Annotated in this window: 60 protein-coding genes (2 of these 60 running past the window's edge); 31 read left to right on the forward strand and 29 right to left on the reverse strand. The window is 74.6% G+C overall.

Translation table 11 applies throughout. The features are described 5' to 3' along the window. The 6 genes from DMP17_RS21940 to typA form a co-directional block, all read right to left on the reverse strand. A protein-coding gene (locus DMP17_RS21940; protein WP_308016815.1) for an ABC transporter ATP-binding protein crosses the window boundary here: on the reverse strand, positions 1-1520 show its 5' portion. Its footprint begins 559 nt before the window's first position; the window shows 1520 of its 2079 coding nt (coding positions 1-1520); it begins with the start codon at positions 1518-1520; its stop codon lies beyond the left edge, outside the window. A 3-nt stretch (positions 1521-1523) separates the two neighbouring features. Further along, positions 1524-2498 carry an ABC transporter permease gene (locus tag DMP17_RS21945; protein WP_060713202.1) on the reverse strand — a complete coding sequence of 325 codons (975 nt, stop codon included), beginning with the start codon at positions 2496-2498 and terminating at the stop codon, positions 1524-1526. A gap of 21 nt (positions 2499-2519) precedes the next feature. Then, positions 2520-3452: an ABC transporter permease gene (locus DMP17_RS21950; protein ID WP_062400435.1), complete on the reverse strand. Its 933-nt coding sequence runs from the start codon at positions 3450-3452 to the stop codon at positions 2520-2522. 86 nt (positions 3453-3538) lie between these two features. Next, positions 3539-5242 carry a peptide ABC transporter substrate-binding protein gene (locus DMP17_RS21955; protein ID WP_337830458.1) on the reverse strand — a complete coding sequence of 568 codons (1704 nt, stop codon included), beginning with the start codon at positions 5240-5242 and terminating at the stop codon, positions 3539-3541. Between the two features lie 319 nt (positions 5243-5561). Continuing rightward, complete coding sequence (locus DMP17_RS21960; RefSeq protein WP_337830459.1) at positions 5562-7421, reverse strand: ABC transporter substrate-binding protein; 1860 nt, start codon at positions 7419-7421, stop codon at positions 5562-5564. A 152-nt stretch (positions 7422-7573) separates the two neighbouring features. Next, the gene (typA, locus tag DMP17_RS21965) at positions 7574-9469 is read right to left on the reverse strand and encodes a translational GTPase TypA (protein ID WP_226356647.1); all 1896 of its coding nucleotides are present in this window, start codon (positions 9467-9469) and stop codon (positions 7574-7576) included. A 124-nt stretch (positions 9470-9593) separates the two neighbouring features. On the opposite strand from typA, the gene DMP17_RS21970 reads away from it, so the two are divergent. Beyond that, on the forward strand, positions 9594-9743 hold the full coding sequence (locus DMP17_RS21970; protein ID WP_020626377.1) for a hypothetical protein: 150 nt from the start codon (positions 9594-9596) through the stop codon (positions 9741-9743). Positions 9744-9998: 255 nt separating this feature from the next. Here DMP17_RS21970 and DMP17_RS21975 read toward each other — a convergent pair whose 3' ends face one another. Both DMP17_RS21975 and DMP17_RS21980 read right to left on the reverse strand, forming a co-directional pair. After that, positions 9999-10991 carry a hypothetical protein gene (locus DMP17_RS21975; RefSeq protein ID WP_226355289.1) on the reverse strand — a complete coding sequence of 331 codons (993 nt, stop codon included), beginning with the start codon at positions 10989-10991 and terminating at the stop codon, positions 9999-10001. Between the two features lie 78 nt (positions 10992-11069). Further along, on the reverse strand, positions 11070-11897 hold the full coding sequence (locus DMP17_RS21980; protein ID WP_337830460.1) for an NUDIX domain-containing protein: 828 nt from the start codon (positions 11895-11897) through the stop codon (positions 11070-11072). A gap of 95 nt (positions 11898-11992) precedes the next feature. Here DMP17_RS21980 and DMP17_RS21985 point away from each other — a divergent pair, with 95 nt between their 5' ends. From DMP17_RS21985 to DMP17_RS21995, 3 genes are all read left to right on the forward strand, one after another. Continuing rightward, a complete protein-coding gene (locus DMP17_RS21985) occupies positions 11993-12988 on the forward strand; it encodes an ABC transporter ATP-binding protein (RefSeq protein WP_374203832.1) in 996 nt (331 codons plus the stop codon). Further along, a complete protein-coding gene (locus tag DMP17_RS21990) occupies positions 12985-13923 on the forward strand; it encodes an ABC transporter permease (RefSeq protein WP_337830461.1) in 939 nt (312 codons plus the stop codon). The genes DMP17_RS21985 and DMP17_RS21990 overlap by 4 nt, the downstream gene beginning before the upstream one ends. A 105-nt stretch (positions 13924-14028) precedes the next feature. Then, entirely contained in the window at positions 14029-14328 is a 300-nt protein-coding gene (locus tag DMP17_RS21995) for a 4a-hydroxytetrahydrobiopterin dehydratase (protein ID WP_062400425.1), read from the forward strand. A gap of 44 nt (positions 14329-14372) precedes the next feature. Here DMP17_RS21995 and DMP17_RS22000 read toward each other — a convergent pair whose 3' ends face one another. Then, the gene (locus DMP17_RS22000) at positions 14373-15170 is read right to left on the reverse strand and encodes a carbon-nitrogen hydrolase family protein (RefSeq protein ID WP_337830462.1); all 798 of its coding nucleotides are present in this window, start codon (positions 15168-15170) and stop codon (positions 14373-14375) included. Positions 15171-15370: 200 nt separating this feature from the next. Between DMP17_RS22000 and DMP17_RS22005 the strand changes: the two genes are divergently transcribed. Beyond that, complete coding sequence (locus DMP17_RS22005) at positions 15371-16441, forward strand: 3-deoxy-7-phosphoheptulonate synthase (RefSeq protein WP_226367189.1); 1071 nt, start codon at positions 15371-15373, stop codon at positions 16439-16441. Positions 16442-16452: 11 nt separating this feature from the next. Here DMP17_RS22005 and DMP17_RS22010 read toward each other — a convergent pair whose 3' ends face one another. The 3 genes from DMP17_RS22010 to DMP17_RS22020 are packed head-to-tail and all read right to left on the reverse strand — an operon-like array spanning position 16453 to position 17893. After that, positions 16453-16872 carry a YunG family protein gene (locus DMP17_RS22010; RefSeq protein WP_337830463.1) on the reverse strand — a complete coding sequence of 140 codons (420 nt, stop codon included), beginning with the start codon at positions 16870-16872 and terminating at the stop codon, positions 16453-16455. Positions 16873-16919: 47 nt separating this feature from the next. Continuing rightward, positions 16920-17408, reverse strand: coding sequence for a GNAT family N-acetyltransferase (locus DMP17_RS22015; protein WP_337830464.1), 489 nt, complete (start codon positions 17406-17408; stop codon positions 16920-16922). Further along, entirely contained in the window at positions 17402-17893 is a 492-nt protein-coding gene (locus DMP17_RS22020; protein WP_226367191.1) for a GNAT family N-acetyltransferase, read from the reverse strand. The genes DMP17_RS22015 and DMP17_RS22020 overlap by 7 nt, the downstream gene beginning before the upstream one ends. Positions 17894-18033: 140 nt before the next feature. Between DMP17_RS22020 and DMP17_RS22025 the strand changes: the two genes are divergently transcribed. The 3 genes from DMP17_RS22025 (at position 18034) to DMP17_RS22035 (ending at position 19459) form a co-directional block, all read left to right on the forward strand. Next, a complete protein-coding gene (locus DMP17_RS22025) occupies positions 18034-18189 on the forward strand; it encodes a hypothetical protein (RefSeq protein ID WP_337830465.1) in 156 nt (51 codons plus the stop codon). Positions 18190-18237: 48 nt separating this feature from the next. Continuing rightward, positions 18238-18840 (forward strand): thermonuclease family protein, encoded by a 603-nt coding sequence (locus DMP17_RS22030; protein WP_337830466.1) that lies wholly within the window; start codon positions 18238-18240, stop codon positions 18838-18840. Between the two features lie 61 nt (positions 18841-18901). Next, positions 18902-19459, forward strand: coding sequence for a TetR/AcrR family transcriptional regulator (locus DMP17_RS22035; protein ID WP_226355281.1), 558 nt, complete (start codon positions 18902-18904; stop codon positions 19457-19459). 88 nt (positions 19460-19547) lie between these two features. Here DMP17_RS22035 and DMP17_RS22040 read toward each other — a convergent pair whose 3' ends face one another. Both DMP17_RS22040 and DMP17_RS22045 read right to left on the reverse strand, forming a co-directional pair. Beyond that, the gene (locus DMP17_RS22040; protein WP_226367193.1) at positions 19548-20177 is read right to left on the reverse strand and encodes a hypothetical protein; all 630 of its coding nucleotides are present in this window, start codon (positions 20175-20177) and stop codon (positions 19548-19550) included. Positions 20178-20749: 572 nt separating this feature from the next. Continuing rightward, the gene (locus DMP17_RS22045) at positions 20750-21247 is read right to left on the reverse strand and encodes an RDD family protein (protein ID WP_337830467.1); all 498 of its coding nucleotides are present in this window, start codon (positions 21245-21247) and stop codon (positions 20750-20752) included. 85 nt (positions 21248-21332) lie between these two features. On the opposite strand from DMP17_RS22045, the gene DMP17_RS22050 reads away from it, so the two are divergent. Together DMP17_RS22050 and DMP17_RS22055 are read left to right on the forward strand one after the other, a co-directional pair. Beyond that, positions 21333-21791 carry a GNAT family N-acetyltransferase gene (locus DMP17_RS22050; protein WP_337830468.1) on the forward strand — a complete coding sequence of 153 codons (459 nt, stop codon included), beginning with the start codon at positions 21333-21335 and terminating at the stop codon, positions 21789-21791. A 7-nt stretch (positions 21792-21798) separates the two neighbouring features. Continuing rightward, complete coding sequence (locus tag DMP17_RS22055) at positions 21799-22686, forward strand: RCC1 domain-containing protein (RefSeq protein WP_337830469.1); 888 nt, start codon at positions 21799-21801, stop codon at positions 22684-22686. Here DMP17_RS22055 and DMP17_RS22060 read toward each other — a convergent pair. Both DMP17_RS22060 and DMP17_RS22065 read right to left on the reverse strand, forming a co-directional pair. Then, entirely contained in the window at positions 22634-22954 is a 321-nt protein-coding gene (locus tag DMP17_RS22060) for a nuclear transport factor 2 family protein (RefSeq protein ID WP_226355276.1), read from the reverse strand. The two genes, DMP17_RS22055 and DMP17_RS22060, sit on opposite strands and share 53 nt — an antisense overlap. A gap of 25 nt (positions 22955-22979) precedes the next feature. Beyond that, positions 22980-23753 (reverse strand): SDR family oxidoreductase, encoded by a 774-nt coding sequence (locus DMP17_RS22065; RefSeq protein WP_337830470.1) that lies wholly within the window; start codon positions 23751-23753, stop codon positions 22980-22982. 49 nt (positions 23754-23802) lie between these two features. Between DMP17_RS22065 and DMP17_RS22070 the strand changes: the two genes are divergently transcribed. Then, a complete protein-coding gene (locus DMP17_RS22070; RefSeq protein ID WP_337830471.1) occupies positions 23803-24615 on the forward strand; it encodes a MerR family transcriptional regulator in 813 nt (270 codons plus the stop codon). A gap of 37 nt (positions 24616-24652) precedes the next feature. Further along, positions 24653-25486: an SCO6745 family protein gene (locus DMP17_RS22075; protein ID WP_226355273.1), complete on the forward strand. Its 834-nt coding sequence runs from the start codon at positions 24653-24655 to the stop codon at positions 25484-25486. A 7-nt stretch (positions 25487-25493) separates the two neighbouring features. Here the strand turns inward: DMP17_RS22075 and DMP17_RS22080 are convergent, their stop codons facing one another. Next, complete coding sequence (locus tag DMP17_RS22080) at positions 25494-26054, reverse strand: TetR/AcrR family transcriptional regulator (protein WP_226355272.1); 561 nt, start codon at positions 26052-26054, stop codon at positions 25494-25496. A gap of 90 nt (positions 26055-26144) precedes the next feature. On the opposite strand from DMP17_RS22080, the gene DMP17_RS22085 reads away from it, so the two are divergent. After that, complete coding sequence (locus tag DMP17_RS22085; protein WP_226355271.1) at positions 26145-26606, forward strand: nuclear transport factor 2 family protein; 462 nt, start codon at positions 26145-26147, stop codon at positions 26604-26606. A gap of 6 nt (positions 26607-26612) precedes the next feature. Here the strand turns inward: DMP17_RS22085 and DMP17_RS22090 are convergent, their stop codons facing one another. The 3 genes from DMP17_RS22090 to DMP17_RS22100 form a co-directional block, all read right to left on the reverse strand. Next, positions 26613-27050, reverse strand: coding sequence for a BLUF domain-containing protein (locus DMP17_RS22090; RefSeq protein WP_226367199.1), 438 nt, complete (start codon positions 27048-27050; stop codon positions 26613-26615). Positions 27051-27206: 156 nt separating this feature from the next. Further along, a complete protein-coding gene (locus tag DMP17_RS22095; protein ID WP_226355269.1) occupies positions 27207-27536 on the reverse strand; it encodes a hypothetical protein in 330 nt (109 codons plus the stop codon). 50 nt (positions 27537-27586) lie between these two features. Next, positions 27587-28036 carry a hypothetical protein gene (locus DMP17_RS22100; protein WP_226355268.1) on the reverse strand — a complete coding sequence of 150 codons (450 nt, stop codon included), beginning with the start codon at positions 28034-28036 and terminating at the stop codon, positions 27587-27589. A 317-nt stretch (positions 28037-28353) separates the two neighbouring features. Here DMP17_RS22100 and DMP17_RS22105 point away from each other — a divergent pair, with 317 nt between their 5' ends. Continuing rightward, positions 28354-28896, forward strand: coding sequence for a GIY-YIG nuclease family protein (locus DMP17_RS22105; protein WP_337830472.1), 543 nt, complete (start codon positions 28354-28356; stop codon positions 28894-28896). A gap of 517 nt (positions 28897-29413) precedes the next feature. On the opposite strand, the gene DMP17_RS22110 is transcribed toward DMP17_RS22105, so the two are convergent. Beyond that, a complete protein-coding gene (locus tag DMP17_RS22110; RefSeq protein WP_226355266.1) occupies positions 29414-29875 on the reverse strand; it encodes a DUF1801 domain-containing protein in 462 nt (153 codons plus the stop codon). A 141-nt stretch (positions 29876-30016) separates the two neighbouring features. Here DMP17_RS22110 and DMP17_RS22115 point away from each other — a divergent pair, with 141 nt between their 5' ends. The 4 genes from DMP17_RS22115 (at position 30017) to DMP17_RS22130 (ending at position 32667) form a co-directional block, all read left to right on the forward strand. Beyond that, positions 30017-30466, forward strand: a complete 450-nt coding sequence (locus DMP17_RS22115; protein ID WP_337830473.1) for a helix-turn-helix transcriptional regulator — start codon at positions 30017-30019, stop codon at positions 30464-30466. A gap of 5 nt (positions 30467-30471) precedes the next feature. Continuing rightward, complete coding sequence (locus DMP17_RS22120; RefSeq protein WP_226355264.1) at positions 30472-30882, forward strand: VOC family protein; 411 nt, start codon at positions 30472-30474, stop codon at positions 30880-30882. Positions 30883-30935: 53 nt separating this feature from the next. Next, complete coding sequence (locus DMP17_RS22125) at positions 30936-31724, forward strand: VOC family protein (RefSeq protein WP_226355263.1); 789 nt, start codon at positions 30936-30938, stop codon at positions 31722-31724. Positions 31725-32364: 640 nt separating this feature from the next. Continuing rightward, positions 32365-32667, forward strand: coding sequence for a hypothetical protein (locus tag DMP17_RS22130; protein ID WP_226355262.1), 303 nt, complete (start codon positions 32365-32367; stop codon positions 32665-32667). 147 nt (positions 32668-32814) lie between these two features. On the opposite strand, the gene ychF is transcribed toward DMP17_RS22130, so the two are convergent. From ychF to DMP17_RS22145, 3 genes are read right to left on the reverse strand one after another with little or no spacing between them, the layout of a single operon-like run. Then, positions 32815-33888: a redox-regulated ATPase YchF gene (ychF, locus tag DMP17_RS22135; protein WP_337830474.1), complete on the reverse strand. Its 1074-nt coding sequence runs from the start codon at positions 33886-33888 to the stop codon at positions 32815-32817. 25 nt (positions 33889-33913) lie between these two features. Further along, positions 33914-34585, reverse strand: coding sequence for a response regulator transcription factor (locus DMP17_RS22140; protein WP_073577707.1), 672 nt, complete (start codon positions 34583-34585; stop codon positions 33914-33916). Beyond that, a complete protein-coding gene (locus DMP17_RS22145) occupies positions 34582-36096 on the reverse strand; it encodes a sensor histidine kinase (protein ID WP_337830475.1) in 1515 nt (504 codons plus the stop codon). The genes DMP17_RS22140 and DMP17_RS22145 overlap by 4 nt, the downstream gene beginning before the upstream one ends. 180 nt (positions 36097-36276) lie before the next feature. On the opposite strand from DMP17_RS22145, the gene DMP17_RS22150 reads away from it, so the two are divergent. The 3 genes from DMP17_RS22150 (at position 36277) to DMP17_RS22160 (ending at position 38771) form a co-directional block, all read left to right on the forward strand. Beyond that, positions 36277-36714: a hypothetical protein gene (locus DMP17_RS22150; protein ID WP_337830476.1), complete on the forward strand. Its 438-nt coding sequence runs from the start codon at positions 36277-36279 to the stop codon at positions 36712-36714. A 69-nt stretch (positions 36715-36783) separates the two neighbouring features. After that, entirely contained in the window at positions 36784-38277 is a 1494-nt protein-coding gene (locus DMP17_RS22155) for a DNA-3-methyladenine glycosylase 2 family protein (protein ID WP_226355258.1), read from the forward strand. Beyond that, on the forward strand, positions 38274-38771 hold the full coding sequence (locus DMP17_RS22160) for a methylated-DNA--[protein]-cysteine S-methyltransferase (protein WP_226355257.1): 498 nt from the start codon (positions 38274-38276) through the stop codon (positions 38769-38771). Before DMP17_RS22155 ends, DMP17_RS22160 begins: the two co-directional genes overlap by 4 nt. Positions 38772-38842: 71 nt before the next feature. Here DMP17_RS22160 and DMP17_RS22165 read toward each other — a convergent pair whose 3' ends face one another. Beyond that, complete coding sequence (locus DMP17_RS22165) at positions 38843-39379, reverse strand: hypothetical protein (protein WP_226367203.1); 537 nt, start codon at positions 39377-39379, stop codon at positions 38843-38845. Positions 39380-39631: 252 nt separating this feature from the next. Between DMP17_RS22165 and DMP17_RS22170 the strand changes: the two genes are divergently transcribed. From DMP17_RS22170 to DMP17_RS22180, 3 genes are all read left to right on the forward strand, one after another. Continuing rightward, positions 39632-41227, forward strand: coding sequence for a DNA recombination protein RmuC (locus tag DMP17_RS22170; protein ID WP_226355255.1), 1596 nt, complete (start codon positions 39632-39634; stop codon positions 41225-41227). A gap of 4 nt (positions 41228-41231) precedes the next feature. Beyond that, a complete protein-coding gene (locus DMP17_RS22175; protein ID WP_226367205.1) occupies positions 41232-42104 on the forward strand; it encodes a DUF6542 domain-containing protein in 873 nt (290 codons plus the stop codon). 192 nt (positions 42105-42296) lie between these two features. Next, positions 42297-42845 (forward strand): L,D-transpeptidase, encoded by a 549-nt coding sequence (locus DMP17_RS22180; protein ID WP_226355253.1) that lies wholly within the window; start codon positions 42297-42299, stop codon positions 42843-42845. 67 nt (positions 42846-42912) lie between these two features. On the opposite strand, the gene DMP17_RS22185 is transcribed toward DMP17_RS22180, so the two are convergent. Next, the gene (locus DMP17_RS22185) at positions 42913-43890 is read right to left on the reverse strand and encodes a 4-hydroxy-3-methylbut-2-enyl diphosphate reductase (RefSeq protein ID WP_226367206.1); all 978 of its coding nucleotides are present in this window, start codon (positions 43888-43890) and stop codon (positions 42913-42915) included. A gap of 113 nt (positions 43891-44003) precedes the next feature. Here DMP17_RS22185 and DMP17_RS22190 point away from each other — a divergent pair, with 113 nt between their 5' ends. Genes DMP17_RS22190 through DMP17_RS22200 form a run of 3 tightly spaced genes read left to right on the forward strand, consistent with a single transcriptional unit; the run spans position 44004 to position 46077 of the window. After that, positions 44004-44618, forward strand: coding sequence for a lipid droplet-associated protein (locus DMP17_RS22190; protein WP_062400380.1), 615 nt, complete (start codon positions 44004-44006; stop codon positions 44616-44618). Further along, the gene (gene xseA / locus DMP17_RS22195; protein ID WP_226355250.1) at positions 44615-45853 is read left to right on the forward strand and encodes an exodeoxyribonuclease VII large subunit; all 1239 of its coding nucleotides are present in this window, start codon (positions 44615-44617) and stop codon (positions 45851-45853) included. The genes DMP17_RS22190 and xseA overlap by 4 nt, the downstream gene beginning before the upstream one ends. Further along, a complete protein-coding gene (locus DMP17_RS22200) occupies positions 45853-46077 on the forward strand; it encodes an exodeoxyribonuclease VII small subunit (protein WP_100879661.1) in 225 nt (74 codons plus the stop codon). The genes xseA and DMP17_RS22200 overlap by 1 nt, the downstream gene beginning before the upstream one ends. Positions 46078-46149: 72 nt before the next feature. On the opposite strand, the gene DMP17_RS22205 is transcribed toward DMP17_RS22200, so the two are convergent. Both DMP17_RS22205 and DMP17_RS22210 read right to left on the reverse strand, forming a co-directional pair. Beyond that, complete coding sequence (locus tag DMP17_RS22205) at positions 46150-47100, reverse strand: type IV toxin-antitoxin system AbiEi family antitoxin domain-containing protein (RefSeq protein WP_337830477.1); 951 nt, start codon at positions 47098-47100, stop codon at positions 46150-46152. A gap of 157 nt (positions 47101-47257) precedes the next feature. Beyond that, on the reverse strand, positions 47258-48202 hold the full coding sequence (locus DMP17_RS22210) for a DUF4245 family protein (RefSeq protein WP_337830478.1): 945 nt from the start codon (positions 48200-48202) through the stop codon (positions 47258-47260). A gap of 217 nt (positions 48203-48419) precedes the next feature. On the opposite strand from DMP17_RS22210, the gene glpX reads away from it, so the two are divergent. The 4 genes from glpX (at position 48420) to DMP17_RS22230 (ending at position 53865) form a co-directional block, all read left to right on the forward strand. After that, positions 48420-49406 carry a class II fructose-bisphosphatase gene (gene glpX, locus DMP17_RS22215; protein WP_226356644.1) on the forward strand — a complete coding sequence of 329 codons (987 nt, stop codon included), beginning with the start codon at positions 48420-48422 and terminating at the stop codon, positions 49404-49406. 54 nt (positions 49407-49460) lie between these two features. Then, positions 49461-50861, forward strand: coding sequence for a class II fumarate hydratase (locus DMP17_RS22220; RefSeq protein WP_337830479.1), 1401 nt, complete (start codon positions 49461-49463; stop codon positions 50859-50861). Between the two features lie 139 nt (positions 50862-51000). Continuing rightward, on the forward strand, positions 51001-52290 hold the full coding sequence (locus tag DMP17_RS22225; protein ID WP_337830480.1) for an EAL domain-containing protein: 1290 nt from the start codon (positions 51001-51003) through the stop codon (positions 52288-52290). 45 nt (positions 52291-52335) lie between these two features. Then, the gene (locus DMP17_RS22230) at positions 52336-53865 is read left to right on the forward strand and encodes an ATP-dependent DNA ligase (protein WP_337830481.1); all 1530 of its coding nucleotides are present in this window, start codon (positions 52336-52338) and stop codon (positions 53863-53865) included. Here DMP17_RS22230 and DMP17_RS22235 read toward each other — a convergent pair. Continuing rightward, positions 53796-54563, reverse strand: partial view of a UTRA domain-containing protein gene (locus tag DMP17_RS22235; RefSeq protein ID WP_337830482.1) — the 3' portion only. The gene runs 9 nt beyond the window's last position; the window shows 768 of its 777 coding nt (coding positions 10-777); the start codon falls outside the window, past its right edge — the gene reads right to left on this strand; its stop codon occupies positions 53796-53798. The two genes, DMP17_RS22230 and DMP17_RS22235, sit on opposite strands and share 70 nt — an antisense overlap.

A 54563-nucleotide genomic window follows, 5' to 3' on the forward strand; every position in this document is an offset into this window, starting at 1 on the left:
TGCGGGTAGCGCTCGGCGTACTCGGCCGAGAGCCCCACGGTCTCGAGCAGCTCCGGGATCGTGGAGTCGGTGAGCTCGCCGCCGAGCAGCTCGTACTTCTCCGACAGGATCGACCGGACCGTCATGCGCGGGTTCAGCGACGCGTACGGGTCCTGGAAGACGATCTGCATGTCCTCCCGGGCCGAGCGCAGCTCGGACTGCCCGAGCGCGGTCACGTCGCGGCCGTTGATGTGCACACTGCCGGCGGTGGGCTCGTGCAGCCGCAGGATCGCCCGGGCCGCGGTCGACTTGCCGCAGCCGGACTCGCCGACCAGCGACAGCGTCTGTCCCTCGGGGATCTCCAGGTCGATGCCGTCGACGGCCTGCACCACACCGACGGTGCGCTGGAACAGCACGCCGGAGCGGATCGGGAACGACTTGGTCAGCCCCGCGGTGCGCAGCATCGGCTCGCCGGTCGCCGTCTCCGCGACGTGCGCCTCGGACCCCGGCACGACCGGCTCGCGCGGCGTGGCGGCGGCCTCGCCGACCTCGTCGGAGTGCAGGCAGGCGTGCAGGTGACCGGGCCGGTCGGTGAGCTGGACCAGCTCCGGGGTCTTCTCCGCGCAGGACGACGTGGCGAACCGGCAGCGCGGGTGGAACGCGCAGCCCGACGGGACGTGCGCGAGGTTCGGCGGCTGCCCGGGGATCGGCTCCAGCTTTTCCGGCCGGGCCTGGTCCATCCGCGCCAGCGATGACAGCAGCCCGTAGGTGTAGGCGTGCCGCGGCTCGGCGAAGATCTCGTCGTTGGTCCCGGTCTCGACGACCCTGCCCGCGTACATGACCATGATCCGGTCGGCGTGCGCCGCGACCAGGCCCAGGTCGTGGGTGATCAGGACGATCGCCGTCTCGCGCTGCTCCTGGAGCTTCTCGAGCAGGTTCATGATCTGGGCCTGCACCGTGACGTCGAGCGCGGTGGTCGGCTCGTCGGCCAGCAGGACCTTCGGGTCGTTCGCGAGCGCCATCGCGATCATCGCGCGCTGGCGCATCCCGCCGGAGAACTCGTGCGGGTACTGCGACGCCCGCGCGGCCGGGTTCGGGATGCCGACCTCGCCGAGCAGGTCGACGGCGCGGCGGCGGGCGGTGACCTTGCCGGCCTGCCGGTCGTGCGCCCGGATCATCTCGGCGATCTGGTCGCCCACCTTGTAGACCGGGTTCAGCGCGGTCAGCGGGTCCTGGAAGATCATCGCGATGTCCTTGCCGCGCAGCTTGCGCTGCTCGGACTCCGACATCGTCAGCAGCGAGCGGCCCTCCAGCAGCACCTCACCGCTGGGGAACGTCGCCGGCGGGGTCGGGACGAGGCCCATCAGGCTCATCGCCGACACCGACTTGCCGGAGCCGGACTCGCCGACGATCGCCAGGGTCTCGCCCCGGTCGACGTGCCAGCTGACGCCGTCGACGGCCTTGACCACACCGGCGTCGGTGGAGAAGTGCACCCGCAGGTCGCGGACCTCGAGCATGTGCTCGCTTCGGTTCTCGGTCACGGGTCAGTTCCTCCCGCGCAGCTTGGGGTCGAGGGCGTCGCGCAGGCCGTCGGCCACGAACGCGAAGCCCAGCGTGGTGATCGCGATGGCGGCGGACGGGAAGATCCACAGGAAGCTCTTGCCCGGCACCGACAGGTACTGGGACGCCTGCGAGATCAACCGGCCCCACTCGGGGACGTCCGGCGGGACGCCGACACCGAGGTAGGACAGGGTCGCCATCGCGACGACGACCACGCCGATCGAGGTGAACGAGTACACGAGCACCGGCGCCACGGCGTTGGGCAGGATGTGCCGGGTCAGGATCCGCCGGGTGCCCGCCCCGATCGAGCGGGCCGCCTCGACGTACTCGGCCTCCCGCAGGGCCAGCACCTGGCCGCGCATCAGCCGGGCGGTCGTCATCCAGCCCAGTGCGACGAGTGCGATGACGACCGGCAGCGTCCCGCCGCCGACCGCACGGACGATCACCAGCGCGCCCACCAGCGGCGGGAACGCGAGGAAGATGTCGATGATCCGGGCGATGACCGCGTCCCAGGCACCGCCCTTGAACCCGGCGAGCGCACCGAGCGTCAGCCCGAGGACGAGGGAGAAGAAGACCACGGACAGACCGACGATCATCGCCAGCCGGACGCCGTAGATGATCCCGGAGTACAGGTCGCGGCCGAGGACGTCGGTGCCGAAGAAGTGCGCCGACGACGGCGGCTGCAGCGTGTTGAGCAGGTTCTGCTCGAACGGGTCGTAGGGCGTCGAGAACGGCGAGATGATTGCCATGACGATCTCGAACGCGACGATGATCAGCCCGGCCATCGCGAGCTTGTTGCGGCGGTAGCGCCGCCAGATCTCGGCGAACTGGCCGTTGGACCGCGCGCGACGGGAACCGTCGGGCGCCGGTGTGACGGCCTCGGCGGGGTCGCCGCCCGGCAGTCCGAGCGCGGCGGCCGGATCGGTGGCCGGCGCGCCGGGGGTGGGTGGTGGGTTCATGCGAGGGATCGCCTCACTCAGTCAGCTCAGGCGGATGCGCGGGTCGAGGTAGGCGTAGAGGATGTCGACGAGCATGGAGAGCAGCACGTAGGCCACCACGCTGTAGACGACCACCGCCATGATGACCGGCGCGTTGTTGTTCGTGATCGCGCGGGCCAGCAGGAATCCGGCGCCGTTGTACTGGAACACCGTCTCGGTGACGATCGCGCCGCCGATGTAGGTGCCCAGGGTGAGCCCGACGAACGTGACGACGGGCAGCAGCGACGTCCGCATGGCGTGCCTGCCGATGACCGTCCGCTCGGACAGCCCCTTGGCGCGCGCGGTGCGGATGTAGTCGGCCTGCAGGACCTCCAGCATCGACCCCCGCATCAGCCGGGCGACGAACGCCGACTCGATGATCGCGAGGGTGAACGCGGGCAGGATCACGTCCCAGTACCAGGGCACCTCCTCCAGGAAGCTGCGCGGTACCGGCGGGAACGGCCCGACCCCGGAGACGTTCGCGACCAGGAAGATCGCGACGACGAACACCGGGACACCGATGCCGATGGTGGAGACGACGGTGACGAACACGTCCCAGAACGAGTAGCGGCGCACCGCGGCGATCACGCCGGCCGTCACCCCGAACAGGACGAGGAACAGCAGCGCGACGACGGCGAGCAGGATCGTGTTCGGGACGGTCTCGGCCAGCAGCTGGGAGACCGGGCGCCGCTGGTCGAAGTCGAGACCGAAGTCGCCGGTGACCATGTTGCCGAGGTAGTTCACGAACTGGACCGGCAGCGGCTGGTCGAGACCGAACTTGGCGCGGTTGATCGCGGCGACCTCGGGCGGGACGACCTTCTCCCCGGTGGAGGCGAAGGGGTCACCGAGCGAGAACGTCGCGATGAAGATCAGGAACGCGGTGACGACGACGACCAGGATCCCCTGGAGCAGCCGCCGAAGGATGAATCTGCCCATGGAAGCACGGACTTTCGTGTGGTGGGAACGCCGCACGACGGCCCGCGTCCCGGGGTCACCGGGACGCGGGCCGCGTCAGCGGGACGTCACTTGAGGGTGATCGTGTCGAACGTCGGGTCCTCGGAGAAGTCCATGTTCACGTTGCCGAACTTCTCGGTGTTGACCAGGCGGGACTGCTGGCGGAACCAGAGCGGGATCAGCGCGAGGTCGTCGCCGATGGCGATCTTCTCGGCCCGCTTGTAGAGGTCGTTGCGGGCCGCCTCGTCCTGGGTCTGCGCGGCCTGCGCGAGCAGCTTGTCGAACTCCGGGTTGGAGTAGCGGCCGCGGTTGTCGCCCTGGGCCGGCTCGCTCGGCGAGGTGGCACCGATCGACTGGGTGGCCAGCAGCGGGAACAGGTAGTTGCCCGGGGTCGGGTAGTCCGCGCTCCACGCCGCGCGCCAGAGGCCGGAGGCCTCGGGCTGCTGCTCGTTGTCGAGCAGGTCACGGAACGGCACACCGGTGTAGGTGACCTTCAGCCCGAGGTTCTGCTCGAGCTGCTGCTTGACCGCCGCGGTCCACTCCTCGTGACCGGCACCGGTGTTGTACTGCAGCTTCACCTCGGTGCCGGGGGTGAGACCGGCCTGCTGCGCGAGCCGCTTCGCCTCGTCCGGGTTGTAGGTGCACGCGGTGCAGACGCCCGGGGTGTAGGCGTCGGGGAAGTTCGGCGGGATCAGCGCGTCGGCCGGCGAGGTCGAGTTCTGCAGCACGCCCTGCACGATCGCGTTGCGGTCGATCGCCATCGAGACGGCCTTGCGGGCGTCCGCGCTGTTCAGCGGCTTGGTGGTGACCGAGATCAGCAGGTAGTTGTTGCCGTTGGTCTTCTTGTTCAGCCACTTGCCCTGGGGCTCGTAGGTCGACTTGGCCTGGTTCAGCACCGGGGTGGGCATGCGCGCCCAGTCGAACTGACCGTTCTGGAAGCCGTTGTACTCGGCGGTCACGCCGCCGCCCTCACCGGACGGGACGATGGTGATCTCGACGGAGTCGAGGTTCGCCTTGGTCCCCGCGGTGTAGGCGTCGTTGCGGACCAGCCGGATGCCGCGGTCGTGCTGCCAGGGGCCGTCCATCTTGAACGGGCCGTTGCCGACCGGCAGGTCGTTGTAGGTCTTGTTGTCCGCCGCGCCCGCGGTCGAGGGGACCGGGCTCAGCGCCGGGTGGTAGGTCCGCAGCTCGAACTCGCAGTCGGGCTTGGACAGCGCGACCTTGAGCTGGTTCGGGTTCGTCGCGTCCACGCCGGACAGCGCGTTGGCGGTCCCGGCCTGGATCTGGTCGTAGCCCTGGACCTCGTCCAGGTGGTACGAGACCTCCGACGCCGAGGCCTTGGCCGCGGTGCGCTCCCAGCCCCGCTTGAACGAGGTGGAGTTCAGCGCCTCGCCGTTGGAGAACTTCTGGTCCGGCTTGAGGTCGAACACCCACTGCGTGCAGTTCTGGTTGGGCGTCCACTTGGAGGCCACGCCGTCGTAGACGTCGCCGTTGGGCTTGACCCGGATCAGGCCCGTGAACAGCGCCCGGTTCACGAGGGTGCCCTCGGACTCCTGGGTGTTGTACGGGTCGATCGCGGTCGGCTCGGTGATCGCCAGCCGGAACGTGCCGCCCGGCTTGCCGGGCACCTCCGGCTGGTCAGGGGTCTCCTCGAACCCGGCGGCGGTGTTGCCGCTGCCCCCCGTGTTGCTCTGCTGGCTGCAGCCGGTGAGGACGAGCCCCACGACCGCGGTCAGGGCGATGGCCGAGGCGGCCGCCCTTCTTCCCCTCATCTGCCGTGCCTCTCGAGATGTCGTGGGTGCACGCCGTTGTCGCACCCGTCCGGGACGCGACGGACCACCGGATGTGTGCCGGGGCCCGTCGGGAGGCACGCTAGGAATCGCGGCCCTCCAGCAGCGAGGTCCGACGCCGATCGTGGCGAAACGGTGACCATTGAACGGCGTAACGGGCTCGCAGCCGAACCGGACAGTAACAACGGGACCGTTGCGTCGCACAGCCCTCGATGCACGCCGAAACACAGTTGGTACTTACGTACCACTCGCCGTCACCGTGCAGCAGCGGAGTGCGTCCGAACGGACGCGTCCGTCGGTGTCAGTTCGGGTCGTCGTCGCCGGTCGGGCGCTCGCCCGAGCCCTCCGGCTCGGCCCAGGTCCGGGCGCCCGACATCGGGCCGGTCTCGATCGGGCCGGGCGTGACCCGGGTGGCCGCGTCGGTCTGCGGGTTGCTGATGACCAGACCCTGCGCCTGGTACAGGGGCAGCGCGGGCAGCTGGCGCCACAGCACCCGCTCGGCCTCGGCGACGACGGCCGGGTCCGGGCTGTCGGCGACCAGCAGCTCGTCGAGCAGCGGCTGCAGCGCGGGGAAGCAGGCCACGCCCGGCAGCTCGCCGGGCACCGCGTCCGCGGGGCAGCCGTAGTCGGAGTCCAGTCGCGGCCCGATCGCGCCGTAGGCGGCACGGGGGGCGACGAGCACGTCGACGGCGACCGGGGTCCCGGAGTCGGGGGAACCGGACGTCGTCGGGGCGGCGGTCGTCGTGGTCGGGGCCGCCGGGGGCGTGGTGACCGGTGCGGCGCTGCCGCCGGGGACCGGGCCCGCGCCCGGGGCGGGGGTGGTGGTCGGGGTCGGCGTCGTCGGGGCGACGCTCGGGTCGGTCAGCAGGTCCGGTGCCGACGGGGCGACGATCGTCGCGCCGATGCCGCCGGCCTTGAGCTGCTCGGCCACGACGCGGGCGACGTTCACGTCCTCGGTCCGCTCGGCCCCGGCGCCGATGACCACGCCGAGCGGGCGCCCGCCGAGGGTCCACCGGCCGTCCTGACCACGGACGTAGCCCGCCTCGGTGAACGCGGCCGCGGCCGCCGCCGCATCGGGCCGGCCGGGGGCACCGGCGGGGGCGGTCGGCGCGTAGCCGGGGTCCGACGGGGCGGCGCCGAAGGCGTTCACGGCCACGGCGTCGGGGTTGACGCGCTCGCGGATCGCGTCGCGGTCCAGCAGCGCCGCGATGCCCTCGCGGACCCGGGGGTCGGCCAGCGGGCCGTCGGTGGTGCGGAACTCCAGCTGTTCGACGGCCGGGCGCGGCCCGCGCTGCACCGTCGGCGGCTTGGGGCCGCGGGCCAGGACGTCGAGGGCCTGGGTGATCTCCGGCCGGGCGTCGGGCAGGGCGAGGTCGACGCCCTGGCTCTCCAGCGCCGTCGGCAGGGAGTTCGCCGGGATGCGGCGCAGGATGATCTCGTCGACGACCGCGGCGGTCGCCCAGTACGGGTCGTTGCGGGCGAGCAGGACCTCGCCGCGGAGGCGGTCGACCTGCATCAGCCGGAACGGGCCGCCCGAGGCGGGCACCCCGTTGGCGAACGGGGCGGTCCAGCCGCCCGGCGCGTCCTTGAGCAGGTGCGCGGGCAGCAGGTTGCCGAACAGCTCCCGCCAGTGCGGGTAGGGCTCGCGGAACACGACGTCGACGGCCTTGCCCGCGGCACGCGAGCGCACGTCGGTGATCTCGCGGTAGCCCGCGGCGCCGATCGTGTTGGGCCGGCTGCGCATCTGCTGCCAGAGGTAGACGAAGTCCTCAGCGGCGATCGGGGCGCCGGTGGACCACCCGGCGTCGCGGTTGAGCTCGTAGCTGACGGTGAACGGGCTCTGCGAGGTGACCGTCGCGGACGTGGCGACGGTCGTGTCGAGCTGCGGCACGCCGCGGTCGTCGGGCCGGAACACCGACGGCAGCGTCATCGACGCGATCGCCGTGGTGACCGCCGACTGGTCCGACCGCAGGTGCGGGTTGAACCCGGGCCCGAGGTCGTCGACGCCGACCACCACCCGGGTGGGGACGGTGACCGGCTCGGTCGGGCGGTTCGTCTCCGGCGGGGGTGCCGGCTGCGGGTCCGCCGCGCAGCCCGTCAGCGCCAGCAGGGCGACCAGCAGGAGCGCCGGGAGCGCCCGGAAGCGTCGACGTGCTCTCACGTCCGCAGTATCCCCACCGGGGCGGGCACGCCCGCCGGACGGGGTCCGGCGGGCGCCTCCGCTCTGCTCACCGATACGCGGCGGGGCCGGGTGTCGGCGAGGCTTTGCTCTGCTCACCGATACGCAACACCGCAGCGCACGGGCCGTACGGGTCACTTCGTGGCGTTGGCCGCGGCCTTCGCGCGGGACCGGGCACGGGCCCGCAGGTTCGGGTCCAGCTCGATCTTGCGGATCCGGACGTTCTCCGGGGTGATCTCGACGCACTCGTCGGTCGCACAGAACTCCAGCGACTGCTCGAGGCTCAGGATCGTCGGCGGGATCAGCTTGACCAGCACGTCGGAGGTCGACGAGCGGATGTTGGTCAGCTTCTTCTCACGGGTGATGTTGACCTCGAGGTCCTCGTTGCGGGTGTACTCCCCGACGACCATCCCGCCGTAGACCAGCGTGGTCGGCCCGACGAACAGCGTGCCGCGGTCGGCGAGCTGGTCGATCGCGTACGGGGTGACGGGCCCGGAACGGTCCGAGATCAGCGAGCCCTTGTTCCGGGTGCGGATCTCGCCGACCCAGGGGCCGTAGCCGTCGAAGACGTGGCTGGCGATGCCCGCGCCGCGGGTGATCGTCAGGAACTCGGTGCGGAAGCCGATCAGGCCGCGGGACGGGACGCGGAACTCCATCCGGACCCGGCCGTCGCCGTGCACCATGTCGCCCATCTCGCCCTTGCGGGCGGCGAGCAGCTGGGTGACGGCGCCGAGGCTGTCCTCGGGCACGTCCACCGACAGCTGCTCGAACGGCTCGTGCAGCTTGCCGTCGACGGTCTTGGTGACCACCTGCGGACGGCCGACGGTCAGCTCGAAGCCCTCGCGGCGCATGGTCTCGACCAGGATCGCCAGCGCGAGCTCACCACGGCCCTGGACCTCCCAGGCGTCGGGGCGCTCGGTCGGCAGCACGCGGATGGACACGTTGCCGACCAGCTCGGCGTCGAGCCGGCCCTTCACCAGGCGGGCGGTCAGCTTCTTGCCCGGGTGCGGGTCGCGGCCGGCCAGCGGCGAGGTGTTGGTGCCGATCGTCATCGAGATGGCGGGCTCGTCGACGTGGATGCGCGGCAGCGCGACCGGGGACTCCGGGTCGGCGAGGGTGTCGCCGATGGTGACCTCGGCGATGCCCGCGACGGCGACCAGGTCACCGGCGCGCGCCTCGTCGGCGGGGACGCGGGTCAGCGCCTCGGTGCGCAGCAGCTCGGTGATCTTGACGCGCGGGGTGGTGCCGTCCTCGCGGCACCACGCGACCTGCTGGCCGCGGCGCAGCACGCCGGCGCGGACGCGGCAGAGCGCGATACGGCCGAGGAAGCTGGAGGCGTCGAGGTTGGTGACGTGCGCCTGCAGCGGGGCGTCGATGTCGTCGGCGGGCGGCGGGACGACGTCGAGCAGGGTCTCGATGAGCGGCTCGAGGTCGTCGGAGTCCGGCAGCTCGCCGTCGGCGGGCCGGATGCGGGAGGCCTTGCCCGCGCGCCCGGAGGCGTAGACGACCGGGAGGTCGAGCAGGTGCGCGGTGACCGACTCGTCGAGCTCCAGCTCGTCGGCCAGCTCCAGCAGCAGCTCGAGGGACTCGTCGACGACCTCGGCGATCCGGGCGTCGCCGCGGTCGGTCTTGTTGACCACGAGCATGACGGGCAGGCCGGCGGTCAGGGTCTTGCGGAGCACGAAGCGGGTCTGCGGCAGCGGACCCTCGGAGGCGTCGACGAGCAGCACCACGCCGTCGACCATGGACAGGCCGCGCTCGACCTCACCGCCGAAGTCGGCGTGGCCGGGGGTGTCGACGACGTTGATCGTCGTGCCGTGCCAGTTCACCGCCGTGTGCTTGGCGAGAATGGTGATGCCCTTCTCGCGCTCCAGGTCGTTGGAGTCCATGACCCGGTCGACGAGCTCGGCGCGCTCGGCGAAGGCGCCGGACTGGCGGAGCATCGCGTCCACGAGCGTGGTCTTGCCGTGGTCGACGTGCGCGACGATCGCGACGTTGCGCAGCTCGGGTCGGCCGGCCCGATCGGGCACGGCGTCGCTCTCGAGCGAGGAACGAGCGTCGAGGGCCGAGGCGGAACGAGGGATGGTCACACCTCAACGGTATCCGCTGCAAGTCCTTCACCCTGCCCCGGGCGCAGGTTAGCCTGACCTCATCATGGGCAAGGTCAAGAAGAAGTGCTGCCGGTCCAAGCCGAAGCGGTGCAAGAGCTGTCCGGTCGTCGCACTGCGGCTGCGCAAGGCGGGTGCGGACGATCTGAGCGGCAAGGCGCTCACCCGCGCGATCAAGATCGCGCGCATCTACTGAACGGACGTATGACCCGCTGACCTGCGACGACGTCGCGCTTCGGGTTGCGTGCGCACCGCCGGTCCGGTAGGACGGCGGCAGGTCGGTCGACGTCGTCCGGCAGGTCCGGGTCTTCGTGCGCCCGGACCCCGGACCGGCCTTCATGATCACCCCGTGCGCTGCGACGACGCATCCGGGGCACGGTGTCGGCATGGCCGGAATCACAGTCGTCCGAGTGGTCCGGTGACACCGTGTGTGGTGGCGTTCGCCGGCCGTTCACCCCGCGGCCCGTCCCGCGGCACCGCCGGGCCCCGCCGGGTGCCCGGTCACGGCCTCGCGGAGGCGGTCCAGGAGCTCGTCGGGGCACCGGAGCTCCGCCGGTCCGACGACGAGCGTCCGCCACCCGTGCCGGCGCAGCACCGCCCGCCGCCACGCGGGCCCGCAGCCGTCGGCTCCGGTCCCGGCGTCGACCGGGTCGTGCACCTCGACGGCCAGCCGGGCCGCGGGGAACGCGAGGTCGAGCAGCACCCCGGCCACGGTGACGTCGGTGCGCCAGGCCCGCACCCCCCTGGCGGTGAGCAGCGCCCGCAGCCCGTGCCGGGCCCGGACGGCGACCCGGCGGGACGCCCCGGCCAGCATCCGGCCGACCGGGCCCGACCCGTGCGCCCCGAGGTTGCGGGCGTGCGCCTCGATCAGCTCGGCCGCACCGACGGAACCCGTGGTGAGCACGTGGTCGAGCAGCGCCTCCCCGGGTACGGACGGGTCGGCCGCGGCCTCCAGCACCGCGGCCGCGGGCCGGGCGACGACCGTCCCGTCGTGGGTGACGAGGTCGCGCGGGTCCAGGTCGCGGCGCCGGACGAGGACCCCCGCCCGCGGCCGCGGAGCCCGCCGGCGCGGCACGGTGACCGTGACGACCGCGGGTGCGGACGGGAGCAGCCCCCACCACCAGGCCGCGGCGGCGCCGGTCAGCACGGCGTCCTCCCCCGCCCAGAGCGCGGCGGCGCGGACCCGGGACCGCTCGCTCGGCGGGTGGGCGGCGTGCCGGTACACGCGGGGGTGCACGGGGATCCAGCGCCGTGCGGCGAGCCTGCGGTCGACCTGGTCGGTGGACAGGCCGTGGGCCAGCGCCTGGGCCCGGGTGACCAGGCCGTCCTGCGCGGCGACGAGCCGGGCGAGCGGGTCGGTGCCGCGCGACGTGCGGCGGCGGGCCGCCCCGTGTGCGGCGGGCGGGAGGACGGACGGGACGGGGGCGGTGGCGTTCCGGTTCATGCGGCTTGGACGACGCCCGGCCCGGATCGGTTCCACCGAACCGGCGGTGATCGTCGTTGCGGCACCGGGGACCGCGCGTCAGGTCCGCAGCAGGTCCACCAGCTCGGCGACGACGGCCCGGTCGGCGTCGAGCCAGCCCAGGGCCGCCACCTCGTGCGGCCCCACCCAGCGCAGCGCCCGGTGCTCGCGAGCCTCCGGCTCGGGGGAGCCGGCCGCCACCTGTGCGGTGTGGATCCGCAGCACGCGTCGCCCGATCGGCAGGTCGGTGCCGAGCCGCTCCCCGACCACCACCCGGGCGCCCAGCTCCTCGGCGCACTCCCGGACCAGCGCCTGCTGCTCGCTCTCGCCGTCCTCGACGCCGCCGCCGGGCAGCTCCCAGCGTCCGGCCAGCTCGGCCGGGTAGGAGCGCTGGGCGACGAGCAGCCTGCCGTCGCGGACGATCGCCGCCCCCACGACCACCCCGGCCCGGCCCAGCTCCGCGACCCGCTCGGCGAGCACGTCGCGGCGGGCCCGGAGCAGCCGCTCCCCGTAGTGGCGCAGCACCGGGTCGGAGAGGCGGCCGAGTACGCCGAGGGGCGGCTCCCAGGTGAGCTCGTCGTGGACGTGGCTGCCGCCGCCGTCCGCGGGCGTGACCCGGGTCGAGTGCCGCAGCACCGCCGCGGGACCCGCCGCCAGCTCCGACCACAACCCGTCGGCCCCGGCGCGGGTGATCCGGGTCCGGCAGGCCGGGAACCCGCCGGGCAGCGCGACCCGGATCTCGTCCCCGGCCACGAGCAGCGCCGACGGTGCGGTGAACCGGGCTCCCACCCGCGCGACCGCGCGGGCCGAGGGGACGGATTCGCGCAGCACCCCCGCGACGAGTCGGGGCGGTCCGTCCACATGATGGTCCAGGCTCAGCACCGGCACACCGCTGATCCTCGCAGCCGGGCCCGCACCCGGCCGGGCCGACCGATCTCGCCGAAACGGCCCGCTCGCGGCGCCGCACGGTCACGCTGGGTCCCGTGTACCGGACGTCCGCCCCCGCCGACTCCCCCGAGCCGCCCGTCGCGCCCCGCCCACCGGCCGTGCGCGCGATCGGCCTGTCCCGCGGTTTCGGCGCGGTGCGCGCGGTCGACGGGGTGGACCTCGACGTGCCGATGGGCGCGGTCCTCGGGCTGCTCGGCCCCAACGGCGCGGGCAAGACGACGCTGATGCGGATGCTGCTCGGGCTGCTCGCCCCCACCGACGGCGAGGTCGAGCTGCTCGGACGGCGGCTGCCGTACCGCGCGTCGGAGGTGCTGCCGCACGTCGGAGCCCTGGTCGACGCGCCCGCGCTGCACCCGCACCGCACCGGCCGGCAGAACCTCCTGCGGGCCGCGGCCGCCGAACCGCTGCTGGACTCGGCGCGGATCCCGGCCGCCGTCGACGCCGTGCTGCGCCGGGTCGGGCTCGCCGAGGCGGCCGACCGCCGCGCCGTCGAGTACTCCTCGGGGATGCGGCGGCGCCTCGGTCTGGCCGTGCCGCTGCTGACCCGGCGACGTCTGGTCGTGCTCGACGAGCCGACCGACGGGCTGGACCCGGCGGGGACCCGCGAGGTGCGCCGGCTGATCGCGGAGATGAACGCCGCGGGCGCGACGGTGATCGTCAGCTCGCACCTGCTCGGGGAGATCGAGGCGACCTGCAGCCACGTCGCGGTGCTCCGGGCCGGGCGCCTGCTGTGCGCCGGCCCGCTCGACGAGCTCGTCGACTCCGGCCCGTCGGCGCTGGTGGTGACGACGCCGGACGGCGAGCGCGCCGTCGCGGCCCTGCTGGCCCGGGGCATCGACGCCGAGCCGGGAGCCCGGGACCGGGTGTTCGTGCCGGCCGGGCCCGCCGCGCCGGACGTCGTCGCGACGCTGGTGCACGCGGGTGTCGCCGTGCACGGGGTGACGCGGCCCGCCGCCCGGCTGGAGGAGTTCTTCGCCCGGCTCACCGAGGAACCGGCCCCGGCGGGTGCCGGGTACGGAGCGGGACGGTGAGCGCGGGCGTGCGTCCCGAGCACACCTGGGGCACCGCGGCTTCCCGGCCCGACGACGACTGGGCCGCCGGGCCCCTCCCCCGGACCGGGTCGTCCCCCGCGGAGGCACCGGCACGGGTGCGGTCCGCGAGCTCCACCCGCCCGCGCTCCGGACCGATGGCCGGCCGCGCGGCACGCCGCCCCACCTCGGCGCCCTTCGGCCGGCTGCTCCGCTCGGAGCTGGAGCTGGCCCTGCTGCGTCCGCGCACCGCGGTCGTCCTCGCGGCGGCCGCGCTGGTGCCGCTGCTGGCGACGATCGCGCTCGCCACCGACGCCGGCCGCCTGTCCTTCGCCCTCGGGACCCTGACGGTCGCGCTGTCCGAACCCGCGGCGTTCGCGCTCGGGATGCCCGTCGTGCTCGTGGCCGCCGACGCGTTCGCCGCGGAGCGGGCCCGCGGCACCCTCGACGCGTTGCGGCTGTCCCCCGTCGGCCCGGGACGGCTGCTCGGGCTCAAGGCCGCCGCGGTCGCGGTGACCTCGCTGCTCGCCGCGGCGACGACGGTCGTCTCCGCCCTGGTCTGCGGCGGGCTCGCCCTGGGTGCGGGCCCGTTCGGGGCGGGCGCCACCGTGGCCCGGGCCCTGGTGCTCACCGGATGGGCCGCGGTGCAGCTGTGCGGCCTCGGGATGCTGCTGCTGGCGATGTCGGCGCTGGTCCGGCGACCCGCCGGGGTGGTCGCGACCGGTCTGGCCGCGCTGACCGTCGCGCCGCTGGCGACCGTGCTGTGGGAGCCGGTCGCGCCGGTCCTGCCGTCCGGGCACTGGCACGAGGTCCTGGCCGGGATCCTCGCGGTGCCCGCCGACCCGTCGGCCCTGTGGGCGACCACGGCGCGGGCGGCCGGCTTCGCCGTCGCCGGGGCGGGTGTCGTGGTCTTCGCCCTGACCCGCCGCGACGGCTGAGCGCTCCCGACCGGCCGCCGCCGCACCGGGAGCGGGCTGCTCCACCGGGAGGATTCGGACACCCTCCACCGCGACGGGGTGCGCCGTCTGCGCCACGATGGGGCGATGCCCACCCCGACGCTGACCGACGCCGAGATCGCCGACGCCCTGCAGAAGCTGCCCGGTTGGGACCGCGACGGCGACTCCATCGTCCGCACCGCCACCCTGCCCGACTTCGAGGCCGCGATCGCGGTGGTGGACCGGGTCGCCGAGGACGCCGAGGCCGCCGACCACCACCCGGACATCGACATCCGCTACGCCACGCTGACGTTCCGGCTGTCCACGCACTCCGAGGGCGGGCTGACCGCGAAGGACGTCGACCTCGCCGCGCAGATCTCCGACCGCCTCAGCACCGCGGGCGGCTGAGCCGCCCCGGGCCGCCGCCGCACCGCCGAACGGCCGGACGCGGCTCAGAACCGCCGGTTGGCCAGCACCGGGATCTGCTCCCGCACGGTCGTGGCCGCCGCCGGGTCCACGTCGACCACGAGCAGCCCGGGCTCGGCGCCGAGTGCGTCGACGACCTCGCCGCGCGGGCCGGCGACCAGGCTGTACCCGATCCCGGTCGGCGCCTTGCCGTGCTCGTGGCCGACCGTCGTCGGGTCTGCCTGGTCGCACGCGACGACGAACGAGCCGGTGTCCAGCGCACGGGCCCGCACCAGCAGCTCCCACTGCTCGCGCTTGCCCGGGCCCGCGCCCCAGGAGGCGGGGACCAGCAGCACGGTGGCGCCGTCGTCGGCGAGGCGCTGGTACAGGCCGGGGAAGCGCACGTCGTAGCAGGTGGACAGGCCGACCGTGACCGGCTCGTCGCCGCCCACCCCGACCACGACCGGCTCGGTGCCGGGCTCGACGGTGTCGGACTCGGCGAAGCCGAACGCGTCGAACATGTGGATCTTGTCGTAGTGGGTGTCGACCCCGCCGCCGGTGGCGAGCAGCGTGTTGCGGACCCGGCCGTCCCCGGACGGGGTGAACATCCCCGCGACGACGGTGGTCCCGGCCGCCGCGGCGACCTCGCGGACCCGCGTCGCCCACGGTCCGTCCAGCGGCTGCGCGACCGGGCCGAGCGCGACCCCGAAGCAGCACATGGTGGCCTCGGGGAACAGCACGAGCTGCGCACCGGCGTCGGCGGCCGCGCGGGTGCGGCGCTCCACCTCGGCGAGGTTCTCCTCGGGATCCGGGGTGGACACGATCTGGGCGAGGGCGATCCGCATGTGCCGGTGGTACCACGCCTGCCGTCGGCGTGGGGTACGGTCGCCGCGTGCTGAACGCGTACTACTGGTTTCGCCGGCCGGCCCGGGATGGGCTGGCAGGTGCCGTAGCGCGCTGACCTCCATCCCCTCGAGCCGGCATTCCAGACCGGCTCGGTCGAGGTGATCCGGGGCGGTCCGCCGGGTAAGGACCACCGTCTCCGATGAGTGCGAGCACCACCCCCCTGCAGGTCGCCCCGACCGACGACCGCCGCATCGAGCGGATCAGCCCGCTGATCTCGCCCGCGCTGCTGCGGCACGACCTGCCCTGCGACCCCCGGGTCGCCGAGACCGTCACCCGCGGCCGCGCCGCGGTCACCGACGTCCTCGACGGCGACGACGACCGGCTGCTCGTCGTCGTCGGGCCGTGCTCGGTGCACGACCCGGACGCCGCCCTGGACTACGCCCACCGCCTCGCCGCCCGTGCCGAGGAGCTGTCCGGCGAGCTGTGCGTGGTCATGCGCACCTACTTCGAGAAGCCGCGCACGACCGTCGGCTGGAAGGGCCTGATCAACGACCCGGGCCTGGACGGCACCTTCGACGTGAACCGCGGGCTGCGCACCGCGCGCAAGCTGCTGCTCGACATCTCCGCGCTCGGGCTGCCTGTCGGCTGCGAGTTCCTCGACCCGATCACCCCGCAGTACATCGCCGACGTGGTCACCTGGGGCTCGATCGGCGCCCGCACCGCGGAGAGCCAGGTGCACCGCCAGCTGGTCAGCGGCCTGTCGATGCCGGTCGGGATCAAGAACGCCACCGACGGCGACATCCGCGCCGCGATCGACGGGATGCGCGCGGCCGCGGCGTCGCACGTGTTCATGGGGGTGAACGCCGACGGGCTCGCCGGCCTGGTCACCACCACCGGCAACCCGGACACCCACGTCATCCTGCGCGGCGGGGCCACCCCGAACTACTCGGCCGCCGACATCACCGCGACCGTCGACGGGCTGCGTGCGGCGGGCCTGCCGGAGCGGGTCGTCGTCGACGCCAGCCACGGCAACAGCGGCAAGGACCACGTGCGGCAGGCCGGCGTCGTCGCAGAGCTGGCCGAGCGGATCGCGGGCGGCGAGCGCGCCGTCACCGGGCTGATGATGGAGAGCTTCCTGGAGGCGGGACGCCAGGAGCTGGGCCCGGACATGGTCCGCGGCCGCTCGGTGACCGACGCCTGCATGTCCTGGGGCACCACCGACGAGCTGCTGGGCACGCTCGCCGACGCCGTGCGCCGCGGCCGCCGCTGAGCCCGGGCCGCTCACCCCGGGCCGTCCAGCCGGTCGAGGACCCGGCGGCGCAGCAGCTCGTACTGCGCGCGGCAGCGCCGCGGCGGGCCCTCCGGGCGCACGACCACCCGGGGCGGGTGGACCGTCTCCCCCGGGCCGAACTGGTCCCGGGTGAGGTCCACCTCGGCGCCGCCGGGCAGCCGGTTCCACCAGTGGTAGCCCTGCAGCCGGCCGTCGGCGTGCCACACCTCGGCCAGCAGCAGGTCACCGCCGAACAGGTCGTGCAGGACCAGGGCCGTCGCCCCGCACTGGCCCCGCGACGGACGGTCCGGGGTCCGGTCGGTGACGTCCGCGACGTCGCACGTGTCGCGGCTCCAGGAGGCGCGCAGCGCGGCCGCCACCCGGGCCGGGACGGGTGGCGAGGCCGGGGGCGACGGCGGGGCGGTGGTCATGGCGGCGACGCTACGACCGACCCCCGACAGTTCCGCGTCGCCGCAGCTCAGCCGCCCGGCGGAGCGAGGTGCCTGGCCATCAGGACGTCGTCGACGGCGACCCCGTCGACCACGAATTCGGCGCGCAGCACGCCCTCCTCGACGAAGCCGCAGCGGCGGTACAGCTCCCGGGCCCGGGTGTTCGGGCCGAGGACCCGCAGCGTGACCTTGCGGCCGCCGCTGTCGCGGGCCCGGGCCACCGCGGCGTCGACCAGCGCGCGGCCGACGCCGCGGCCGGTGTGCCCGGGGTGCACCGCCAGACCCCCGATGTAGCGGACGTGGTCGTGCGCCGGGATCGCGGGCGGAGCGGCCCCGACGATCACGTACCCGGCCACGGCGCCGTCGTCGTCGGCGACGAGCACGTCCCCGACCGGGGTCCGGTCGAGGAACGGTTCGGGCCGCGGCTGGGCCGGGCTGACCTCCGCGGTCCAGGTCAGGGCATCGATCCGGGTCAGCCCGGGGTCGTCGGAGGGTGCCGCGGGCCGGACGGTCAGCACCGCGGGGCCGGACGGCCGACGGGCCGGTCCATCCGGGTCTCGCTGATGCCGTCGGGCCGCTCGACGACGCCCCGGTCGACGAACCCGAGCCGCCGGTAGAAGGCCGCGGCGCGGTCGTTGCCGATCACCACGTGCAGTGCCAGCGTCCGCGCGCCCCACCCGGCGGCGCGGTCGAGGACCGCGTCGACGAGCGCGGTCGCGGCGTCGCCCCCGCGCGCGTGCGGGGCGACCCACAGGGCGATGAGGTCGGCGACGCCGTCGCCGTCCGGCGGGACGGCCACGACCTGCCCGGCGGGGCGGCCGCCGACCTCGACCACCAGGTACCGGCCGGGCGCGGCCAACCGGTCGCGCCACTCCTGCTCCCCCGCGCCGAGCCAGTCGGTGAGCCGGCTGTGGAACGCGTCGGGTGCCTCGGCCAGGGCGGCGAGGCGCAGGTCGCGCCAGGTCTCCCAGTCGTCGGGCCCCAGCTCCCGGACGGTGATCACGCATGGCCTCCCGGACGGACGGAGGCGCCGAACCTAGCAGCGCGCCGGAGCGGTCCCGCCGCGTGTCCGGCGATCGACAATCCTGATGAGGTTGGTCCGGACGGCGCAACATCGGCCCGCTGTCCGGCCAGTGGACCGGCATGACCGCGCCGCGCCGCCGCACCCGTCCCACCGGACCCCGTCTGCTGCTGGCCGGCGCCGTCCTCGCGCTCGCCCTGTTCGGGACCGGGGTCGCCGGGCCCGCCGCCGCGGGCACCGGCTGTTCCGCGGCCTGGACCGCGGCCGGATGTCCCTGATCCCGCCCGAGAGGCAACCGGACGCCCGATTCGGTACGAACTCCAGTCATGCTGCCCGAACCGCGCCACCGCGCCCGGACGCGCCTGTCCGCCTGGTCCTCCGGCCGACGCCGCACGATCGCGATGCTGACCGTGCTGGCGCTGGTCGTCCTCGGGGTCGTCGGGGGGCTGACGATCGGCCGAATGACCGACGAGCCGGCCGTGGCCGGCGAGCAGGGGGCGGCGGCCGCGCTCGGCCCGCTCACCGGCCCGCCGACGCTGTACGGGCGGGTGCAGCGGGTCGTGGACCCGGCGACGGTCGTGGTGAACGTCGGGGGCCGTCCGGTGACGGTGTCGGTGATCGGCGTGGACACCGCGTCGACGCCGCCGTGCGCGCGGGCCGACGCGCAGCGGTTCGCCCAGGGGTTCCTCGACGGCCAGGAGGTCACGCTGGTGCCGGACCCGACGCTGCCCGCTCCGGCGGCGGACGCCCCGACGTGGCCCGCGTACCTCGTGGTCGGGACGCAGCAGTCCTACACCGACGCGGCGCTCGTCGCGGGCTGGGTGGGACCGGGGCAGGGCCGCTACCGGCCGGGCTTCGAGGCCGGGCAGCGCATCGCGCAGGACCGGCGGGCCGGCATGTGGGGGCCGCCGTGCAACCGGACGTCCTGACCGGACGGCGACGCGGTGGGCCGCCGCAACCGGGTGTCACCCGTTCGGCAGAATGGTGAGCGTGGATCCCCGGGCGGTGCGCACGCGACGACGTCTCCAGGACGCGCTGCTCGCGCTGGCCAGGGAGCGCACCCTCGAGTCGATCACGATCGCCGACGTCGCGGAGCACGCGTCGGTGAACCGCAGCAGCTTCTACCAGCACTACACCGACAAGGAGATGCTGCTGGCCGACGCGCTCGCCAACCGGGCGGCGGACGCCGGGGCGGACCTTTCGGACCTGTCGATGGACGACATCGGGCCCGAGCCGCCCGCGGCGCTGCTGCGCTGGTTCATCCATCTGGCCGAGCACGCCCCGTTGTACCGGCAGGCGCTCGGCGGTGCCGCGGCGCCGGACGCCGCGGCCGGGATGCGCCGGCGGATGCAGTCGGTCGTCGCCGACACGACGGTGCGGCTGGGGATCTCCGAGGACGCGTTCGGCATGCCGCTGGACGTGTTCGCCGCCGGCCTGACCTGGACACTGCTCGGGGTCGCGGCCAGCTGGCTGGAACGCGACCCGCTGCCCCCACCCGACGTCGCGGCCGGGTGGGCGTGGCGGATGCTGGTCCGCCGGGACTTCTGAGCTCCGCTCGGAGGGACCGGTCGGCCGTACCGCCCGGGCCGGGTCAAGCGGCCCGGGCGGTACGCGCCTCGCGGGTGTCCCGCGGAGCTCAGCCCTGGACGATGCCGGAGTTGCTCTGGTCGACCGTGGTGGTGGACTGCGACACCGGGCCGCTGGACAGCAGGCCGCCGATGTTGATCGACGGGTTGACGGTGGCCGCGACGTCGATCAGGCCGCCGCGCTGCGAGGCGTGCCCGCCACCGCCGTGCTTGCCGCCGGACTGCAGGATCCCGCTGTTGGAGTCGTCGACGGTGGTGGTCGACTGCTGCACCGGGCCGGAGTTCAGGATGCCGCCGATGTTGGCCGACGGGCTGACGTCCAGGCCCAGCCCGACCAGGTCGTCGACCTGCACGGCGTCGCCCGCGCCGCAGCCGCTCTGCACGATGCCGGAGTTGGACCGGTCGAGCTTGGTGGTGTGCTGGGAGACCGCACCCTGGTTCAGGATGCCGCCGATGTTCAGCTGCGGGTCGACGGCCGCGTCGAGGCCGAGCAGGCCACCCTTCTGCGAGGCGGACGACGGCGCGCAGTCGCGGCCCTTGTCGTGGTGCTTGCCGCCGTCGCCGTAGTCACCGGCGAAGGCCATTCCGGCCGAGCCCAGGACCAGCGGGACGGACAGGACGCCGGCGGTGGCGATCCGCCGGGCGTTACGACGGGCGGGAGTCGTCTCGGGGGCGTTCATGGCACTCCTTCTGTGGCGATGTGATCCGGCCGTCGCACTGACACTCCGTCACTGGCCGGTGCCGCAGAACGTACGGACGCCGATCACCGAAGCGAGAGCACCCCCTCGTTCGAGCGGCGTTATGCCTGTTTCTGTGCGCCCGGACCGACCGTTCGCCGCTGATCAACTACACACAGTGCTATCCGTCAGGTGTCGTTTAGCTACTCTCCGTAGAAGATCGACAGCTCGCCGATCGTTACAGAAAGGCCCCGGGAAGTGGGATGGATCATAGCCGCGCAACGACGGGGCAGAACGGGCGTCTCTAGCTCCCGGAGTCACCACCGGACCCACCCGGTAGCCCCTCGACACCCGCGACCACCTGCGGGAATGGGCCGTACGGCGCGACCGGACTCGACCGTTCGTCGCGCGGGGTGCGGCCGTCGGGTGTGTATCGATCGCCGAACGGCGGCACGGCACGGGACTGGACAGCACTTCGCACCAGGCTGTCGCACGCCGGCGCGGTCCCTCACGATGGTCAACGACGTGGTCCGTCCGGAGTAACGCTGTCGGTGCAGATCACTCCTCGGGAGGGGTCACCCGGACGCCGCACGGACGACGACGGTGCCCGCCAGGTGGTCCCCGATCCGCTGCCGGCGCCGCGAGCAGAGCATCACGACGAGGCCCAGCAGCCCGCCGAACGCGGTGTCGAGGACCAGCAGCAGCGCGCGCACGAGGTGCTGCGCACCCGAGACCGGGCCGCCGTCGGCGCGCCGGATCCGCAGCCCGAACAGCGCCATCATCGGCGTCCGGCCGGTCCGCACCGGGACGAGGACGAACACCAGGAACAGCGCGAGCGGCGCCGCGAGGACCGCGACCACCGAGTACCAGCCGCCGGCGTCGGCCATCAGGTGGGGCAGCTGCACCATGGTGGCCTCGCCCTCGTACCGGAACCGGCCCGCCGGCAGCAGCCAGGTGATCAGCCACCACAGCAGGGACAGCACCAGCGACGCGACGAACACGTCGAAACACAGCTGGAAGACGCGCCGCACCGACACCCGGGTGTCGGAGGACGCCTCGCCCGCGACGGTCATGGTCGGTGAGGGTGGCAGCGCCTCCGGCCCGTCGCAGGCCGGAAACCCGGTGTCGCACCGGACGGGTGACCGCGATCCTGGGCGGGTGCACATCGGACTGAGGCGCCTCGACGAGCCCCTGCTGGCGGCGCTGTGCGACACGGCGGCCGCCGGGGCGGACCCGCTCGAGGTGATGCCGCCGGTGCCCGGTCCGCCCGGGTGGACGACGCGGCGACGCGCGGCGTTCGTCGCGTTCCACCGGGAGCGGTCGGTCGCGGCGGAGGTGCCGGTGGAGCGGACCTGGGCCGTCGTCGTCGACGGGGAGGTGGCCGGGGCGGCGCGGCTGGAACCGGTCGAGGGCGGCGAGGAGGCCGGGATCTGGCTGGCCCGGCCGTGGCGGGGCCGCGGGGTCGGCGGGGCGGTGCTGCGGATGCTCGTGGCACGCGCCGACGGCCCGGTCGTCGCGGAGACGACCCCGGGCAACACCGCGGCGGTCGCGGTGCTGCGCGGGCTGGGGGCGGACGTGACCGTCGACGACGACGCCGTGCACGGCCGGCTGGGCTGAGCCGGCCATGCGTCATGGCGGCATGGGCGTCCTCGCCGCGGGCCGGCGGCACTCGGCCGGGCTGCGGGCCGACGGGACCGTCGTCGCGGTCGGGGACGGCCGCGCCGGTGAGTGCGCCGTCGACGGCTGGACCGGCGTCGTCGCCGTCGCGGTGGGGAACGTCCACACCGCGCGCAACACCGGCCGCGCGCACACCGTCGGGCTGCGCGCCGACGGCACGGTCCTGGCCACCGGCCGCGGCGACGACGGCGAGTGCGCCGTCGCCGGCTGGCGCGGGGTCGTCGCGGTCGCCGCGGGGTGGCGCCGCACGCTGGGTCTGCGCGCCGACGGCACCGTGCTCGCCGCGGGCCGCGCCGCCGAGGGTGCGTGCGCGGTCGACGGGTGGCGCGGGATCCGGGCCCTGAGCTGCGGCGACTGGCACTCCGTCGGGCTGTGCGACGACGGCACCGCGGTCGCGACCGGCAACGACCGGTACGGCCAGTGCGCGGTCGGCGGATGGCACGACCTGGTCGCGGTGTCCGCCGGGTACCTGCACACCGTGGGGCTGCGGGCCGACGGCACGGTCGTGGCGACCGGGCGGGGCGGCGGCGACGTCGCGGGATGGCACGCCGTCGTCGCGGTGTCCGCGGGCAGCGGCCACACGGTGGGGCTGCGTGCGGACGGGACGGTCCTCGCCGCCGGGGACGACGACCTCGGGCAGTGCGCCGTCGGGACCTGGCGGGACGTGGTGGCCGTCGCCGCCGGGTCGGCGCACACGCTCGGACTGCGGGCCGACGGGACCGTCGTCGCCGCGGGCGAGGGCTCCGGCGGCCGCTGCGACGTCGACGGCTGGACCCTCGCCGTCACCCCACCGGGTGGATCGCCAGGTGCGCGATCAGCTCACCGCGGAAGGTGAGGTCGAACGCCAGCCGGACCGGGCTGCCCGGGAAGTCCCCGGCGACGTCGGCCGTCGCCCGGGTCGCCCCGCCGGCCGGCGCGACGTCGACGACGGTGCAGGTCACCGGCGGCACGTCGGCCCGCCAGGCCCGCAGGGCCGCGGTGCCCCGGTAGGTGTGTCCCTCGTCCTCGGCGACGGCGTCCGGGGTGAACAGCGCGGTGTAGGCGTCGAGGTCGGGGGCGGCGGCCCGGGCGAAGTAGCGGTCGACGAGTGCGGTGGTGTCCATCGGTTCCTCCTGGGTGTGTGCGGTGTCAGACGGTGCGGACGGTGCCGCCGTCGATGCGGTGGTCGGCCCCGGTGATCGCCGACGCGCGGTCGCCCACCAGGAACGCGACGAGCTCGGCGACCTCGTCCGGGCGGGCCGGACGGCCGAGCGGGATGCCGCCGAGCGAGTCCATGAGCCGGCCCAGCGCGGCGTCGCGGTCGCCGTCGAGACCCTCGGCGAGCCGGGTGACCAGCGCGTCGGCGGCCGGCGTGGCGATGAAGCCGGGCGAGACGGTGTCGACCCGGACCCCGTGCGGGCCGACCTCGGTGGCCAGGCCCTTGCTGTAGACGGTGAGCGCGGCCTTCGCCGCCGCGTAGCCGAGCGTGGCGTCGGGCAGCGGCATCTCCCGCTGGATCGAGGCGACGTGCACCACCGCGCCCCGGCCCGCCGCGACCATCGCCGGGACCAGCGCGCGGTCGAGCCGCACCGCGGTCAGCAGGTTGAGCTCCAGCTCGTCGTACCAGGTGGTGTCGTCGAGCGCGGCGAAGCCGCCGGGGGCGGCGTGCGACCCGCCGACGACGTGGACGACGCCGTCGGCCCGGCCCCACCGCCGCGCCACCTCGGCCGCGACCCGCGCGGCCCCGCCCGGGTCGGTGAGGTCGGCCGCCACCGTGTCGGCGGGGTCGGTCGGTCTGCGGGCGACCCCGAGCACGGCCGCCCCGGCGTCGCGGAGCCGGGTCAGCACCGCGCCCCCGGTCGCGCCGGTCGCCCCGGTCACGACCACGCGACGCCCGTCGAGGTCCTCGTTCCGTTCGGTCATGGCCCGACCGTGGCGTCTCCCCCTGCCGGAGGGTCCAGACTCCGTGACCGTGACCGCGTTGCTCTCGATCGGCGAGTTCGCCACCGTGACCCACCTGAGCGTGAAGACCCTGCGCCACTACCACGACGTGGGCCTGCTCGAACCCGAGCACGTCGACCGGCACACCGGCTACCGCTACTACGCGGCGACGCAGATCCCCCGGGCCCAGGTCGTCCGCCGCTTCCGGGACCTCGACATGCCGGTCCGCGACATCGTCGCGCTGCTGGGCGCCGACGTCGACCGGCGGGCCGCGCTGCTCACCGAGCACCTCGCCCGGCTGGAGCGGCGCCTGGCCGCCACCACCGGGGCCGTCGGGTCCCTGCAGCGCCTGCTCGCGCCCGCGCCGCGCCCCGAGGTGGTGTTCCGCGACGAGCCGGCCCGCACCGTCACCGCCGTCACCGGCCACGTCGACGGCGACGACGTGCTCCGCTGGTACGCCGCGGCGATGGCCGAGATCGACGCGGCCGTCGCCGCCGCGGGCGCCCGTCCGGCCGGCCCGCCCGGCGGGCACTACGACAACGCGCTGTTCACCCACGGCGCCGGACGGATGACGGTGTTCGTCCCGACCGACCGGCCCGTGCGCGCGGGCCGTGTGGCGCCGCTGGAGCTGCCCGCCCGGGAGCTCGCGCTGACCGTGCACCACGGCGCGCACGACGACATCGACGTCACCTACGGCACCCTGGGCGCCCACCTGACCGAGCACGCGCTGCGCGTCGACGGGCCGGTGCACGAGACCTACCTCGTCGGGCCCCGCGACACCGGCGACGCCGCCGCGTGGCGCACCGAGATCGGCTGGCCGGTGTTCACCACCCGGCCCGGGTGACCGATCAGTTCCGGACGCCCGCCCGGTCGTACCGGTCATGTCCTCCGCACACACGGCACGCCGCATGTTCGGGCTGACCGAGCCGATCTGCCTGGCCACCTACCTCGCCGACGAGCCGAACGAGGAGCTGGCCGCGCTCGGCCACCGCACCTACTGGGACGGCTACTTCGCGAGCCGGGCCGCGCCGCTGGGCCGGGTCCCGGCCGAGGTCGTGCACGCGGCGTTCTACAGCTTCGCCGACGGCGAGGCCGCCCGGCACATCCCGAGCGCCTGGGCGACGGTCCCGCCGGAGGAGTCCTTCGCCGCGTGGCGACGGGGCAGCGTCGCGGCGCTGCGCCGGATCCTCGGCGCCGAGCTGTCCGGCTCGCCCGGCGTGGCCCGGGCCGCCGACCTGCTCACCACCGCCGCGACGAGCGCCCCCACCGAGGGCCGGGTGATGTACGCGGGGATGCGCACCCTGGAGGTCCCCGGCGACCCGCTGACCCGGCTGTGGCAGTCCGCGACGACGCTGCGCGAGCACCGCGGCGACGGGCACGTCACCGCCCTGCTCACCGAGCGGGTCGGTGGCACCGAGGCCCACCTGCTGTCCGCGCTGGACATGGGCATCCATCCGCCGGAGACGTTCGGGCGGGTGCACCACCTGCCGGCGGCCCGGCTGGCCGAGGTCATGGCCGGGCTGCGGCGACGCGGTCTGGTCGACGACGACGGGTGGCTCACCGACGCGGGCCGGGAGGTCAAGGCACGCGTCGAGGCGCTGACCGACGAGCTCGCCGCGCCGCCGTACGCGGCCCTGTCCGACGCGGAGCTCGACGAGCTGGTCGCGGAGCTGGAGCCGCTGTCCACGGTGATGACGGCGGCCTGGTCGCAGTGACCGCCGGTCAGGGCAGCAGCGCCGCCACCGCCGCCCGCGCCTGCCGCGCCGGATCCGGGCTCCCGCCGATCGCCGCGGTCACCATCGCCCCCTCCGCGAGCAGGCAGACCGGCTCGACGGGGTCCACCCCGGCCGCCGTCGCCCACTCCCCGAGCTGCCGGTGGAACAGCTCCTTGTGGCTGCGCACCTCGCGCAGCACCGGCTCCGAGGTGCTGCCGAGCTCGCCGTAGGCGTTGATCCACGCGCAGCCGCGGAACCCGGGCCGGGCGAACCACTCCCCCAGCCAGTCGAAGACGGCGAGCAGCCGCCGCCGCGGGTCCCCGACCCGGGTCACGTACGCCGCCAGGTCGCCCCGCCAGCGCTCGTCGCGCCGGCGGAGCACCGCGACGACGAGGTCCTCCTTCGTCGCGAAGTCGCGGTAGATCCGCTTGAGCGGGAGCCCCGACGCCGACCTGACCTGATCCATCCCGACGGCCCGGATGCCGCGTTCGTAGAACAGCAGCTCCGCTGCGTCCAGCAGGCCGTCCCGGTCGAGACGGGCCTGTTCCTCGGTGATGGCCGCGGGCACCGATGACCTCCTTGACATCGAGAACGATTGTTCCCTACGTTACCGGAGCAGATCGAGAACGTTCGTTCTCGACTGACCGAGGAGGCAGTCGTGGCCGAAGGCCGTCCGCCCTACCCGCCGTTCACCGCGGAGACCGCGCGCCAGAAGGTGCAGGCCGCCGAGGACGCCTGGAACACCCGGGACCCGGAGCGCGTCGCGGGCGCGTACACACCGGACTCGGTGTGGCGCAACCGCGACACCTTCGCCACCGGCCGGCAGGAGATCGTCGAGCTGCTGACGGCGAAGTGGCGGCGCGAGCAGGACTACGCGCTGCGCAAGAGCCTCTGGGCGTTCGACGACAACCGCATCGCCGTCCGGTTCCAGTACGAGTCCCGCGACGCCGACGGCCGGTGGTGGCGCAGCTACGGCAACGAGCTGTGGGAGTTCGACGAGCTGGGACTCATGCGGCGGCGCGAGGCCAGCATCAACGACGTCCCGATCACCGAGGCGGAGCGGCGGATCCACGGTCCGCGCCCCGAGTCCGAGCGGGGTGTCGACATCCCGCTGCGGTGAGCCGGGTCAGACCGAGTCCGCGCCGATGGTGTTCCGCATCCGCGTGAGCAGGTCCTGCTGCTCCCGCCCGGGCCGGTCCGGCGCGGCGGGCCGGATGCGCCCGTCGACGTCGTGCAGCGGGATGTCCGAGCGCCCGATCGGGGAGATGCGGGCCATCGACCAGCGGGAGAACACCCGCGACTCCGCCGTCGTCGACTCGACGACCGCCACATCGGTGTGCCGGTCGTCCTCCCTGATCGTCTCGAACAGCCGGGTGACCACGGCCTCGTCGCCCTCCAGGGTCTGGACGAACCAGTTGTCGGAGATCAGCAGCGCCCCGGTGACACCGGCCTTCTTGTTCTTCGACCGGGCCACGTCGAAGATCTCGGCGAGGACCTCGTCGCGGCGGTCGCGGGGCACGGTGCTGTGGCTGCGGTAGATCAACCGGTGGACCTGCTCGGCCATGTGGCTTCCCCCGTGTCGGTCGGGCCGCGTCACCGGGTCGGGCGCGGAACCGTCACGAGCCCGGACCCCGGGTGATCGTCACGGATGATCCGATGGTAGTGGCGTGGGACACACTCCGGCGTCGCGATATGAGACAGCCTGTCGGAAGATCGACCGTCAGTGGGCCCCGTCGAACCGGACGTCCACCCGGACCTGCCGTCCGTCCCGCACCGCCACACCGTGGCCCGGCCGTTCCGCACCGTCGACCCGGACCCGCAGCGGCGCGCCCTCGCCGGTGAAGTTGCGCCACCAGTTCTTGCGGTCCGGCAGCTCGACGCGGATGACGCCGCCGTCGCCCTCGGGCCGGAAGGCCACGGGGAGCCGGAACTCGGTGCCGGAGCGGCGGCCGGCGTAGCTGATCTCCGTCATCGCGCCGAGGCGGCCGGAGCGCGCGAGCGGCGTGACGACGGTGTTGACGACCCGGGCCATGCGCTGGAGGAGGTTCACGTTCCGCCAGGGTAGCCGCGGGCGACCGGAGCCGTCCGTGCCGCGACGGGTCAGCAGTCGCCCCGGGGCGCCAGGCCCCGCTCGCACAGGTACTGCATCTGGGTCTCGCCGCTGGTCGGCGCCCGGCCCGCGGACGTGCCCGGGTCGAGGTACCCCTGGTAGGCCGAGCACGACGGGTCGAACCGGCCGGCCGCCATCGCCCGTGCCGCGCAGTCGTCGCCGGACGCCCTCGCCCGGCTCTCCTCCGCCGCCCGCACCTCGGCGGCCGCGGCCCGGTCCATCGCCCGGCGGGCCGCGACGATCGCGCCGTCCACCGCCGCCCCCGGCACGGACGAGCCCGTCCCGGCCCGGGGCAGCACACCGGTGGCGGGTGCGAACGACGCGGACACCGCGGCGGCCGCGGGCTCCGGGGTGGTGGCCCGCTCGGCGCCGGACGCGGCGGCGCACGCACTGGTGGCGAACACGGCGGCGACGACGGCCGCCACGGCGAAGCGGCCCATGCCCATCGTCGTCCCCCCAGCCGGTCACGCCGGCCCCGCCCCCCGGGGCCCGGCCCACAGTGTCGTGGGTGGCGCGACGACGGTCAGCGTGTACGCCGGATCCTCACCCCTTCTGATGAGCGCGACGCGCGGGTGGGAGGCGCGGGTCAGACGTTGAAGCGGAACGAATCAGCGCGATCCGCGGACCTGTGGCGTGCGCGATCCAACATGCCCCGACCAGCGTGAACCTGCTCGGACGACTGTCGGTGTCTATCGCCGTCGGTGGACGCGCCGACGAACAACTACCTCGCTGCGGGGCCTCTCGGCAGACTGCCCCGATGTCGCCTGCTCCCCCACCGATCGCGGCCGTCATCGACGCGCTGGTCGACAATCCGGTCCGCACCGAGGACGTCCACGCTCTGGCGCCATCTGCTCCGGGTCTCTACGCCTGGTGGGCGCCTCCTGCCATCCTGCCTGCACTGCCGGGTCGTCCCCACCCCGTGGTGCCAGGCCTGAGGCTCCTCTACGTCGGCCTCGCGACGAAGCTCCGGGCACGGCTCGCCTCGAACCACCTGAGCCGGAGTGGCAGCTCCACCCTTCGACGCACACTTGCCGGCCTACTGCTCGATGAGGAGGAGTACCGAACACGCTGGTCCGATCGCGTCGTTCTCGTCGACGACGACGAAGCCCGGCTCACCGAGTGGATGGGCGAGAACCTGCGTGTGTCTTGGTGCGAGCACCCAAGCCCGCGTGACGTTGAAGCCGATGTCATCCGGGCTCTCCGACCGCCTCTCAACGTCGACCACGCCTCGGGTCCCATCACCCAGGTCGTCAAAGCAGCTCGCCGCCGCTACTACGACAGTGCGGGGACTCGTCCCTGAGCCACGACTTGCTGGACCCTCAACCCGCGGAGACAAGATCCACTACTTCCGCCGATGCTCGACGTCCGTTATAAGCCCTCGTGCGTTGCACGGACTCGCTGACGCGCCCTTCACGGGCGACGGTCCATCGTCGGCTTCTGCCGTTGATTCCCGGGGATTACCCGGGGCCGAGCCCGCTCCCCCGCGCCTTCCGAGTGTCATCCGTCGACCTGTCGCCAGACCGACCGTACGGGTGCCCGTGGGCGGCCCTCGACGCGAACCGACCCGACCATGCCACGCTCCGTCCGTGCGGTACGCCCTCCGGGAGGTCGGCGGGATGGCACGGCGCCACCATCCCGGAGATCTGCCCGCCCGGCGAGGGCGCAGTTGATCCCTTTGCCTGTCTGGCACTTGCACAACGACCTGGAGGAGGGTCGCTACTTCACCGGCCGGTCCGACGGGCTTGCCACCTCATGGGGCGAGGAGTTGCTGGTCGCACGGACGTGAACGGGCGGGAGACATCACCGCGAGGTCGGCGTCAGCCTGCGGCCTTCTCGACGAGTGCGGCGACAGTCCTTCCGGCGTCGTCGTTCAACTCGGTCACTGCGAACGAGGTGGGCCACAGGCCGCCGTCGTCGAGGCCGGCCTCGGGGGTGAAGCCGAAGGTCGAGTAGCGCTCCTTGTCGTCGTGGCCACTACGGAAGAAGCACACGACCTTCCCCTTCCGTGCATAGGCCGGCTGGCCGTACCAGAGCTTCGGTGACAAGCCCGGGGCTCTGCTGGTGACAATGGCATGGATACGTGCGGCGATCGCTCGGTCCGGATCGACCATGCTCTCGATCTTCGACAGCACGTCGGCCTCGTCGGCGGCCGCCTTGTTGCCCCGACCCCGGCCCGCCTGCGCCCTCAGCTCGGCCGAGCGTTCCCGCATGGCGACACGCTCCTGCTCGGAGAACCCCCTACTGTCGTCGGTGGTGGTCTTGTCGGACGTGGATTCCATCTCTGCTCTCCCCTGTGGTCGGGCGCTGCGTGCTGTGTGGACGCTACGGAGGTCGGCGGCAGCGGGCTTCTCGAATCGTGATCGATATCGAGGTATCACGTCAGGGCCGAGCGACCGGGCCGGAGATGCGACGATGCCGTGGTGGCTCCTGGTCGCGCGCAGGCGCAGCGGTTGCGGGACATCGTGGTGATCCGCCGGGTCCGGGACCGGATCGACCGCGAGTACGCCCAGCCGCTGAACCTCGAGGCCCTCGCCCGCGGCGCGAACATGTCCGCCGGTCACCTGAGCAGGGAGTTCCGCCGGATCTACGGGGAATCGCCGTACGCGTACCTGATGACCCGGCGGGTCGAGCGCGCGATGACGCTGCTGCGCCGCGGGGACCTCACCGTCACCGAGGTGTGCTTCACGGTGGGCTCCTCGTCGCTGGGGACGTTCAGCACCAGGTTCACCGAACTGGTGGGCGTGCCGCCGAGCGTCTACCGCCGCGACCACTCCCGAGCAGCTGAGGGCATCCCGCCGTGCCTGGCCAAACAGGTCACCAGACCGATCAGGATTCAAGAAGCAGAAGCTCGGCAGCCGGATCTAGCGTGAGCGGCATGGACATCACCATTCACTACGCCTTCCTCCCGCACACCGACGCCGACGCCGCGCTGGGGTTCTACCGCGACGCCCTCGGTTTCGAAGTCCGTAAGGACGTCGGCTACGAGGACATGCGCTGGATCACCGTCGGCCCGGCCGGGAAGCCGGACACCTCGATCGTGCTGCACCCTCCGGCCGTCGACCCCGGTATCACCGACGACGAGCGCAGCACCATCCTCGAACTCATCGCCAAGGGCACCTACACCGCCATCACCCTGGCCTCGGACGACCTCGACGGCCTCTTCCAGCGGCTGGAAGCCACCGGCGCAGACGTCGTGCAAGAGCCCACCGATCAGGACTACGGCGTCCGGGACTGCGCGTTCCGCGACCCCGCCGGCAACCTCGTCCGGATCAACCAGCTCCCCTGACCGGGCCGGCCCGCCGCAGGCACCGTACGGATCGGCACGAAGGAGTCATCCACGTGGCACTCTCGCTCGACATCATCACGCTCGGCGCCGCGCACCCGCAGACGGCGAACGCCTTCTACACCGCCGCGTTCTCACCCACGACCACCGGCGACGGCCTGGACCTGCACGGCACCGGCCGGCTCACGTTCCGGCCGGTCGGCGAGCTTGCCGGTGAAACCGGCACCGACCCGGCGACGTCCGGGTTCCGCGGCTACGTCCTGTCCGCCATCGTCAACCAGCCCGACGAGGTCGAAGCCCTGCTCGACCTCGCCATCGCGAACGGCGCCACCGTCGTCAAACCCGCCAAGAAGAAGCTATTCGGCGAGTTCACCGCGGTCTACCGGGCACCGGACGGCGCGCTGTGGAAACTGGCCGCGGCCACGAAAAAGAACACTCGCCCTGTTCCCGATCCGATCGCGCCCACCGAGACGGCGATCTACCTCGGCGTGACCAAGCCGACGGCGTCCAAGACGTTCTACGAAGCGCTGGGCATGCGCGTCGAGAGGGACTATGGCGACACGTTCATCGACTTCACCATCACCCACGGGGTGTGCCGCCTTGGCTTGCTCCCCCGCAAAGCCCTCGCCAAGGACGCCGGCGTCGACGCGCACGGCGACGGCTTCTCCGCCGCCATGCTCACCCACACCGCCGCCTCCCGAGACGACCTGGACGGCCTCCTCAAAGCCGCAGACGCCGCCGGGGGCACCGTCACGGCCCCGGCGACCCGAACCGACGAAGGCGACCACGTCGCCCGCCTCACCGACCCCGACGGCTTCCACTGGAAGATCACCGCGCCGGCGTAAACCACTGCCCTGAGCACGCCCTGGTTCACCTGGTGCAAACACCGCGAGCACGTGGCCGAGCAGCAGAGCGCGAACGTCATAGTCGGCGCAGGGAGTACGGGTGTTGAGCTCGTCGGGGCGTACCGCCGCGATCTCTCACTCGGATTTGTCCAGTGCGTGGGCGGCCCCGGACACGACGCCCCCGGCGGACGCGATTCGTGGACTGGCTCTGCCGTCATGATTGCAGGCCTACGAGCGCACCCCGACAGCTATGCGCTGCAAGCAGGCGCCGCCTACCGAGGCATCCTACCTCCGCCTCGTCCCCGTCGTGGCGCGCACTGGTTCGCGGTGCCGCTCCCGGGGTCGCCAGCGCGCGGCGCACGGGGACCGGCCGGAGGCCGCACGCCCCGTGCACCGCTTGCGCTGGTGTCGGCCCTGTCCCGGGAGCGGCGCCGCAGGCGCCGCCTTGATACCGAATGGAGAATCTGGACACGGCGTGCCCGGTCGCCGTTGGAAGTAGCTTCTCCTCGTCAGGGCGAGATGACGGTCGTACGGTCGTGGGCTCGGGAGCGTGGTCCCAGGATGAGGGCATCGAGGCCCCAGACGGCGTAGGCAGGCATCGTGCGCTGCTGGACCTCATCGACCGTGAGCCACTCGACGGGTGCAGCGGGCGGACAACCAGGCCGTCGAGATCCGGGCGCCCGAGTACGGCAGCGAGCGCACGGTCTTCCTCGCCGACGGCCTGGTCGCCATCGTCCGCGCGCACCTTGACGGGTTGGCCGGCCGCGGATCGAAACGATGGCTGTTCCGGGGAGAGAACGGCAACCCGGCGCGACGCCGAGCACCCGACGAGCTGCCTGCACGACCTGCGGCGCTTCTTCGCCTCGGGGCTGATCGCGCGGCCGGCAGCGACGTGGCGACCGTGCACATGCGCTCGGACACTCCAGCGCGACCGTCACCCTGAGCACTTACGCGCACCTGTGGCCGACCGCGGAGGACCGGACACGAGCCGCTGCGGACTCCATGCTGACGGCCGTCCTCGGCACTACTGACGAACCGGTGACGAATACGCCGGAGCCGTAAGGCTCTGACCAGGGGAATCGGAGCCGGGTCAGACGTTGAAGCGGAACTCGACCACGTCGCCGTCGTGCATGACGTAGTCCTTCCCCTCCATCCGCACCTTCCCCGCGGACTTCGCGGCGTTCATCGACCCCGCGGCGACCAGGTCGTCGAAGGAGACGATCTCGGCCTTGATGAAGCCCCGCTCGAAGTCGGTGTGGATGACCCCAGCCGCCTGCGGCGCGGTGGCGCCCTGCGGGATCGTCCAGGCCCGCGACTCCTTGGGCCCGGCGGTCAGGTAGGTCTGCAGCCCGAGGGTGGAGAACCCGGCGCGGGCCAGCTGGGCCAGGCCCGGCTCGTCCTGCCCGATCGACTCCAGGAGCTCGGCGGCGGACTCGTCGTCGAGCTCCAGCAGCTCGGCCTCGACCTTGGCGTCGAGGAACACCGCCTGGGCGGGGGCGACGAGCTCGGTGAGCTCCTTGCGCCGGGCGTGGTCGGTGAGGACGGCCTCGTCGGCGTTGAAGACGTAGAGGAACGGCTTCGTGGTGAGCAGGGTCAGCTCGCGCAGCAGCTCGGTGTCGGCCTTCGCCTGGAACAGCGTCCGGCCCTCGTTGAGGATCGCGACGGCGGCGTGCGCGGCGTCCAGGACCGGCTTGCGGTCCTTCTGCGTGCGGGCCTCCTTCTCCAGCCGCGGGATCGCCTTCTCCAGCGTCTGCAGGTCGGCCAGGACCAGCTCGGTCGCGATCGTCTCGATGTCGCTCGCGGCGTCGATGCGGCCGTCGACGTGCACCACGTCCGGGTCGTCGAAGACGCGCACGACCTGGCAGATCGCGTCGGACTCACGGATGTTCGCGAGGAACTTGTTGCCCAGGCCCGCGCCCTCGGACGCGCCCTTGACGATGCCGGCGATGTCGACGAAGGACACCGACGCCGGGATGATCTTCTCCGACGAGAAGATCTCGGCCAGCTTCCCCAGGCGCGCGTCGGGGAGCGGGACGACGCCGACGTTGGGCTCGATCGTCGCGAACGGGTAGTTCGCGGCGAGCACGTCGTTGCGGGTCAGCGCGTTGAACAGGGTCGACTTGCCGACGTTGGGCAGGCCGACGATGCCGAGGGTGAGGGACACGGACGACCAGGGTAGTCGGGTCCGTTCAGCCCGGTTCGAGCCGGTAGCCCGCGCCGCGCACGGTCGCGATCCAGCCGGCGCCGAGCTTGCGGCGCAGGTAGCGGACGTAGACGTCCACGACGTTGGACGACGCCCCCGACTCGGCGGGCCCCCACACCAGCCGGAGCAGCTGGTCGCGGGACAGCACCTGGCCCGGGTGACGCAGGAACGTCTCGGCCAGCGCGCACTCGCGCGCCGACAGCTCGACGGTCCGGCCGTGCACACTCACGTGCCGGGTACGGGGGTCGAGCTCGAGCCCGTGGAAGGTCAGCACGTCCGGGTCCGGGACGGGGCGGGCGCGCTCCAGCCGCAGCCGGATCCGGGCCACCAGCTCCTCGAACCGGAACGGCTTGGCCATGTAGTCGTCGGCGCCGCCGGTCAGCCCGGCGACGGTGTCGTGCACGCTGTCGCGCGCGGTCAGGATGATCACCGGGACGGCGCTGCCCGCCGCCCGCAGCCGGCGCAGGACCTCGAAGCCGTCCATCCCGGGCAGCCCGATGTCGAGCACCAGCAGGTCGAACCCACCGGTCACGGCGTGGTCGTGCACACCGGCCCCGTCGGCGACGACCGTGACCTCGAACCCGGCCCCGACCAGGCCCTTCTTCACGAACGACGCGATGCGCGGCTCGTCCTCGGCCACCAGGATCCGGCTGCTCACGTCTCGCTCCTCGGCAGGTCCAGCGTGAAGGTCGCCCCGTGCCCGGGTGTGCTCTCGAGCAGCACGCGGCCGCCGTGCGTCGTCGCGATGGCCTCGACGATGGACAGCCCGAGACCGGCGCCGTCGGAGCGGGGCGCGTCGTCGCCGCGCGCGAAGCGCCGGAACACCCGGTGCCGGTCCTGGGGTGCGACGCCCGGTCCGGAGTCGGCCACCCAGATCCGCACCCGCCCGTCGACCGCCTCCGAGCCGAGCGCGATCCGGTCGCCGTCACCGGTGAACCGGGTCGCGTTGTCGGCCAGCGCGACGACGGCCTGGGTGATCCGCTGCGGGTCCATCCGGCACCACACCGCGGCCACCGACTCCAGCCGCCAGTCCCGGTCGGCGAGGCCGGTCAGCTTCTCGAACAGCTCCCGGGTCAGCACGCCGACGTCGACGGTCTCGGTCCGCAGCAGCGAAGGCTGCTCGGCCCGGGTCAGCGCGAGCATCTCCGACACCAGCCGGTTCATGCGCTCCAGCTCGTCGTCGACCAGGGCGACGGTCTCGGCGACGTCGTCGGGGTCGTGCGGGTCGAGCACCCCGAGGTGCCCCCGGACGATGGTGATCGGGGTGCGCAGCTCGTGCCCGGCGTCGTCGACGAACCGCCGCTGGGACACCATCCCGCTCTGCACCCGGTCGAGCATCGCGTTCAGCGTGATGGCCAGCTCGGCGATCTCGTCGCGGGCCCGGGCGCGCTGGGGCACCCGGCGCGACAGGTCCCGCCCGGTGATGGTGCGGGCGGTCGCGGCGACGTCGCGCAGCGGCCGCAGGATGCGCCCGGCCACCAGCCACGCCCCGACCGCGGACAGCAGCGCCGTCCCGAACCCGACCAGCCCCATCAGCCGCGCGGCCTCGTGGGCGAAGTCGTGCTCGCGCTCGGTGAAGTAGCCGATCACGATGACGCCGCGCTGCGGGTCGCCGGCGAGCCCGACCGGCAGCGCCGACCAGCGCACCTCGCCCGCCGAGCTGAGGTAGGAGCCGCGGGTCGGACGGCGGACGTCGGCGACCAGCGCGGCGAACGCCGGGTCCTCGCGCAGCAGCACCCGCGGGCTGGTCCGCCGGGACTCCCAGCGGAAGCGCCCGTCGAGGTAGCCGAGGAACTTCTCGTTCGGCCGCGCCACGTTGGCGGCGATCACCGACCGCAGGATCTCGTCGACCGAGGAGTACGGCTGGCCGGTCGTCGGGTTGACGCCGGTCTCGGTGACGCGGGCGAACTCGGCGATCTCGGAGTTCAGCGCGCCGTCGATCCGGCGGTCGGTCTCGTCGATCAGCAGCATCCAGGTCAGCAGCGTGACGACGCCCAGCGAGGCCAGCACGAGCAGCAGGACCCACCCGACGATGCGGGTGCGGGCCGCGGTCGCCCGCCCGGCGCGACGGGGCCCGGGGCCGGACTCGACGGCCTCGGTCGCGATGATCGCCTCCAGTTCGTCCGTGCCGACGACCATGATCCCGTACCCGCCCCGGGGCCAGGACACGACACCCACCGCGGACGATCACCGTCAGTCGCCGTCGTTGCTCCGTTGGGCGTAAGGCATACTCCGTCGCACGACGCACAGGTGACGCACAGCCATCGTCGAACCGCTCCCATCACCCGGACGGCCGTGCACCACATCCGTCCGGGCCGAGCTTCGACGACCGAGACCGAGGGGGACGTCGTGCGCCTGCCCGGAATGCACGCCCTGCTGACCGCGGGGGTCGCGGTCCTGACCACCGCCGGGACCGTGTCCGCGGTGTCGCTGACCGCGGCCGGCCAGGAGGAGCCCGCGTTGCCCCCGGCACCGCCGGCCGCGCCCGCCCCGCCGGCGCCCGCTCTCCCGCCGCTCGTCCCGGCCCCGGCACCGGCTCCGTCGGGCGGGAGCGCACCCGTCGTGCGCGACGACACCGGCGGCGTCACCCGGGAGCGGGAGACGGCGGCCCCCGAGCCGGTCGAGCCCGCCCCCGTCGCGACCACGGCCCCGGCCGACCCGCCGCGCACCACCCCGGAGCGGACCCGCGAGCGCCCGTCGGGGGTCCCCGACCGGGACGCCTCGCGCGAGGAGGAGGTCCGCTTCGCCTGCCAGCAGGGATGGGTGTCGGGCGCGCTCTGCCCGTAGACCGGACCCCGGACACCGGTGACCGATTCCCGCCAGTGACGGCGGCTGCGGAGTGGCATCGTCGGTGCCGTGCTGCTCGACCACGACTCCTGTTACCGCGCCGTCGCCGCCAAGGACGCACGGTTCGACGGCCAGTTCGTCACGGCCGTGCGGACCACCGGCATCTACTGCCGCCCGTCCTGCCCGGTACCGCCTCCGCGCTCGCGCAACGTCGAGTTCCTGCGGACCGCGGCCGCCGCGCAGACCGCGGGCTACCGGGCCTGCCGGCGGTGCCTGCCCGACGCCGTCCCCGGCTCGCCGGAGTGGAACCTGCGCGCGGACGCCGCCGGGCGGGCCATGCGCCTGATCGCCGACGGCGTCGTCGAGCGCGACGGGGTCCCCGGGCTCGCGTCGCGGCTGGGCTACTCGCCCCGCCAGCTCGGCCGGATCCTCACCTCCGAGGTGGGCGCCGGGCCGCTGGCCCTGGCCCGCGCGCAGCGCGCGCACACCGCCCGCATCCTGGTCGAGACCACCCCGCTCGGGCTGGCCGACGTCGCGTTCGCCGCCGGGTTCGGCAGCGTCCGCCAGTTCAACGACACCGTCCGCGCCGTCTACGGCGTCCCGCCCTCGCAGCTGCGCGCCGAGGCCGCCCGCCGGTCGCGGACCCGTGAGCCCGGCCCGCCGGGTGCGCTGGTCCTGCGGCTGCCCTACCGGTCCCCGTTCGACCCGCACGGCCTGCTCGACCACCTCGCGGCCCGCGCCGTCGACGGCGTCGAGACCGTCACCGGCGGCACCTACCGGCGCACGCTGCGGCTGCCGCACGGACCCGCCGTCGTCGCGCTGGACCTGACCGCGCGGGCCGGGGCCGTGGTGGCGACGCTGCGGGCGTCCGACCCGCGGGACGTCGGGCCCGCGGTGTCCCGGCTGCGCCGGCTGCTCGACCTCGACGCCGACCCGCTCGCCGTCGACGCCGTGCTGGGCGCCGACGAGGCACTCGCCCCGCTGGTCGCCGCGACGCCCGGGATCCGGCTGGCGGGCACCGTCGACCCGGCCGAGACGGCGGTGCGGACGGTGCTGGGCCAGCAGGTGTCGGTCGCCGCCGCCCGCACCGCCGCGGCCCGTCTCGCGGCCGTGCACGGGACGCCGCTGCCCGCCGAGCTGCGCGACGACGACGGACCGCACCTGCTGTTCCCCGGGCCGGAGACCCTCGCCGACGCCGACATCGCCGGGCCGGCGCGGCGGGCGTCGTCGCTGCGGGGGCTGTGTGCCGCACTCGCCGACGGCACCCTCGCCCTCGACCCCGGGCGCGACCCGGACGGGCTGCGCGCCGAGCTGTGCGCGCTGCCCGGGATCGGTCCGTGGAGCGCCGGCTACCTGGCCATGCGCGTCCTGGGCGATCCCGACGAGCTGCTCGCCTCCGACCTCGCGGTACGCCGCGGCGCCGAGGCGCTCGGACTGCCCGGCGACGAGGCGGCGCTCACCGCGCGCGCCCACGCCTGGGCCCCCTGGCGGTCCTACGCCGCCACCCATCTCTGGCGGGCCGCGACGTCCGCCGCCACCACCACTCCTCGGAGGAGCGCATGAGTACCGCAACGTGGTCCACACAGGACACCCCGGCCGGGCCGTTCACCGCCGTCGTCGACGACGACGGACACGTCCTCGCCTCCGGCTGGACCGCCTCGGTCGACGAGCTGCTCGCCCTGGTGCACCGCTCGCTGGCCCCGGCGACCGTGGTCGAGGGCGATCTCGGCACGGTCGGCGAGGCGGTCGAGCGCTACCACGGCGGCGACCTGTCGGTGATCGACGACGTGCCCGTCCGCCAGCGGTCCGGCCCCTACCGGGAGCTGGCGTGGGACGTGTTGCGGACCGTCCCCGCGGGGGCGCCGGTCACCTACACCGGCTACGCCGAGAAGACCGGCCGCCCCGCGGCGGTGCGGGCCGCGGCGGGCGCCTGCGCGTTCAACGCGGCGGCGCTGTTCGTCCCGTGCCACCGGGTGCTGCGCACCGACGGGAGCCTGGGCGGGTTCCGCTACGGCCTGGCCGTGAAGCGGTGGCTGCTGGAGCACGAGGCGGTCTGAGACCGCCGCGGCGGCCGCGGATCGCGCACCGCGGCCGCCGCGTGGCCGGTGGTCCGGGGCGGCGCCCCGGGTCAGCGCTCGGTGACCGGGCCGACCTGGATGCCGGCGTCGACGCCGATCGGTCCCCGGGCCAGGAAGCTGCCCGGGATGTCACCGCCGGGACCGTGCAGCGAGAACTCCAGCTCGTTCGCCCGGGCGGGCCCGGCGGAGTCGCGGACCTGCACGTCGAACTGCACGGGCTCGCCCGGCCCGAACTCGACGGCGCGGGTCTGGTCGCCGTAGGGCACCGCGACCTCGGAGGCGCGCGGCGAGCCGTTCAGGCTGAACACCAGGTCCGACGGCGATCCGGACAGCAGGCACGGCGACGTGCCCGGGGCCGCGCTGAGCACGACCGTGTAGTGGCGGTGCCCGGCGCTGCCCGGGGCCGGGTGGATGGTCGCCTGCTGGTTCGCCGGGCGGCAGGCGCTGGGCGCCGGGTCCCCCGCCGGCGTCGCGGGTGCGGCCGAGGCGACCCCGGCCGGGACGAGCACGGCCGCGGCGGCGACCGCCAGGGCGGCGGTGGTCGTGGCGGCCGTACGGCCGATGGTGCGGGCGAGTCGGGTGGTCATCACAGGTACCTCTCTCACTCTCGCGGTGCGCCCGGGCCCCCCGGCCCGGACCGTCGGCCCCCCGAAGGTCCGACACCGGGAAAGACGTGTGCATCGCGAACCGGTTCGCCCGGCGTGGCATCCGCCTCGCCGGGGCAACCCGGCCGGCCGACGGCCGTCCCCCGTGCGTGCCCGTGCGAAACACCCGGCTCCGGACACGCCGCTGAGCTGCGGCGACGCGGAACTGTCAGGGGTGCGGTGCACGCTACGGGGGTGGACGTCCTCAGCCTGCTCCTCGGATCGCTGCTCGGTGCGGCGGTCGCCGCCGCCGTGGTCTGGTCGGTGGCCGCCGCCCGGTTCCGGGCCGAGGCGGCCGAGGCGGCCCGGGCCGCCGCGAACACCGCCGCCACCACCCGGGCCGACGCGGCGGGCCTGCGCGCCGAGCGCGCCGCGCTGCTCGAACGGGTCGAGGAGCTGCACGAGTCCCTCGACGACGCGACGATCCGCGCCCGGCGGGCCGAGTCCGACGCCGCAGGAGCCACCGCAGCGCTGCGCGCCGAGCGGGAGGCCCGGGCCGGGGCCGAGGCCGCGACGGTGCGCCGCGAGGCCGAGCTGAAGGACTCCTTCGCCGCGCTGTCGCAGGACGCGCTGGCCCGCAACAACGAGGCGTTCGTGGCGCTGGCGGAGAGCAGGCTCAAGGAGGCGACCGCCGCGCTCGCGGCGAAGGCCGACGGCGACCAGGCCGCCCGCGCGAAGGCCGTCGAGCAGCTGCTCGACCCGGTCTCGGCGGCGCTGGGCCGGGTCGAGGGACAGCTGCGGACGGTGGAGAAGGAGCGCGAGTCCGCCTACGCCGGGCTCCGCGAGCAGGTCAGGGCGATGGCGGCGAGCTCGGACAAGCTCGGCACCGAGACGAAGGCGCTGGTCAACGCGCTGCGGGCGCCGCAGGTGCGGGGCCGGTGGGGCGAGATGCAGCTGCAGCGGGTCGCGGAGATGGCCGGGATGCTCGAGCACTGCGACTTCTCCACCCAGGTGTCCGCCGCCGGGGAGGACGGCGGGGTCCGCCCGGACATGCTGGTCCGGCTCGCGGGCGGCAAGCAGGTCGTCGTCGACGCGAAGGTGCCGTTCGCGGCCTACCTGCAGGCGGTCGAGGCCTCGGACCCGGACGTGCACACCGAGCGGCTCGCGGCGCACGCCCGGCAGCTGCGCACGCACGTGGACCAGCTCTCGGCCAAGGCCTACTGGGAGTCGTTCGAGCCGACACCGGAGTTCGTGGTGCTGTTCGTGCCGGGCGACCCGTTCCTGGAGGCGGCGTTGCGCTCGGACCCGGGGCTGCTGGAGTACGCCTTCGGCCGCAACGTCGTGCTCTCGACGCCGACCACCCTCGTCGCGCTGCTGCGCACCGTCGCCTACGGCTGGAAGCAGGAGGCCCTGGCCCGCAACGCCGCCCAGGTGCACCGGCTCGGGCGCGAGCTGCACGGGCGCCTCGCGACGATGGGCACGCACGTCGCGAAACTCGGCCGCAGCCTGGACGCGGTGGTGGACAGCTACAACCGGACCGTCTCCTCGCTGGAGGCGCGGGTCCTGGTGAGCGCCCGGAAGTTCACCGAGCTGCAGGTGTCCGACACCGAGCTGGGGACGCCCGCGACGGTCGACCGGACCCCGCGCGGCGTCTCCGCGCCCGAGCTGGTCGCCTCCGCCGGGGACTCGCTGGTGTCCCTGGAGGACCTCGGGCGGCCCGACCACAACCGGTCGGACGGCACCCGATCCGGCGGTGGCCGACCCGACGGCGCACATCCGGGCACGTTCGGCGACGGCGACACGGCACGCGACGAGGCGGCCGGGACACCGTGGCGGGAGGGGTTAGGCTGACCGGGTGACCACGGCCCGATCGAGCTCGGCCCGCCGGCCCGGCCGGGGGCCCGCCCCTGCGCGCGGTGGCTGGCCGGTGCGTGAGCGGTCCCTGCTCCCCCCGGTCCTCGGTGTCCCGCCGCTCGCGGCCACCGGTCTGGCCGTCGGCACCACCGCCCTCGGGGTCCTGGTGGACCTGCTGCGGATCGGCACCGTCGGCCGGGTGTTCGAGGTCTGCTACCTGCTCGGCTGCGTGCTCGCGGTGTCCTGGGTCCGCCGGCGCAGCCTGTTCCTGCCGGCCGTGCAGCCGCCGCTGCTGCTCGCCGTCGTCGTGCCGCTGGTCGCGGTGCTGATCGGCGCCCCGTCCGGCGGTGGCACGGCGCAGAGCCTGCTCATGGCGGGGGCCCCGCTGATCAACGCGTTCCCGGCGATGGCGGTGACCACGCTGGTCGTGCTGCTCGTCGCCGGTCTGCGCGTTCTGCGTCAGCGGCTCGGCCCGGACGACGCCGTCGGCCGGCTGCGGCAGCGCCTGGGCCGCGACCCGGGCGGGTACGACCCCGACGGCCCCGGCGGACGGACCCGGGCACCGCGCGGAGCGGGCACCTCGACGACGACCGCGGCCCGGTCCCGCACGACCGGCACCGCCCGCACCGGCTCGACGACCGGTACCGCCCGCACCGGCTCGGCCCCGACCGGTTCCGCCCGCCGCGACACGGCCCGCACCGGGTCCACCGGGCGTACCGGGTCCACCGGCACCGGGGTCTCCCGCACCGGCTCGGCGGCACGCTCCACCGGGACCGCGCGCTCCGGCTCCTCGCGCGCCGGCTCCTCCCGCTCCGAGCCCGACCGCGGGTCGACACGCGGCGCGACCGGCCGGACACGCCGCGACACCCGCTGACGGCCGTCCGGCGCAGCCACGGCCGTCCGGACGCATCCGCCCAGGTGGACGGCCGGAACGTACCCCGCAGACCGCCCGGGTGACGACGGATCGGACAATGGGAGCAACCCACTGCCCTCCCGAGCGTCTTCCCATCGGGGGCACGGCGTGACCCCGCCGCTCCCCGACGCACGCCGGAACCACTGGAGAGCCATGTCGACCACCCGCAGCCCCCGCAGGACGCGACCCGCGATCGTCGTCGCGCTGGTCACCGCGGCCGTCGCGCTGATCGGCGTCGGCACCGCGATCGCCGGGACCCCGGCCGCGCAGGCCTTCCGGGACCAGCCGCTCGTCGAGGGCACCCCGTGCACCGTCACGGCCCGCGCCTGCGTCGACCTCGACACCCAGCGCTCCTGGCTGCTCACCGACGGGAAGGTCACCCACGGGCCCGTCCCGGTCGCCATCGGCGGCCCGGGCAAGGAGACCCCGGTCGGCCACTCCCTGCGGGTCTACCGCAAGGAGCAGCTGCACAAGAGCGGCGAGTACACGATGACCAACGGCGAGCCCGCCCCGATGCCGTGGGCGGTGTTCTTCCAGGACGGCGGCATCGCCTTCCACGAGGGCCGTACCGACACCCCGTCGGCGGGCTGCGTCCGGCTCACCCCGGAGAACGCGAAGCTCTGGTTCGACACCCTGCAGATCGGCGACCAGGTGCAGGTCGTGTCGGCGAAGCAGGTCCAGGCGGACCGCGCCGCGGGCTGACCGCCCCCGTACACACGTGAGGCCCCGGACCGAGTCGGTCCGGGGCCTCCGTCGTGTGTGCCGCGGGTCAGTTCACCGGGGTCAGGCCCAGCGACCGGCCGCGCGGCGGGCGCAGCTCGCGGGGCAGCGAGAAGGTCAGCGTCTCCTCGGCGGTGTCGACCTCCTCGACCGAGCCGAAGCCACGCTCGGCGAGGTACTCCACGACACCCTGCACCAGGATCTCCGGGACCGACGCGCCGCTGGTGATCCCGACCGTCGTGACGCCGTCGAGCCAGGACTCGTCGATCTCGCGGGCGTAGTCGATCAGGTACGAGGCACCGGCCCCGGCGCCCAACGCGACCTCGACCAGGCGCACCGAGTTCGACGAGTTCCGCGACCCGACGACCAGCACGAGGTCGCAGCGCGGCGCCATCGTCTTCACCGCGACCTGGCGGTTCTGCGTGGCGTAGCAGATGTCGTCCGACGGCGGGTTCTGCAGCTTCGGGAACCGCTCGCGCAGCGCACGGACGGTGTCCATCGTCTCGTCGACGCTCAGCGTGGTCTGCGACAGCCACACGACCCGCTCGGGGTCGCGGACGGTCACGGAGTCGACGTCGGCGGCGGACTCGACGAGCTGGATGTGCTCGGGCGCCTCACCGGAGGTCCCCTCGACCTCCTCGTGCCCGGCGTGCCCGACGAGCAGGATGTCGTAGTCCTCGCGGGCGAACCGCTTCGCCTCCTGGTGGACCTTGGTCACCAGCGGGCAGGTCGCGTCGATGGTCTGCAGGTTCCGGCCCTTGGCCTCGTCGCGGACCGCGGGCGAGACGCCGTGCGCGGAGAACACGACGTGCGCGCCCTCCGGGACCTCCGACGCCTCGTCGACGAAGATCGCGCCGCGCTCGCGCAGCGTCTCCACCACGTGCTTGTTGTGCACGATCTCCTTGCGGACGTACACGGGGGCGCCGTACTGGTCGAGCGCCTGCTCCACCGCCTCGACGGCACGGTCGACGCCCGCGCAGTAGCCGCGGGGCTTGGCGAGCAGGACCTGCTTGGCAGAACCGGACATGGCCCCCAGGGTACGGACCGGTCCGGGAGCGGGCAGCCGTACGTGACCGGCCCGACCGGGTCCCGGCGCGCCCGGCGCGACAGGCGGCCGCGGATCAGGGGACAATGGCGTGCATGTCTCCGCTGCCGTTCCCCGTGCGGATCGCCGCCGGCCTCGTCGTGACCGCCGTCGAGCAGGCCCGAGAACTGCCGCGGCACGCCGTCGAGCTGCCGGTGACCGCGGTCAGCCAGGCGCTGCAGGTGTCCATGCGGCTCCAGCAGCGGATCACCGAGCTGGCGATCAAGGGCGACCGCGCGCTGGGCACCCTGCGCCCCGCCGACGACATTCCCAGCTGGGCGACCTTCGACGACGACCTGGCCGACGGCGCCGACCTCTCGCTGCCCGACCCGGAGCCGATCGCCCCGCCGCTGCCGCCCGCCGCTCCCCCGGCCGGGCGCAACGGCACCGTGTCGTCGCTGCGGCCCGCCCGCACCGGCATCCCGATCGACCGGTCGCCCGCGTCGCCGCGTCCGGCGTCGGCGTCGAACCGGGCCGAGGCGAGTGCGACCGCGCCCGCCGTGCTACCCGAGTACCCGACGATGACCGTGCCCCAGCTGCGCGGCAAGCTCCGCACGCTGAGCCTCGACGACCTCGCGGACCTCCTCGCCTGGGAGACCGCGCACGAGAACCGGCCGCCGTACGTCACGATGCTGACGAACCGGATCGCGACGGTGTCCGAGAACCGTTGAGCGCCACGACCTCCGAGGAGGACCCGTGGCCGGTCCGCACGGTCGCCCGCAAGATCGCCGAGTGGGTCGACCGGCTCGGCGCGGTGTGGGTCGAGGGCCAGCTCGCCCAGGTCAACGCCCGCTCCGGGACCGCGTTCCTGACCCTGCGTGACCCGGCCGCCGACATCTCCCTGCAGCTGACGGCGCCGTCGTCGCTGGTGCGCGACGCCGGCGGCGCCGTGACCGAGGGCAGCCGGGTGATCGTGCACGGCAAGCCGTCGTTCTACCTGGGGCGCGGCACGCTGTCGCTGCGCGTCGACCGGATCCGCGCGGTCGGGCTCGGCGAGCTGCTGGCCCGCATCGAGCGGCTGCGCAGGCTGCTCGCCGCCGAGGGGCTGTTCGACCCGGCCCTCAAGCGGCGCCCGCCGCTGCTCCCGCACACCATCGGCCTGGTCACCGGGCGCGACTCGGCCGCCGAGCACGACGTCGTCCGCAACGCGACCTCGCGCTGGCCCGCGGTGCGGTTCCGGATCGAGAACGTCGCGGTGCAGGGCGGGCTCGCCGTCGAGCAGGTCGTCGGCGCGCTGCGGGCCCTCGACCGTGACCCGGACGTCGAGGTCATCGTGCTCGCCCGCGGCGGCGGCAGCGTCGAGGACCTGCTGCCCTTCTCCGACGAGACGCTGTGCCGCGCCGTCGCCGCCTGCCGGACCCCGGTCGTGTCGGCCATCGGGCACGAGCCGGACACCCCGCTGGTCGACCACGTCGCCGACGTGCGCTGTTCCACCCCCACCGAGGCCGGACGCAGCCTGGTGCCCGACCTCGCCGAGGAGACCGCGCGGATCTCCGGGCTGCGCGACCGGGCCCGCCGCGCGCTGCACGGCTGGGTCGACCGCGAGCAGCACCGCCTCGACGACCTGCGACGACGGCCGGTGCTGGCCGACCCGCTGCGCATGGTCACCTCCCGGGAGGGCGAGATCGCCGACGCCCGCGCCGCCGCTCACCGCGCGGTGCTGCGCCGGCTGGACCGGTCGTCGTCGGAGCTGGAGCACCTGGGTGCCCGGCTCGCCGCGCTCGGCCCGACCGCGACCCTGGCCCGCGGCTACGCGATCGTGCAGCTCGCCGACCGCACCGACGACGACGTGCCCCCGCTGCTGCGGTCGGTCGCCGACGCGCCCGCCGGCACCGGCCTGCGGATCCGGGTCGCCGACGGCGCCGTCGCCGCCACCGTGACCACCACCCCCGACCCGGAGACCTGATGAGCGACCGACCGGCAGTGGAGACCCTGGGCTACGAGAAGGCCCGCGACGAGCTCGTGGAGGTCGTGCGCGCGCTGGAGGTCGGCGGCCTCGGCCTGGACGAGTCCGTTGCGCTGTGGGAGCGCGGCGAGGCCCTGGCCAAGCGCTGCGACGCCCAGCTCGCCGGCGCCCGCACCCGCATCGAGGAGAAGCTGGCCGACGCCGAGTCCGACGACGAGGCCTGAGCCTCCCGCACGGGATCCGGCGTCCCACACGGGTCCCGATCCGGTGTGGGACGCCGGATCCGGTGTGGGAGGTCATCGGGTCGGCAGCCTGGTCCGGAGGCGGGTCAGGAGGGCGGCGGGGTCGTCCAGGTCACGCCAGGTCCACCGGACGACGTGCAGTCCCAGGTCGCGGAGCCGGTCCTCGCGGATCTTCTCCTCGGTGATCACCTGGCCCGCCGTCCTCCCCGGTGGGAGCAGACGCCCGTACTTGATCTCGCCGTCGAACTCCCCGACGACGGGTGGACAGCCGTCCCACCAGAAGTCGACCGTCGCGAGCCACCGGCCGGCGGGGTCACGCACCTCGCGCTGCAGGTCGGGTGCGGGGAGTCCGGCGGTGTGGAACAGGACCCGGCTGCGCGACTCGCCGGGGCCCGCGGCGCGCCCGTCGGCGAACCGGGCGACGCGCACCGCGGCCGCCGTCCCCCGGCGACGGCGGTCCGGGCGGGCCGCGGTCAGGAGCTCCGCGGTCCCGAGCCCGTGTCGCCGGGCGAGAGCGTCCGCGACGACGACCGCCTGCCCGAACGGCACCGTCCTGGCGACGTCGACGACGGTGCGGGCGGGGCTGGTGACCGGGAGCCCGCGCACCCGGACCGTCTCCGCGGGGTCGAGGGGCAGCGCGTGGAGGACGAGGTCGTGCCCCCTGCGGGCGCCGGTCGGCACCGACCGCGTGACGTGCACGCGGTCCAGCGGCACGTCCCAGGTCTCGGCGCCGTGCACGACCGCGGCGGAGACGTGGCTGACGACGGCGGGCGAGTCGAGCCGACGCAGCACACCGCGCACGGCGCGCTCGTGCGCGGTGACGAGCTCCTCCCCGCGCCCGCCGGGTCCCGTCACCGCCCCGGGCAGTACGGCACCGCGGTACATCCCGCGGCAGACCCGCACGATCGCCCCCGCGCCCAGGGCCTGCCGGATCTCGGCCTCGCTCATCCCCGCGGCGATCAGCTCCGAGCGCCGCACGGGCGTCGTACCGGGCAGGAGGTCCATGCCCCGACCCTGCCCCGCCACACCCCGTCCGCCGGCCCCACCCGGGCCCCTGTGGACAACTCCCCGCGATGTGGACAACCACGTCCCGCACGGGATCCGGCGTCGCACACGGGATCGGAGCCCGTGTGGGACGCCGGAACCCGTGTGGGACCGGTCCTCAGGACCCGGGCGGGAAGACGCGGGCGGTCGTCAGGGCGGTGGCCAGGGTGGTGAACTGCTCGTCCGACGCGGACCCCGTCACCAGGACGCGGACCTCCGGCCGGCCGGGCAACGTCGCGATCCGGAAGGGCTCGCCGCCCTCGGCGCCGTAGACCTCCCAGGTCAGGCCGCCCGCCTGCACGGTGCCGCGCATCGTCGGCGGGCCGTCGCCGCGGCCCGCGGAACCGGACTCGGTGGCGAGGACCCCCTCGACCGTGCCGTCGGTCTGGACCAGGCTCAGGAAGTCCGCGTCGGGGGTGACGAAGCCGATGCGCACGGCGGTGCCGCCGCCCTCCACCGGGCCGCGGTCGGTCGAGTTGACCCGGAACGGGACGTCCGGCAGCCGCAGCGGGAAGGTCGAGCCGCGGGCGTACTCGGCGAGCCGGGCCGGGGCGTCGACGGTGGGGGCCGACGCGGCGTCCTCGGCCGGGGTGCCGGGCGAGAACGAGCAGGACCCGCCGACCGAGAAGATCAGCAGGGCGACCGGGACGAGGATCAGGCAGGCCCAGATCAGGTCGCGCACCGACGTGTCGCCGCGCCCGGGCTTGTGCATCGCCTGCGGACCGGCCTCGGGGATCCGGCGGGTCACCGGAGGCGGCTGCGGCCTCCCGGACCGGGCCGCACCCGCGGGAGCCGCGGCGACGGCCGGGGTCTCGGCCGGGGCCGGACCCGCATCGGGGCGAGCGCCCGGAGCCGGGGCCGACGCCGGGTCCGACGCCGGAACCGTGCCCGGGACCGGGTCGTCGGCCGCAGCCCGACCGGCGGAGGCCGCCCCACCGGGGGACGCGTCCCGGTCGGCGGCCCCGGCGGTACCGGAGGTCGCGGCCGGGTCCGGGACAGCCGGGGGCCCGGCGGGCTCCGAGGAGTCCGGCGACGGCGTTCCCGGGTCAGGTCGTGCGCTCACGTGTCCATCGTCCCAGGCATGGCGTCGGTCGCTCATCACTGCTCCCCCGGCGTCCCACGTGCGAGGATCGCCGGGCGCCTCCCCGTACGCCCGTGGGAACCCGGACGAGGGGACGTCGCCGACGAGCACGCCGCCCGTGAATGGAGACGTATCCGTGAGCCAGCCCGCCAGCCCCGCCACCCCCCGCCGTCGTGAGGCGCCCGACCGCAACCTGGCGATGGAGCTGGTCCGGGTCACCGAGGCCGCCGCGATGGCCGCGGGCCGCTGGGTCGGCAAGGGCGACAAGAACGGCGGTGACGGTGCCGCCGTCGACGCCATGCGCCAGCTCATCTCCTCGGTGTCGATGCGCGGCGTCGTCGTCATCGGCGAGGGCGAGAAGGACGAGGCCCCGATGCTGTTCAACGGCGAGGAGGTCGGGAACGGCGAGGGCCCGTTCTGCGACGTCGCCGTCGACCCCATCGACGGCACCACGCTGATGGCCAAGGGCATGCCCAACGCGCTGGCCGTGCTCGCCGTCGCCGAGCGGGACGCCATGTTCGACCCGTCCGCCGTCTTCTACATGGAGAAGATCGCGGTCGGGCCGGAGGCCGCGGACGTCATCGACATCACCGCACCGGTCGCGGAGAACATCCGCCGGGTCGCGCGGGCCAAGGAGATCGACGTCGCCGACGTCACCGTCTGCGTGCTCGACCGCCCCCGCCACGAGCAGATCGTCACCGAGATCCGCGAGGCCGGAGCCCGCATCGCCTTCATCTCCGACGGCGACGTCGCCGGTGCCATCGCCGCCGCGCGTCCCACCTCGGGCGTGGACATGCTCTACGGCGTCGGCGGCACCCCGGAGGGGATCATCACCGCGGCCGCGCTGAAGTGCATGGGCGGCGAGATCCAGGGCCGGCTGTGGCCCAAGGACGACGCCGAGCGCGAGAAGGCCCTCGCCGCGGGCCACGACCTCGACAAGGTCCTGACCACCGCCGAGCTCGTGCGCGGCGAGAACGTCTTCTTCTGCGCCACCGGCATCACCGACGGCCCGCTGCTGCGCGGCGTCCACTACCGGGGTGGCGGCGCGACCACCCAGTCGATCGTGATGCGGTCGAAGTCCGGCACCGTCCGGCTGATCGACGGCTACCACCGTCTCACCAAGCTGCGCGAGTTCTCCTCCGTCGACTTCGACGGCGTCGAGGGCGAGGCCCCGCCGCTGCCATGAGGTTAGGCTCACTTAACACTGCGGGACGGGTCGTGGAGGAGTAGACCTTCGCCCATGAGCGAGGACTTCCGCATCGAGCACGACACCATGGGCGAGGTCCGGGTCCCCGCCGACGCGTTGTGGCGGGCCCAGACCCAGCGCGCGGTGGAGAACTTCCCGATCTCGGGCCGCGGCCTGGAGCGCGCCCAGATCCGCGCACTCGGCCTGGTCAAGGCGGCCGCGGCCCGGGTGAACGGCGAGCTGGGCGTACTGGACGACGACCGGGCCCGCGCGATCGCCGCGGCCGCCGACGAGGTGGCCGCGGGCGGGCACGACGACCACTTCCCGGTCGACGTCTTCCAGACGGGCTCGGGCACGTCGTCGAACATGAACGCCAACGAGGTGATCGCCTCGCTGGCCGCCCGCGCCGGCACCGACGTGCACCCGAACGACCACGTCAACGCCTCGCAGTCGTCGAACGACGTCTTCCCGACGACCATCCACCTCGCCGCCACCGAGGCGCTGGCGACCGAGGTCGTCCCGGCGCTGCAGCACCTCGAGGCCGCGCTGCGCCGCCGCGCGGCGGACTGGTCGGAGGTCGTGAAGGCCGGCCGCACCCACCTCATGGACGCCGTCCCGATCACCCTCGGCCAGGAGGCCGGCGGCTGGGCCAGCCAGGCCGGCTACGGCGCCGACCGCGTCCGCGACGCGCTCCCCCGCCTCGCCGTCCTGCCGATCGGCGGGACCGCGGTCGGCACCGGGCTCAACGCTCCGGACGGGTTCGGCGCCGCGGTGGTCACGAAGCTGCGCGAGGCGACCGGTCTGGAGCAGCTCGCCGAGGCCACCGACCACATCGAGGCCCAGGGCTCCCGCGACGGCCTGGTCGAGGCCTCCGGCGCGCTGCGCACCGTCGCCGTGTCGCTCTACAAGATCGCCAACGACCTGCGCTGGCTGTCGTCCGGTCCGCGCACCGGGCTGGCCGAGATCCACCTGCCGGACCTGCAGCCGGGCAGCTCGATCATGCCGGGCAAGGTCAACCCGGTGATCTGCGAGGCCACGATGATGGTCTGCGCGCAGGTCATGGGCAACGACGCGACGGTCGGCTTCTCCGGCAGCCAGGGCAACCTGGAGCTGAACGTGATGATGCCGGTGATGGCGCGCAACGTGCTGGAGTCCGCCCGGCTGATCGCGAACGCGGCGCGGCTGCTCGCCGACAAGGTCGTCGACGGGATGGAGGCCGACCTCGAGCGCACCCGCGAGTACGCCGAGTCCTCGCCGTCGATCGTCACCCCGCTCAACTCCAGGATCGGCTACGAGGAGGCGGCGGCCATCGCGAAGCAGGCGCTGAAGGAGCGCCGGACGATCCGCGAGGTCGTGATCGAGCGCGGGCACGTGGCGAACGGGACGCTCACCGAGGCCGAGCTGGACCGCGCCCTGGACGTGCTGGCGATGACCCGCGGCGAGAAGCGCTCCTGACCCCCGGCTGCGCCCGGTCACCGGCCGGGCGCACCGGGTCAGTCCATCCGCTGTTCACCTCCGCGTCCCCGTTCGGTCCACATCGACGTGACACCGTGTGTGCGTCAGTCGATCACTGTCACTCGAACGGACCTCTCCCATGCCCGACCAGCGCTTCGCGTACGTCCCCGTGCACGATCTGCGCTCCGGTCGCTGCACCGGGGTCGAGGTCGTGCCGCGCCTGCACCACGACGCGGTGGCCGTCGCGGCCCGCGACCGCGGCTGGGACGCCCGCCGGATCGCCGAGCTCAACGCGGGCACCGCGGTCTCCGCGGTCGCGTCCGCCCGGTCCTGGGCTGCCGCCGTCCCGGTGCAGGTCGACGTCGCCGCGGACACCGTCCTGCACGCCCGCGGACGGCTGCGCGCCATGCTCGGCGGCACGTCCGACCCGGTCGCTCCCCTGCTGGAGGTCGGCCCGCCGATCGCCGCGGCCGCCCCGGCGGAGCACCTCGTCCCGGCACTGGCCGAGCTGCGGCGCTGGGGGTTCCGGATCGGTCTCGACGGGGCCGGGCGCGCGTTCGGTCCGGAGCTCGTAGCCGCCGTCCGGCCGGACGTGGTGAAGCTCGAGCCGGACCTCTGCGACGGGGTGCTCGACACGGGGGCCGGCGCCGCCGTCCGTGCCGTGGTCGAGGTGTCCCGCGCGGTCGGGGCGCCGGTCGCCGCGACCGGGGTCCGCGACGCGGCCCGGCTGACGGGGCTGTTCGCGATCGGGATCGCGTTCGCCCAGGGCCCGTTGCTGGGTGGGACGCGCGCCGCGCCCGAGGCCGACCCGGCGACCCGCGCGGAGCTGCTCGGCCTGCTGAGCGCGATGCCACAGCCCGCCGCCGGCCGGACCGCCGCCGTCCGTCCCGTCCCGGGGCGGCCCGGGCCCGGCCACCCGGCGCCGGAGCGCGGCGAAACGCCGGAGCCCGCCGCCACCCCGGTACCCGTCCCGGCCGGTCCGCCGGTGCGCGGGCTCGCGGTGCCGGCCGTGACTCTGCCCGCCGACGCCGTCGGCGACACCGCCCGCGAGGCGCTGCGCGCCCGCCCCGACTCGGCCGGGATCGTCCTGGTCGACCGGGCGCACCGGCCGGTCGGCTACCTCGACCGCAGCCGCGTCCTGCTCCAGCTGGCCGGCCGGTTCGGGCACGCGCTGTGGGCCGAGAAGCCGGCGGCCGAGCTGGCGGACCCGCCACGCACCGTCGACGAGCGGACCCCGCTGCACCGCGCGATGGAGATCGGTCTGTCCGGCGACCCGGCCCGCGGCTACGACGACCTGGTCGTCGTCGCACCGGACGGCACCTGCCGCGGGGTCGTCCCGGTCGCCGAGCTGTGGCGCCGCGCCATCCTGCCGCCCGCCGCGTCCGGCCCAGGCCCCGTCCCGGTACCGCAGGCCGCGCGCACCGCCTGATCCGACGACGCGCGAACTGTCGGGGGTCGCTGCTTCACTGACCCCGTGCTGTTCACCGACGTCGTCACCACCTCGGCCGCGGTCGGGGCGACCCGCGCGCGCAAGGAGAAGACCGCCGCGCTCGCCGGGCTGCTGCGCACCGCCGCGCCGGCCGAGGTCGTGCCGGTCGTCGCCTGGCTGTCCGGGGTCCCCCGGCAGGGCCGGATCGGGACCGGCTGGCGGACCCTGTCGGGCGTCGACGTGCCGGCCGCGGCGGAGCCGTCGCTGACGGTGGAGCGGGTCGACGCACTGCTCGACGAGCTGGCCGGCACCGCGGGGACCGGCTCGGCGGCCCGGCGCCGCGAGCTGCTCACCGAGCTGTACGGCGCCGCGACCACCGAGGAGCAGCGCTTACTGCACCGCCTGCTCACCGGCGAGCTGCGCCAGGGCGCCCTCGAGGGGCTGATGGTGGACGCCGTCGCCGCCGCCTCCGAGGCACCCGCGCCCGCGGTGCGCCGCGCGTTCATGCTGTCCGGCCGGCTGCCGGAGACCGCGGCCACCGCGCTGACCGGCGGACAGGACGCGCTCGCCGCGATCGGGCTGGAGGTGGGCAGGCCGATCCGGCCGATGCTCGCCTCCCCCGGCGACTCGCTCGACGCCGCGCTGGCCGGGCTCGGCACCGACGTCACCGTCGAGCACAAGCTCGACGGCGCCCGCATCCAGGTGCACCGCCGCGGCGACGAGGTGCGGGTGTGGACGCGCACGCTGCGCGAGATCACCGACGGGGTGCCCGAGCTGGTGGAGCTGGTGCGCGGGCTGCCGTGCGACACCGCGGTGCTCGACGGCGAGACCCTCGCCCTCGACGACGACGGCCGCCCCCGCCCGTTCCAGGACACGATGAGCCGGTTCGGCACCGAGGAGCGGGTACCGGACGTCCTGCTGTCGCCGTTCTTCTTCGACCTGCTCCACCTCGACGGCCGCGACCTGGTCGACGAGCCCGCCGAGGTCCGGCTCGACGCGCTCGCCGGGCTGCTCGCCGCGGACACCCACGCCGCGCTGCGGATGCCGGGGGTGCGGCGGCCGTCGCCGGAACAGGCGGCCGCGGTCCTCTCCGAGGCGCTGTCGGCGGGGCACGAGGGCGTCGTCGTGAAGGACCTGGCCGCGCCGTACGCGGCCGGGCGGCGCGGCAAGGCCTGGCAGAAGGTGAAGCCGGTGCACACCCTGGACCTGGTGGTGCTGGGCGCCGAGTGGGGCTACGGGCGGCGGACCGGGTCGCTGTCGAACATCCACCTCGGCGCCCGCGACCCGGACGGCGGGGAGCCGGTGATGGTCGGCAAGACGTTCAAGGGGATGACCGACGAGCTGCTGGCCTGGCAGACCGCGACCTTCCCGGAGTACGAGACGGCGCGCGAGCCCGGCGTGGTGCACCTGCGGCCCGAGCTCGTCGTCGAGATCGCACTCGACGGCGCGCAACGCAGCACCCGCTACCCGGGCGGGGTCGCGCTGCGCTTCGCCCGGGTGCTGCGCTACCGCCCGGACAAGACCCCGGCCGAGGCCGACTCGCTGGAGGCGGTGCGGGCGCTGCTGTCGGGCTGAGCGGCCGCGGCGCCGTCGCGGGCCACCGGGACCGTGCCTGACGGGTCGGCGCGCAGCACGCTGACGGCGAGGACCCGGCCGTCGTCGCCGGTCAGGGTGCGTTCGGCCCCCAGCAGCGGGGCACCGGCGGCGACGCCGAGCAGCGCCGCCGAGTCGGGGTCGGCGGGCACCGGGCCGGACCGGGTTCCCGCCCGCGCGGGACGCAGCCCGGCGTCGGCGAGCTGCCGGTCGAACGGGCCGGTCCCGGGCACCGCGAGCAGCAGCGCCGCGGCCTCGGTGGCCAAGTAGTGGGTCTCCAGCACCGCGCCGCCACCGGCCGTCGCCGAGACGCACTCGGTGCGCAGGCACGGCGTGCCGACGGGGACACCGAGCCAGTCGGCGAGCACGTCGGGCGCGGCGATCCCGGTGCGTTCGAGCCAGCGCGGGACCCGGGTGCCCGTGCCCGTGACGGCGGTCCGGCCGGGGTAGTGCGGGCGGGCGACGATCCGGTGCGCGGTCGGCCCGGGCCGCAGCAGCCCCTCCTCGCGGAGCAGCCCCAGCGCGGCGCGGACGGCGCTGCGCGGCACACCGTGGCGCACCATCAGCTCGTCCTCACCGGGCAGTAGGTCCCCGGGGCGCCCGCGCCCGGCGACGGCGATGCGCAGCAGGTCCCGGAGCCGGCGCGCGTCGGACGCCCGCACGTGGTGGGACGGCGACGG

This window comes from Pseudonocardia sp. TMWB2A (genome assembly GCF_017312135.1).

Excerpts from the sequence above, each read along its gene's own strand:
- DMP17_RS21945 (WP_060713202.1), bottom strand. The coding sequence starts at position 2,498 with ATGAACCCACCACCCACCCCCGGCGCGCCGGCCACCGATCCGGCCGCC.
- DMP17_RS21950 (WP_062400435.1), bottom strand. The coding sequence starts at position 3,452 with ATGGGCAGATTCATCCTTCGGCGGCTGCTCCAGGGGATCCTGGTCGTC.
- DMP17_RS21955 (WP_337830458.1), bottom strand. The coding sequence starts at position 5,242 with ATGAGGGGAAGAAGGGCGGCCGCCTCGGCCATCGCCCTGACCGCGGTC.
- DMP17_RS21970 (WP_020626377.1), top strand. The coding sequence starts at position 9,594 with ATGGGCAAGGTCAAGAAGAAGTGCTGCCGGTCCAAGCCGAAGCGGTGC.
- DMP17_RS21975 (WP_226355289.1), bottom strand. The coding sequence starts at position 10,991 with ATGAACCGGAACGCCACCGCCCCCGTCCCGTCCGTCCTCCCGCCCGCC.
- DMP17_RS21995 (WP_062400425.1), top strand. The coding sequence starts at position 14,029 with ATGCCCACCCCGACGCTGACCGACGCCGAGATCGCCGACGCCCTGCAG.
- DMP17_RS22000 (WP_337830462.1), bottom strand. The coding sequence starts at position 15,170 with ATGCGGATCGCCCTCGCCCAGATCGTGTCCACCCCGGATCCCGAGGAG.
- DMP17_RS22005 (WP_226367189.1), top strand. The coding sequence starts at position 15,371 with ATGAGTGCGAGCACCACCCCCCTGCAGGTCGCCCCGACCGACGACCGC.
- DMP17_RS22010 (WP_337830463.1), bottom strand. The coding sequence starts at position 16,872 with ATGACCACCGCCCCGCCGTCGCCCCCGGCCTCGCCACCCGTCCCGGCC.
- DMP17_RS22025 (WP_337830465.1), top strand. The coding sequence starts at position 18,034 with ATGACCGCGCCGCGCCGCCGCACCCGTCCCACCGGACCCCGTCTGCTG.
- DMP17_RS22030 (WP_337830466.1), top strand. The coding sequence starts at position 18,238 with ATGCTGCCCGAACCGCGCCACCGCGCCCGGACGCGCCTGTCCGCCTGG.
- DMP17_RS22040 (WP_226367193.1), bottom strand. The coding sequence starts at position 20,177 with ATGAACGCCCCCGAGACGACTCCCGCCCGTCGTAACGCCCGGCGGATC.
- DMP17_RS22045 (WP_337830467.1), bottom strand. The coding sequence starts at position 21,247 with ATGACCGTCGCGGGCGAGGCGTCCTCCGACACCCGGGTGTCGGTGCGG.
- DMP17_RS22055 (WP_337830469.1), top strand. The coding sequence starts at position 21,799 with ATGCGTCATGGCGGCATGGGCGTCCTCGCCGCGGGCCGGCGGCACTCG.
- DMP17_RS22060 (WP_226355276.1), bottom strand. The coding sequence starts at position 22,954 with ATGGACACCACCGCACTCGTCGACCGCTACTTCGCCCGGGCCGCCGCC.
- DMP17_RS22065 (WP_337830470.1), bottom strand. The coding sequence starts at position 23,753 with ATGACCGAACGGAACGAGGACCTCGACGGGCGTCGCGTGGTCGTGACC.
- DMP17_RS22075 (WP_226355273.1), top strand. The coding sequence starts at position 24,653 with ATGTCCTCCGCACACACGGCACGCCGCATGTTCGGGCTGACCGAGCCG.
- DMP17_RS22090 (WP_226367199.1), bottom strand. The coding sequence starts at position 27,050 with ATGGCCGAGCAGGTCCACCGGTTGATCTACCGCAGCCACAGCACCGTG.
- DMP17_RS22100 (WP_226355268.1), bottom strand. The coding sequence starts at position 28,036 with ATGGGCCGCTTCGCCGTGGCGGCCGTCGTCGCCGCCGTGTTCGCCACC.
- DMP17_RS22105 (WP_337830472.1), top strand. The coding sequence starts at position 28,354 with ATGTCGCCTGCTCCCCCACCGATCGCGGCCGTCATCGACGCGCTGGTC.
- DMP17_RS22110 (WP_226355266.1), bottom strand. The coding sequence starts at position 29,875 with ATGGAATCCACGTCCGACAAGACCACCACCGACGACAGTAGGGGGTTC.
- DMP17_RS22120 (WP_226355264.1), top strand. The coding sequence starts at position 30,472 with ATGGACATCACCATTCACTACGCCTTCCTCCCGCACACCGACGCCGAC.
- DMP17_RS22160 (WP_226355257.1), top strand. The coding sequence starts at position 38,274 with ATGAGTACCGCAACGTGGTCCACACAGGACACCCCGGCCGGGCCGTTC.
- DMP17_RS22165 (WP_226367203.1), bottom strand. The coding sequence starts at position 39,379 with ATGACCACCCGACTCGCCCGCACCATCGGCCGTACGGCCGCCACGACC.
- DMP17_RS22180 (WP_226355253.1), top strand. The coding sequence starts at position 42,297 with ATGTCGACCACCCGCAGCCCCCGCAGGACGCGACCCGCGATCGTCGTC.
- DMP17_RS22185 (WP_226367206.1), bottom strand. The coding sequence starts at position 43,890 with ATGTCCGGTTCTGCCAAGCAGGTCCTGCTCGCCAAGCCCCGCGGCTAC.
- DMP17_RS22190 (WP_062400380.1), top strand. The coding sequence starts at position 44,004 with ATGTCTCCGCTGCCGTTCCCCGTGCGGATCGCCGCCGGCCTCGTCGTG.
- DMP17_RS22200 (WP_100879661.1), top strand. The coding sequence starts at position 45,853 with ATGAGCGACCGACCGGCAGTGGAGACCCTGGGCTACGAGAAGGCCCGC.
- DMP17_RS22205 (WP_337830477.1), bottom strand. The coding sequence starts at position 47,100 with ATGGACCTCCTGCCCGGTACGACGCCCGTGCGGCGCTCGGAGCTGATC.
- glpX (WP_226356644.1), top strand. The coding sequence starts at position 48,420 with ATGGAGCTGGTCCGGGTCACCGAGGCCGCCGCGATGGCCGCGGGCCGC.
- DMP17_RS22220 (WP_337830479.1), top strand. The coding sequence starts at position 49,461 with ATGAGCGAGGACTTCCGCATCGAGCACGACACCATGGGCGAGGTCCGG.
- DMP17_RS22225 (WP_337830480.1), top strand. The coding sequence starts at position 51,001 with ATGCCCGACCAGCGCTTCGCGTACGTCCCCGTGCACGATCTGCGCTCC.